This is a genomic window from Pseudomonas sp. Sample_14 (assembly GCF_004307515.1).
Classification (GTDB): domain Bacteria; phylum Pseudomonadota; class Gammaproteobacteria; order Pseudomonadales; family Pseudomonadaceae; genus Aquipseudomonas; species Aquipseudomonas atacamensis.
On record NZ_RCOC01000073.1, the window covers coordinates 1 to 49,162 of the forward strand.

44 protein-coding genes are annotated in these 49,162 nt (G+C 62.0%); 27 read left to right on the forward strand and 17 right to left on the reverse strand.

The genetic code is table 11. The annotated features are described in order from the left end of the window. Positions 1-421, forward strand: a 421-nt coding sequence (gene trxC, locus D8U61_RS17800) for a thioredoxin TrxC (protein ID WP_130927388.1), incomplete at its 5' end; no start/stop codon positions are given. Between the two features lie 132 nt (positions 422-553). Here trxC and D8U61_RS17810 read toward each other — a convergent pair. Next, on the reverse strand, positions 554-1,324 hold the full coding sequence (locus D8U61_RS17810) for a ParA family protein (RefSeq protein WP_024011296.1): 771 nt from the start codon (positions 1,322-1,324) through the stop codon (positions 554-556). A gap of 356 nt (positions 1,325-1,680) precedes the next feature. Here D8U61_RS17810 and D8U61_RS17815 point away from each other — a divergent pair, with 356 nt between their 5' ends. From D8U61_RS17815 to D8U61_RS17920, 22 genes are all read left to right on the forward strand, one after another. Further along, positions 1,681-2,406, forward strand: a complete 726-nt coding sequence (locus D8U61_RS17815) for a beta-ketoacyl synthase chain length factor (protein WP_125917460.1) — start codon at positions 1,681-1,683, stop codon at positions 2,404-2,406. Further along, the gene (locus tag D8U61_RS17820) at positions 2,382-3,194 is read left to right on the forward strand and encodes a lysophospholipid acyltransferase family protein (RefSeq protein WP_110602643.1); all 813 of its coding nucleotides are present in this window, start codon (positions 2,382-2,384) and stop codon (positions 3,192-3,194) included. The genes D8U61_RS17815 and D8U61_RS17820 overlap by 25 nt, the downstream gene beginning before the upstream one ends. Next, positions 3,172-3,447, forward strand: a complete 276-nt coding sequence (locus tag D8U61_RS17825) for a phosphopantetheine-binding protein (protein WP_016772025.1) — start codon at positions 3,172-3,174, stop codon at positions 3,445-3,447. Before D8U61_RS17820 ends, D8U61_RS17825 begins: the two co-directional genes overlap by 23 nt. A gap of 9 nt (positions 3,448-3,456) precedes the next feature. Further along, positions 3,457-3,711 carry an acyl carrier protein gene (locus tag D8U61_RS17830; protein WP_016772026.1) on the forward strand — a complete coding sequence of 85 codons (255 nt, stop codon included), beginning with the start codon at positions 3,457-3,459 and terminating at the stop codon, positions 3,709-3,711. After that, entirely contained in the window at positions 3,708-4,253 is a 546-nt protein-coding gene (locus tag D8U61_RS17835) for a membrane protein (protein WP_016772027.1), read from the forward strand. The genes D8U61_RS17830 and D8U61_RS17835 overlap by 4 nt, the downstream gene beginning before the upstream one ends. Then, positions 4,250-5,929 carry an acyl-CoA synthetase family protein gene (locus D8U61_RS17840; protein ID WP_130927389.1) on the forward strand — a complete coding sequence of 560 codons (1,680 nt, stop codon included), beginning with the start codon at positions 4,250-4,252 and terminating at the stop codon, positions 5,927-5,929. Before D8U61_RS17835 ends, D8U61_RS17840 begins: the two co-directional genes overlap by 4 nt. Further along, positions 5,922-6,656, forward strand: coding sequence for a glycosyltransferase family 2 protein (locus tag D8U61_RS17845; protein ID WP_130927390.1), 735 nt, complete (start codon positions 5,922-5,924; stop codon positions 6,654-6,656). Before D8U61_RS17840 ends, D8U61_RS17845 begins: the two co-directional genes overlap by 8 nt. Beyond that, entirely contained in the window at positions 6,653-7,600 is a 948-nt protein-coding gene (locus D8U61_RS17850; RefSeq protein WP_130927391.1) for a glycosyl transferase, read from the forward strand. Before D8U61_RS17845 ends, D8U61_RS17850 begins: the two co-directional genes overlap by 4 nt. Continuing rightward, complete coding sequence (locus tag D8U61_RS17855) at positions 7,581-9,125, forward strand: aromatic amino acid ammonia-lyase (RefSeq protein ID WP_130927392.1); 1,545 nt, start codon at positions 7,581-7,583, stop codon at positions 9,123-9,125. The genes D8U61_RS17850 and D8U61_RS17855 overlap by 20 nt, the downstream gene beginning before the upstream one ends. Beyond that, positions 9,118-9,543: an acyl-CoA thioesterase gene (locus tag D8U61_RS17860; RefSeq protein ID WP_130911762.1), complete on the forward strand. Its 426-nt coding sequence runs from the start codon at positions 9,118-9,120 to the stop codon at positions 9,541-9,543. The genes D8U61_RS17855 and D8U61_RS17860 overlap by 8 nt, the downstream gene beginning before the upstream one ends. Continuing rightward, entirely contained in the window at positions 9,540-10,142 is a 603-nt protein-coding gene (locus tag D8U61_RS17865) for an outer membrane lipoprotein carrier protein LolA (RefSeq protein ID WP_130927393.1), read from the forward strand. Before D8U61_RS17860 ends, D8U61_RS17865 begins: the two co-directional genes overlap by 4 nt. Then, positions 10,126-12,456, forward strand: coding sequence for an MMPL family transporter (locus tag D8U61_RS17870; RefSeq protein ID WP_130927394.1), 2,331 nt, complete (start codon positions 10,126-10,128; stop codon positions 12,454-12,456). Before D8U61_RS17865 ends, D8U61_RS17870 begins: the two co-directional genes overlap by 17 nt. Further along, positions 12,453-13,616 carry a sodium:proton antiporter gene (locus D8U61_RS17875; protein ID WP_130927395.1) on the forward strand — a complete coding sequence of 388 codons (1,164 nt, stop codon included), beginning with the start codon at positions 12,453-12,455 and terminating at the stop codon, positions 13,614-13,616. The genes D8U61_RS17870 and D8U61_RS17875 overlap by 4 nt, the downstream gene beginning before the upstream one ends. Then, on the forward strand, positions 13,603-14,850 hold the full coding sequence (locus tag D8U61_RS17880; protein WP_130927396.1) for an NAD(P)/FAD-dependent oxidoreductase: 1,248 nt from the start codon (positions 13,603-13,605) through the stop codon (positions 14,848-14,850). The genes D8U61_RS17875 and D8U61_RS17880 overlap by 14 nt, the downstream gene beginning before the upstream one ends. Further along, positions 14,847-15,572 (forward strand): class I SAM-dependent methyltransferase, encoded by a 726-nt coding sequence (locus D8U61_RS17885; protein ID WP_130911767.1) that lies wholly within the window; start codon positions 14,847-14,849, stop codon positions 15,570-15,572. The genes D8U61_RS17880 and D8U61_RS17885 overlap by 4 nt, the downstream gene beginning before the upstream one ends. Further along, entirely contained in the window at positions 15,572-16,183 is a 612-nt protein-coding gene (locus D8U61_RS17890) for a hypothetical protein (protein WP_177433345.1), read from the forward strand. Before D8U61_RS17885 ends, D8U61_RS17890 begins: the two co-directional genes overlap by 1 nt. Next, positions 16,180-17,376 carry a beta-ketoacyl-[acyl-carrier-protein] synthase family protein gene (locus D8U61_RS17895; protein ID WP_130927397.1) on the forward strand — a complete coding sequence of 399 codons (1,197 nt, stop codon included), beginning with the start codon at positions 16,180-16,182 and terminating at the stop codon, positions 17,374-17,376. Before D8U61_RS17890 ends, D8U61_RS17895 begins: the two co-directional genes overlap by 4 nt. Next, the gene (locus D8U61_RS17900; protein WP_130927398.1) at positions 17,373-17,837 is read left to right on the forward strand and encodes a hotdog family protein; all 465 of its coding nucleotides are present in this window, start codon (positions 17,373-17,375) and stop codon (positions 17,835-17,837) included. Before D8U61_RS17895 ends, D8U61_RS17900 begins: the two co-directional genes overlap by 4 nt. After that, positions 17,830-18,558, forward strand: coding sequence for a 3-oxoacyl-ACP reductase FabG (fabG, locus tag D8U61_RS17905; RefSeq protein ID WP_016772040.1), 729 nt, complete (start codon positions 17,830-17,832; stop codon positions 18,556-18,558). The genes D8U61_RS17900 and fabG overlap by 8 nt, the downstream gene beginning before the upstream one ends. Further along, positions 18,558-19,784: a beta-ketoacyl-ACP synthase gene (locus tag D8U61_RS17910; RefSeq protein WP_130927399.1), complete on the forward strand. Its 1,227-nt coding sequence runs from the start codon at positions 18,558-18,560 to the stop codon at positions 19,782-19,784. Before fabG ends, D8U61_RS17910 begins: the two co-directional genes overlap by 1 nt. A gap of 29 nt (positions 19,785-19,813) precedes the next feature. Then, positions 19,814-20,257, forward strand: coding sequence for an excinuclease (locus tag D8U61_RS17915; RefSeq protein ID WP_076565248.1), 444 nt, complete (start codon positions 19,814-19,816; stop codon positions 20,255-20,257). 133 nt (positions 20,258-20,390) lie between these two features. Further along, a complete protein-coding gene (locus tag D8U61_RS17920) occupies positions 20,391-20,828 on the forward strand; it encodes an excinuclease (protein ID WP_125925753.1) in 438 nt (145 codons plus the stop codon). A gap of 103 nt (positions 20,829-20,931) precedes the next feature. Here D8U61_RS17920 and D8U61_RS17925 read toward each other — a convergent pair whose 3' ends face one another. Continuing rightward, complete coding sequence (locus tag D8U61_RS17925; protein WP_125925754.1) at positions 20,932-21,834, reverse strand: LysR family transcriptional regulator; 903 nt, start codon at positions 21,832-21,834, stop codon at positions 20,932-20,934. A gap of 118 nt (positions 21,835-21,952) precedes the next feature. Between D8U61_RS17925 and D8U61_RS17930 the strand changes: the two genes are divergently transcribed. Then, positions 21,953-23,227, forward strand: a complete 1,275-nt coding sequence (locus D8U61_RS17930) for an MFS transporter (protein ID WP_130902915.1) — start codon at positions 21,953-21,955, stop codon at positions 23,225-23,227. A gap of 177 nt (positions 23,228-23,404) precedes the next feature. Here the strand turns inward: D8U61_RS17930 and hemE are convergent, their stop codons facing one another. The 11 genes from hemE to D8U61_RS17995 all read right to left on the reverse strand — a co-directional run bounded on the left by hemE (position 23,405) and on the right by D8U61_RS17995 (position 39,556). Further along, entirely contained in the window at positions 23,405-24,472 is a 1,068-nt protein-coding gene (gene hemE / locus D8U61_RS17935) for a uroporphyrinogen decarboxylase (RefSeq protein WP_016772044.1), read from the reverse strand. 253 nt (positions 24,473-24,725) lie between these two features. Further along, positions 24,726-26,144, reverse strand: coding sequence for an FAD-dependent oxidoreductase (locus tag D8U61_RS17940; RefSeq protein WP_039757038.1), 1,419 nt, complete (start codon positions 26,142-26,144; stop codon positions 24,726-24,728). A gap of 115 nt (positions 26,145-26,259) precedes the next feature. Next, positions 26,260-30,705 (reverse strand): glutamate synthase large subunit, encoded by a 4,446-nt coding sequence (gltB, locus tag D8U61_RS17945; RefSeq protein WP_130927400.1) that lies wholly within the window; start codon positions 30,703-30,705, stop codon positions 26,260-26,262. Between the two features lie 614 nt (positions 30,706-31,319). Beyond that, positions 31,320-32,906: an AAA family ATPase gene (locus tag D8U61_RS17960; RefSeq protein ID WP_130902918.1), complete on the reverse strand. Its 1,587-nt coding sequence runs from the start codon at positions 32,904-32,906 to the stop codon at positions 31,320-31,322. Between the two features lie 10 nt (positions 32,907-32,916). Then, complete coding sequence (gene aroB / locus D8U61_RS17965; RefSeq protein ID WP_016772046.1) at positions 32,917-34,017, reverse strand: 3-dehydroquinate synthase; 1,101 nt, start codon at positions 34,015-34,017, stop codon at positions 32,917-32,919. A gap of 152 nt (positions 34,018-34,169) precedes the next feature. Further along, positions 34,170-34,688 carry a shikimate kinase AroK gene (gene aroK / locus D8U61_RS17970; protein ID WP_024011270.1) on the reverse strand — a complete coding sequence of 173 codons (519 nt, stop codon included), beginning with the start codon at positions 34,686-34,688 and terminating at the stop codon, positions 34,170-34,172. Between the two features lie 4 nt (positions 34,689-34,692). Further along, complete coding sequence (gene pilQ / locus D8U61_RS17975) at positions 34,693-36,771, reverse strand: type IV pilus secretin PilQ (RefSeq protein ID WP_130927401.1); 2,079 nt, start codon at positions 36,769-36,771, stop codon at positions 34,693-34,695. Between the two features lie 13 nt (positions 36,772-36,784). Next, positions 36,785-37,309 carry a pilus assembly protein PilP gene (locus D8U61_RS17980; protein ID WP_071174144.1) on the reverse strand — a complete coding sequence of 175 codons (525 nt, stop codon included), beginning with the start codon at positions 37,307-37,309 and terminating at the stop codon, positions 36,785-36,787. Further along, entirely contained in the window at positions 37,306-37,929 is a 624-nt protein-coding gene (gene pilO / locus D8U61_RS17985; RefSeq protein ID WP_130887650.1) for a type 4a pilus biogenesis protein PilO, read from the reverse strand. The genes D8U61_RS17980 and pilO overlap by 4 nt, the downstream gene beginning before the upstream one ends. Then, on the reverse strand, positions 37,926-38,492 hold the full coding sequence (locus D8U61_RS17990) for a PilN domain-containing protein (RefSeq protein ID WP_130927402.1): 567 nt from the start codon (positions 38,490-38,492) through the stop codon (positions 37,926-37,928). The genes pilO and D8U61_RS17990 overlap by 4 nt, the downstream gene beginning before the upstream one ends. Further along, entirely contained in the window at positions 38,492-39,556 is a 1,065-nt protein-coding gene (locus tag D8U61_RS17995; protein WP_024011266.1) for a pilus assembly protein PilM, read from the reverse strand. Before D8U61_RS17995 ends, D8U61_RS17990 begins: the two co-directional genes overlap by 1 nt. 216 nt (positions 39,557-39,772) lie before the next feature. On the opposite strand from D8U61_RS17995, the gene D8U61_RS18000 reads away from it, so the two are divergent. Next, on the forward strand, positions 39,773-42,220 hold the full coding sequence (locus D8U61_RS18000) for a penicillin-binding protein 1A (RefSeq protein ID WP_125917439.1): 2,448 nt from the start codon (positions 39,773-39,775) through the stop codon (positions 42,218-42,220). Between the two features lie 345 nt (positions 42,221-42,565). Here D8U61_RS18000 and D8U61_RS18005 read toward each other — a convergent pair whose 3' ends face one another. From D8U61_RS18005 to rpmE, 3 genes are all read right to left on the reverse strand, one after another. After that, complete coding sequence (locus D8U61_RS18005; protein WP_016772053.1) at positions 42,566-43,834, reverse strand: malic enzyme-like NAD(P)-binding protein; 1,269 nt, start codon at positions 43,832-43,834, stop codon at positions 42,566-42,568. Positions 43,835-44,018: 184 nt separating this feature from the next. Further along, positions 44,019-44,801: a thermonuclease family protein gene (locus D8U61_RS18010; protein WP_130927403.1), complete on the reverse strand. Its 783-nt coding sequence runs from the start codon at positions 44,799-44,801 to the stop codon at positions 44,019-44,021. A gap of 41 nt (positions 44,802-44,842) precedes the next feature. Continuing rightward, the gene (rpmE, locus tag D8U61_RS18015) at positions 44,843-45,064 is read right to left on the reverse strand and encodes a 50S ribosomal protein L31 (RefSeq protein WP_016772055.1); all 222 of its coding nucleotides are present in this window, start codon (positions 45,062-45,064) and stop codon (positions 44,843-44,845) included. A 284-nt stretch (positions 45,065-45,348) separates the two neighbouring features. Here rpmE and D8U61_RS18020 point away from each other — a divergent pair, with 284 nt between their 5' ends. Next, a complete protein-coding gene (locus D8U61_RS18020) occupies positions 45,349-47,568 on the forward strand; it encodes a primosomal protein N' (protein ID WP_110602589.1) in 2,220 nt (739 codons plus the stop codon). Positions 47,569-47,686: 118 nt separating this feature from the next. Here the strand turns inward: D8U61_RS18020 and D8U61_RS28235 are convergent, their stop codons facing one another. Then, positions 47,687-47,809: a hypothetical protein gene (locus D8U61_RS28235; RefSeq protein WP_016772057.1), complete on the reverse strand. Its 123-nt coding sequence runs from the start codon at positions 47,807-47,809 to the stop codon at positions 47,687-47,689. On the opposite strand from D8U61_RS28235, the gene argS reads away from it, so the two are divergent. After that, on the forward strand, positions 47,808-49,162 hold a 1,355-nt coding region (gene argS / locus D8U61_RS18025), incomplete at its 3' end, for an arginine--tRNA ligase (RefSeq protein WP_130927404.1). The genes D8U61_RS28235 and argS overlap by 2 nt on opposite strands.

Sequence of the window (49,162 nt, forward strand, 5' to 3'; positions counted from 1 at the left end):
CCTCATCCCCTGCCCCTCCTGCAACGGCGTCAACCGCATTCCAGCCGAGCGTCTCGCCGATCAACCCAAGTGCGGACGCTGCAAATCTGCGGTGCTGTTGAGCAAGCCTTTCGAACTCAAGCAAGGCGATTACGCCAGTCAGATCAAGGGCGATCTGCCGTTACTGGTGGATGTCTGGGCGGACTGGTGCGGGCCGTGCAAGTCGTTTGCGCCGGTGTTCGAACAGGCTGCGGCGCAGCTGGCGGGCAAGTGTCGGCTGGCCAAGCTCGACAGCGAAGCGAATCAGCAGTTGTCGGCGCAGTTGGGGATTCGCTCGATTCCGAGTCTGATTCTGTTTAAAAACGGCAAGGAAGTGGCGCGGCAGAGCGGTGCGTTTCCATTGCCGCAGTTGATGGCGTGGCTGCGTAGCCAAGGCATCTGACCCAACACAGACCACCCTGTGGGAGCGAGCCTGCTCGCGAAGGCGGTCGATCATTCAGCGCCGATGTTGAATGTGCCGGCCTCTTCGCGAGCAGGCTCGCTCCCACAGGAGATTTGCGTGTGAGTCGGGGAATCAGTGGTCTTCCAGCAGATTGTGCAGTTCCACAAACTGCTGGGTCAGCTTGTGCCGTGGATCGAGGTGGATCAGCGGCATGCTCGCTTGGTGCGACTCGCGCATGCGCACCGAACTGCTCAGATACACCGGTAATACCGGCAAGCCTTCGGCGATCAACTCATCGAGCATCTGCTGCGGCAGGCTGGCCCGCGCCTGGAACTGATTGACCACGATGCCTTCGACTTCCAACCCTTCGTTGTGGTCATCCTTCAACTCTTCGATCTCGGCGATCAGTCCGTACAGGGCCTGACGTGAAAAGCTGTCGCAGTCGAAGGGGATCAATACTCGATCCGCGGCAATCAGCGCCGATACCGCGTAGAAATTCAGTGCTGGCGGGGTGTCGAGATAGATTCGGTCGTAGTCCTCGGACAATTCGTCCAGCAACTTGCGCAGCTTGTTGATCTTGTGTTTCGCCTCGAGCTTGGGCTGCAGGTCGGCCAGTTCGGCGGTGGCGGTAATGATGTGCAGGTTGTCGAACGGCGTTTCATAGATGTCCGCCTGATTCTTTTTCGAGAACGGCCCGGAGGACAGCGTCTGTTTGAAGAAGTCAGCGATACCCATCGGGATATCGTCGCCGGTGAGACCGGTCAGATACTGAGTGGAATTGGCCTGGGCATCGAGGTCTACCAACAACGTGCGATAACCCTCGCTGGCGCTGACCGCCGCCAGATTGCAGGCGATGCTGGATTTGCCCACGCCACCTTTCTGATTGAACACCACGCGCCGCATGACCAAACCTCCGTGTATCAAAGAATGACCGAGTGTAGTTGGCGGTGACCGCGCTTCGCTACCTTCACGGACATGGACTACGTCGTCAGGTGTAAAAACCGACGCCCAGGCATGGAAAAAACCGCCAGCCATCGCAGAGACACCTGACAGACACGCCGCGTCAAATCTGGATAATGGCCAAGTGATAGCCATGCAGCGAACCGCTCGGTACATTTTGTTGGGCAAAATGTAACCAACATTTGCTACACACCCGTCGCACCGGGATAATGCGCGCCACCCGGCGCCCTGCGCCAAGCCAAGCCTGCTGCGGCGCTGGCGACTCAACGCGTCAACGAAAGCCCGCAGGGGCGGGATGAATGTCCGTGATCAACTTCAACATCGCCCAATGGCGCGCGTGGGCCCCGGGGCTCGACAGCGTGGACGCCTGGCAGGCCTGGAGCCGACAACCGGTCGTGCTGCAGAGCAGTGATGCCGCGCCCGATGTGTCGTTTCTGCCGGCCATGCAACGCCGTCGCCTCAGCCGCCTGGCGCGGATGGCCTTCAGCGTTGGCTGGCCGCTGGCCGAAGGCCGGGACCATCTGCCGCTGGTGTTCGTCTCGCGGCACGGCGAAACCCCACGCACGTTTGAAATCCTCCGCGATCTGGCCACCGAACAGCCCTTGTCGCCGACCCAATTCAGCCTTTCAGTGCATAACGCGATCATCGGTTTGTGGTCGATCATGCGCGGTGAAACCAGCGAAATGACCGCCCTCGCGGCGGCTGGCGATGGCCTTGAACACGGCATGCTTGAAGCAGCCGCACTGCTCGAAGAAGGCGCCCCGGCCGTGCTGCTGGTGATCACCGAAGAGCAACCGCCCGAGGCGTATTCGCAGTGGGTCGATGACGTGCCATTCCCTTACGCGCTGGGTTTATTGCTCACGCCCGGTACCGACTGGCGGCTGACCCTGAACAGCAGCACCGAAACCCGGTCCAAGGCGCACTGGCCGCACGCGCTCAACCTGCTGCGAACCCTGCTCGGCCAGCAACCTGACTGCCAACATGCGTGGAAAAATCGTGTATGGACCTGGCATCGCAACCCGTGACGGCCAAACACCGCGACGCCTACTACTGGCGGCTGCTGGCCACTGCTGCGAGCTTCGCCTTGTTCGGGCTCGGCGGGCTGTGTCTGCGCCTGCTGGTATTTCCGCTGCTCGGCTGCCTGCCCGGTGACGCGCTGGTCCATCGCCTGCGCGCGCGGCGTACGGTCAGTCGCTTGTTCTGGTTTTTCGTGCGTTTCATGGCCCGCACCGGCGTGCTCACTTACAACATCGAGGGTGCCGAGCGCCTCGGCCGACCGGGGCAGATGATCATCGCCAACCACCCGTCGCTGATCGATGTGGTGTTTCTCATCGGTCTGGTGCGCCACGCCAATTGCGTAGTGAAGAAAACCCTTTGGGAAAACCCGTTCACTCGTGGGCCGCTGCGCCGCACCGAGTACATCAGCAACGACGGCAGCATGGACATGCTCGACGCAGCCGCGCAGTCGTTGCAGGACGGCCAGACTCTGATCATCTTCCCCGAAGGCACCCGCACTCAGCCGGGGCAGGCGCCGGCCTTTCATCGGGGCGCGGCGGCAATTGCCCTGCGCGGTGCGAAAATCGTTACCCCGGTGATCATCAAGGTCAGCCCGACCACCCTGACCAAAGCCGAGCCGTGGTATCGCATCCCCCATCGCCGCGTGCACTTCAGTTTTCGCGTGGGGGCCGATATAGACCCACAGACCTTCGCCGCGCAAGGCCCCGCACCGCAGGCCTCGCGCAAGCTCAACGATTATTTGCATGACTATTTTATTAAGGAGCTCGCCGCAGATGAGCGATCAGAACACCGCTAGCCTGGTGCGTGACATCAAACTGCTGATCATCGACGCCTTGGGCCTCGAAGACATCAGCCCCGAGGACATCGGCGACGAGCAGACATTGTTCGGCGAAGGCCTCGGCCTGGACTCCGTGGACGCGCTGGAACTGGGCCTGGCGATCCAGAAAAAATACGGCATCAAGATCGACGCCGATGCCAAAGACACCCGCAACCATTTCACCAACGTGGCCAGCCTTGCGGCATTCGTCACGGCAAAACAGGCAGCTTGAGACCGGACCATGCAAACTCGTGACGATATCTTCAACACCCTGCGCGATGCCCTGGTCGAGCTGTTCGAGCTGGATCCGGCCCGCGTAAGCATGGACGCCAATCTGTATCAGGATCTGGAAATCGACAGCATCGATGCGGTTGACCTGATCGATCACATCAAACGCCAGACCGGCAAGAAAATCGCCGCCGAAGAATTCAAATCGGTGCGCACCGTCGGAGACGTGGTCGAGGCGGTGTTCCGTCTGGTTCAACCGGCCGCATGAGCCGACTGATCGGCCTGGGCCTGCTGCTGGCCGGTCTGCTGTACCCCTTTGCGGTGTATTTCGGCATGGAGCATTTCGCCCCGTGGCAATTTGCACTGCTGCTGGGCAGCCTGTGGCTGGCGCGCGCTCTGACCGGCGAACGCAAGCCCGGCAGCCTGTGGATGGCGTGCGTGGCGATGGTGTTCTGCCTGCTGCTGGCGGTGTTCGACAGCCCGCAGCTGCTGCGCTGGTACCCGGTGCTGATCAGCGCATTCATGCTGGTGCTGTTCGGCGCCAGCCTGAAATACGGCCCGCCAATGGTCGAGCGTCTGGCGCGCTTGCGCGAGCCGGAACTGCCGGAGGTTGCCATTCGCTACACACGCAAGGTCACGCTGGCCTGGAGCGTGTTTTTCTTCTGCAACGGTTTGTGCGCCGCCCTCCTCACCCTGTGGGCGCCGCTGGATTGGTGGATGTTGTACACCGGCCTGATCTCCTACGGATTGATCGGCCTGATGTTTGCCATTGAATGGCTGATACGACAACGGGTAAGAGGCCGTACATGAATTGGATAAAACTTGAGCAGCTGTTGCTCAAGGCATTGCCGGCACGGGCGATCTGCCAGGCGCCGGCCCTCAATCACACGCAACTGCGAGCGCAGGCCTTGAGCGTCGCCGCGGGTCTGCAAAGCCGAGGCGTGAAAAGCCTGGCCGTGCATCTGGAAGATGCCGCCGACCTTGCCATCGCCCTGCTCGGTGCCTGGCGTGCCGGCGTCAGCGTGTTGCTGCCGGCGGATCTGCAAGCGCAGACGCGTCAGCGCTGGTCGCAGGAAGTCGATCTATGGCTGACCGATCAACCCGGCGACGCCCAGTTGCACGACTTCACTCAGCTCGGCCTGCCCGGTGCAGAACTGGATCTCGATCAATGCCGCCTGAGCCTGTGCACTTCCGGCTCCAGCGGCGAACCCAAGCGCATCGACAAGACCTTGCGCCAGTTGGCCAACGAGGTCGAAGCGCTGGAGCAGTTGTGGGGCGCAGACCTCGGCGAAGCCTGCATCATCGGCAGTGTCGCCACGCAACACATCTATGGCCTGCTGTTTCGCGTGTTGTGGCCATTGTGCGCCGGGCGTCCGTTCGTGCGCCGGCAACTGGCGTTCTCCGAAGACTTGCAACGCGCCAGCCGCGAATACCCGGCCTTCGCCTGGGTCGCCAGCCCGGCGCTGCTCAAGCGCATGGGCGACAACCTCGACTGGCCGGCCCTGAGCGCGGTGCGCCGGGTGTTTTCCTCCGGGGGCGCGTTACCGCCGGAAGCGGCGCAAAGCCTGCAACAGCGCTTACAGCAATGGCCGACGGAAATCCTCGGCAGCTCGGAAACCGGCGGCATCGCCTGGCGTCAGGGCGAGTCGTTGTGGCAACCGTTTGCCGGCGTCGAACTGAGCGAGGACAGCGACGGCGCCCTGCTGATCGCCTCGCCTTACCTGCCCGCCGGCCATGTCGAACACAGCGCCGATGCCGCGCGCATTGCCGCCGATGGTCGCTTCGAACTGCTGGGGCGACTGGACCGCATCGTCAAACTGGAAGAAAAACGCATCTCGCTGCCGATGCTTGAGCAGGCCTTGGCAGCCCATGACTGGGTCGCCGAGGCGCGCCTCGGTGTGGTTCAGGAAAACCGCGCCTCGCTCGGTGCGCTGCTGGTGCTCAGCGAATCGGGCCTGTTCGCCCTGCGCGAGCACGGCCGCCGTGGCCTGACCGAAACCCTGCGCAAACATCTGAGCCAACATTGCGAAGCCCTCGCCCTGCCCCGACGCTGGCGCCTGCTGCGGCAAATGCCGTTGAACAGCCAAAGCAAACTGGCGCAAGCCGACGTCGAAGCGCTGCTGCTGGCCGCACGGCCGAAAGCCCCCGAAGTGCTGGAGCAGAGCGCAAGCGACGGCGAATGGAGCCTGCAACTCAGCGTGCCGCCGGATCTGGCCTACTTCAGCGGACACTTTCCCAAGGCACCGGTTTTGCCCGGGGTGGTGCAGGTGGAATGGGCGCTGAATCTGGGTCGGCAGTTGCTGAAGCTGGACGGCGCGTTTGCCGGAATGGAAGTGCTGAAATTCCAGCAACTGGTGCGCCCGGGTGATGAAATCCAGCTGCATCTGCGTTTCGATGCCGAGCGCGGCAAGTTGTATTTCGCTTATCGCAATGACACGGCGACGTGTTCCAGCGGACGCATTCTCCTAGGGCCTGCCCATGCATAACCCCTGCGCCGTAATCCCGGTGTACAACCATGAAACCGCGATCACCACCGTGGTCGATGCCCTGCTCGCACAAGGTCTGCCGTGCATTCTGGTGGACGACGCCAGCGAGCCGTCCTGCGCGCGGGTGCTCGACGCACTGGCCGAGCGCGACAGGGTTTTTCTGGTGCGCCTGACGGCCAATCAGGGCAAGGGCGGCGCGGTGATGACCGGCCTGCGCGAAGCCTCGCGTCTGGGCTACAGCCATTCCTTGCAGGTCGATGCCGACGGCCAGCACGATTTGCACGACGTCGCGCGCTTCGTCGGCGAATCCCGCGCCCATCCCGAGGCGATGATCTGCGGCTATCCGCTGTTCGACGAGAGCGTGCCGAAAGGGCGTTTGTACGCGCGCTACCTGACCCACGTGATGGTGTGGATCAACACCCTGTCGTTGCAGATTCGCGATTCGATGTGCGGCTTCCGTGTTTATCCGTTGGCGCCGACTCTGGCGGTGATTGACTCGGCGAAAGTCGGCAAACGCATGGATTTCGACTCGGACATCCTCGTGCGTCTGGCCTGGCGCAATCAGCCGATGCGCTGGCTGCAGACCAGCGTGCATTACCCGTTGGACGGTGTATCGCACTTTCGCCTGTTCCACGACAACGCGCTGATTTCCAGCATGCACACGCGGCTGTTCTTCGGCATGTTGCTGCGTTGGCCGGTGATCCTCTGGCGGCGGTGGAAACCATGAGCGAAGAAGTCGACAAGAAGCACTGGGCCGACCGCGAAGAGCGCGGCAGTTTCCTGCTGATGAAATTCACCGCGTTCGCCGCCAAAGTCCTCGGCCGGCGCCTGCTCAGTCCGTTGCTGTACGGCATCGTGCTGTATTTCTTCCTGTTCGGCCGCATCGCCCGGCGCAGTGCCTGGCAGTACCAGCAGCGGCTGGCCGAATGGAGCCGGCGCGACGACCTGCGCCCGAGCCACTGGCGGGTGTTCGGCCAGTTCATGACCTTTGCCGATTCGCTGCTCGACAAGCTCGATGTGTGGAACGGCAAGCTGAGCATCGAGCAGATCGAAATCATCGACCCGGCGCTGCTGCGCAAGCAGTTGCGCGGCAGTCGCGGGCAACTGCTGGTCGGCGCACATCTGGGCAATCTCGAAGTCTGCCGGGCGCTGGCGGAGATCGGCGAAAAGGTCACCATGAACGTGCTGGTGCACACCAAGCACGCCGAGCAATTCAACCGCTTGCTTGGCGAGGCCGGGGCGACCAATCTGCGCCTGATTCAGGTCAGCGAACTCGACCCGGTGATCATGCTGCAACTGCATGAACGGCTGGAACGCGGCGAGTGGCTGGCGATTGCCGGTGACCGCGTGCCACTGCACGGTGGGCGCAGCGTGACGGTGGATTTTCTCGGCCATCCGGCGCCATTTCCGCAAGGCCCGTGGTTGCTGGCCGGCCTGCTCAAGTGTCCGGTCAATCTGCTGATGTGCCTCAAGCAACCCGACGGCCACTATCGCCTGAATCTCGAACCGTTCGCCGACGCGGTGGTGTGGACACGCCGCGAGCGCGAGCAGGTCATTCATCAGTGGGCCAGCCGCTACGCGCAGCGCCTGAGTCACTATTGCCTCGAAGCCCCGCAGCAATGGTTCAACTTTTACCCTTTCTGGAAGACCGATGACGACGCCAACCCATGAGCCGGTAACCTTCGGCGAACGCCCTTTGCGCATCGAAGACGTGCTGGCCCTGGCCAACCGTCAGGCGCCCGTGCAATTGCAGGCTGACGCCGACTATCGCGAGCGCATCGCCAAGGGCGCGCGGTTTCTCGATTCGCTGCTGGACAAGGAAGGTGTGATCTACGGCGTCACCACCGGTTACGGCGATTCCTGCGTGGTCGCGGTGCCGCTGCATCACGTCGAGGCGCTGCCGCGTCATCTCTACACTTTTCATGGTTGCGGCCTGGGCAAACTGCTCGACGCGCAGGCAACCCGCGCGGTGCTGGCGGCGCGTTTGCAGTCGTTGTGTCACGGCGTTTCCGGGGTGCGCGTCGAACTGCTCGAGCGTCTGCATGCGTTTCTCGAATACGACATCCTGCCGTTGATTCCCGAAGAGGGTTCGGTGGGTGCCAGCGGCGATCTGACGCCGCTGTCCTATGTCGCCGCAACCCTGTCCGGCGAGCGCGAAGTGATGTTCCGTGGCGAACGTCGTCAGGCTGCCGACGTGCATCGCGAGCTCGACTGGACGCCGCTGGTGCTGCGCCCGAAAGAGGCGCTGGCGCTGATGAACGGCACGGCGGTGATGACCGGCCTCGCCTGTCTCGCCTTCGCTCGCGCCGATTATCTGCTGCAACTGGCCACGCGCATTACCGCGCTCAACGTCGTCGCGCTGCAAGGCAATCCGGAGCACTTCGACGAACGTCTGTTCGCCGCCAAACCGCACCCGGGACAGATGCAGGTCGCCGCGTGGTTGCGCAAGGATCTGGCGATCGACGCGCCAACCGCGCCATTGCATCGTCTGCAGGATCGTTACTCGCTGCGTTGCGCGCCACATGTACTCGGCGTGTTGGCCGACAGCCTGAACTGGCTGCGCGGCTTCATCGAAACCGAGCTGAACAGCGCCAACGACAACCCGATCATCGATGCCGAAGCCGAGCGCGTTCTGCATGGCGGGCACTTCTACGGCGGGCACATTGCGTTCGCCATGGACAGCCTGAAAAATCTCGTGGCCAACGTCGCCGATCTGCTCGATCGGCAATTGGCGTTGCTGGTCGACGAGCGCTACAACCATGGCTTGCCGAGCAACCTCTCCGGCGCGCCAGCCGATCGGGCCATGATCAATCACGGCTTCAAGGCGGTGCAGATCGGCACCAGTGCCTGGACCGCCGAAGCGCTGAAAAACACCATGCCGGCCAGCGTGTTCTCGCGCTCCACCGAATGCCACAACCAGGACAAGGTGAGCATGGGCACCATCGCCGCCCGTGATGCGATTCGCGTGCTGGAGCTGACCGAACAGGTCGCCGCCGCAACCCTGCTCGCCGCCAATCAGGGCGTGTGGCTGCGCGCTCAAGCCACCGGTGCGCGCCCGCTGCCGCCAGCACTGGCGGCGATGCACGAAGAACTCGGCAAAGACTTCCCGCCGGTCATCGAAGACCGTGCGCTGGAAGGCGAACTGCGCCTGTGCCTGCAACGCATCGCCGCGCAACACTGGAGGCTGCATGCGTAGTGCCGGAGTGCTTCACGCCGATACCGAGATTCTCGTGCCGTTTTTCGACGTCGACACCATGCACGTGGTCTGGCACGGCCACTACGTCAAATACCTCGAAGTCGCGCGCTGCGCGCTGCTGGACAAGATCGGCCATAACTACACGCACATGGTCGAGTCGGGTTACGCCTGGCCGATCATCGACCTGCAACTGCGCTACGTGCGCAGCGCGGTGTTCGGCCAGCGGCTGAACGTGCGCGCCAGCCTGATCGAGTGGGAAAACCGTCTGAAGATCAACTATCTGATCACCGACCTGCAGACCGGCGAACGTCTGACCCGCGCAAGCTCCGTGCAGGTCGCTGTCGAAGTCAGCAGCCGCGAGATGCAACTGGCTTCACCCAAAGTCTTCACCGATGCCGTGGAAAGGATGCTGCGATGAATGTGTTTTTCAGAAGCCTTGGCGCACTGACGCTGCTGGCCGTGTCGTCATGGGCCAATGCCTTCGACCTGCAACAACTGAGTGAGCAACTGGCGAAACCGGATGTTATCCACGGCCAGTTCATTCAGGAAAAACACCTGCGCGCCCTGACGCAGCCGCTGATCAGCAAGGGCAGCTTCGTCCTCGCGAAAAATCATGGCTTGCTGTGGCTGTTGAAAACTCCGCTGCAACAGGATTACCGCATCACCGCCAATGGCATCGCCCGCCGTGACAGCAACGGCTGGCAACTGCTGCCGAACAAGAGCGCCGGCGCCGAGCAGAACCGTTTGTTCCTCGCCGTGCTGCAAGGTGACAGCAGCGGTTTGCAGCGGGATTTCGAACTGGCCCTGAGCGGCACGGCGCAGCAGTGGCAACTGACTCTGACGCCGCGTTCGATGCTGCTCAAGCAAGTGTTCAAGCAGATCAATATCGATGGCGGCGCCCTTGTGCAAACCATCGAGCTGCTGGAAACCCAGGGCGACAGCACCCTGCTGCGCATGCAGGACAGCACGGCCGAGCAACCCCTGAGTGAAGCGGAGCAACATGACTTTGCCGAGTGAACGCAGGCTGCCTTGGCTGTTTCTGAGCCTGCTGCTGGCCGTCGTCGCGCTGGCTGCCTGGCAGTGGCGCGACGGTGCGCCGCTGTCGGCCAATCTCATGGAGCTGGTACCCGGGACCAGTCCAGACGCGCTGGAAGTGCGCGCCGAACAGCGCATGCAAGAACCGCTCAATCGCGAAATGCTGGTGCTGGTCGGCCACGCCGATCGCCAGCAAGCGCTGACCATGGCCCAGCAACTGGGCGAACAATGGCAGGCCAGCGGTCTGTTCGAAACCGTGCAATGGAACCTGCAAGCCGACTTGCCGGCGCTGCGCAAGCAATTGCTGCAAGGGCGTTTGGCGATGCTCTCGGCGCATGATCGGCAGCTACTCAGCGAGCACCCCGACGCGTTCATCCAGCAGCGGGTGCAGGCGCTGTTCGATCCGTTCAACGGCTTCACCCTGGTGCCGAGCCAGGACGACTGGCTGGGCCTGACCGGGCGCATCCAGAACAGCCAGCCGAAACATGGCGCAGTGCAACTGGACATTGGCAGCGGCGCACTGGTCGCCGAGGCCGACGGCAAGAGCTGGGTGATGCTGCGTGCGCGCACCACCGGCAACGCCTTCGACATGAACCTGCCGTTGCAGGTGGCAGAGCTGCTCCAGCACAGCCGCGAGCAAGCGGCGCAAAGCGGCGTGCAGTTGCTCGCCGCCAGTGGCCTGCTCTACGCCGCCAACGGCCAGCAACAAGCCACCCGCGAAATGACCTGGGTCGGCGGTGGCGCGACGGTCGGCATTCTGCTGTTGCTGCTGTTGGCGTTTCGCCGCTGGGGCGTGCTGCTGGCGTTTGTGCCGGTGCTGGTCGGCATGCTGTTCGGCGCGGTGGCCTGCGTGGCGCTGTTCGGCCACATGCATGTGATGACGCTGGTGCTCGGTTCGAGTCTGATCGGCGTCGCCGTCGATTACCCGCTGCACTATCTGTCCAAGAGCTGGAGCCTCAAGCCGTGGCGCAGCTGGCCGGCCCTGCGCCTGACGTTGCCGGGGCTGACCCTGAGCCTGATCACCAGCGTCATCGGCTATCTGGCGCTGGCGTGGACGCCGTTCCCGGCATTGACGCAGATCGCGGTGTTCTCCGCTGCCGGCTTGCTCGGTGCGTATCTGTCGGCGGTCTGCCTGCTGCCGGCGCTGCTGAAAAATGTCCAACTGCGCCCGGCGCAATGGCCGCTGCGCCTGGCCGAACGCCTGATTCATCTGCGTGAGGCGCTGCTCGGTTGCATTCGCACGCCCGCGCTGCTGGCCCTGCTGATCGCCTTCTGCGTCGGCGGCCTGATGCAGTTGCAGAGCAAAAACGATATCCGCCAATGGGTCGGCGCGCCGCAGCACCTGACCGACGAAGCGCAGACCATCGCGCGCATCACCGGGTATCAACCGACCAGCCAGTTCTTCCTGATCCGCGCGGCCAATCAGGAGCAATTGCTCGAGCGCCAGGCAGCGCTGAGCGAGCGCCTGCAGCAACTGGTCAACCTCGACAAACTGCAAGGCTATCTGGCCCTCGATCAACTGGTCAGCGCGCCGAGCCAGCAACAGCAAGTTCGCGAATCACTGAACAGGCTGCCGTCATTCTGGCAACCGCTGCTCGATCTCGGCGTGCCAGTGACGGCGTTGCAAAACGAATTGCGGCAATTGCAGACCCTGCCCGCCGAAGACATCGACGCCGCGCTGGCCGGCCCGCTCGGCGAGCCGTATCGGACACTGTGGCTTGGACCGACTGAAGACGGCGTCGCAGCAATCACCAGCCTGCAGGGCTTGAACAATCCGTCATTGCTGCGGGTGCAGGCACTGGACTTGCCGGGAGTGGTGCTGGTCGATCGCCTCGGTGACCTGAACAAGGTGTTTGCCGCCACGCAGATCAGCGCCGCCGAACTGAAACTGGCCTCCTGCGTGTTGATCGTGCTGGTGCTGATGCTCCCGTTCGGCCTGACTGGCGCACTGCGCATCGTCGCCCTGCCACTGCTGGCGGCGCTATGCAGTCTGGCCAGCCTTGGCTGGCTCGGTCAGCCGCTGACCCTGTTCAGCCTGTTCGGCCTGTTGCTGGTGACGGCAATCAGCGTCGATTACGCAATCCTCATGCGCGAACAGGTGGGCGGCGCGGCGGTAAGTCTGCTCGGCACCTTGCTCGCAGCCGTGACGACGTGGCTGTCGTTCGGCCTGCTGGCGGTCTCCAGTACGCCGGCGGTGAGCAATTTCGGCCTGTCGGTAAGCCTCGGTCTGGCGTTCAGCTTCATGCTCGCACCGTGGGCCGGGCGCCATGAACCGGTTGCGGAGCCAGCGGCATGATGGTCTTCGGCTTCTGGTTGCTGGCCTTGGCGCTGTTTGCCCTGGCGACCCGGGTCGGCCGTCACTTCGGCCTGATTCCGATCGTCAGCCAGTTACTGCTGGCGAGCTTCGGTTTGCCGTTGCTGATGTATTTCTGGATCGAACCGGGCTGGCAGCTCAGCGGCGCACAACTGATCGCCCCGGACTGGTTGAAAAACCTCTACAGCCTGAGTTTCGCCTTGCTGCTCGGGCATATCCTCAGCGATGTCATCGATCTGCGTCTGGATCGCCAGAGCGTGAAAATAGCTGTGCCGAGTTTCGCTGTGCCGTTCGCTTGCGGGCTGGCGGTTGCGTACTGGTTGCTGCCAGCGCAGCCGTGGCTCAACGCACTGGCGATCGGACTGGTCTTCGCCATAACGGCGATCCCGGTGTTGTACCTGTATTTGCGCCACATCGATTACCCGCCCGCTGCCACACGGCGTCTGGTGCAAACCGCGATCCTTATCGATCTGACCTGCTGGACGCTGTTCGGCCTCGCCCAAGGCAGCCTGCACTTGAGCAGCCTGTTGCTGCCCGTGGTCATGGCCGGCGTGCCGCTGCTTTTGCACCTGCTGCGCGTGCGTCGCCCGCTGACCTACAGCCTCGGCTTCTTCGCGTTGCTGGTGATGGCCGAGCATTACAAACTCAACGCGCTGATTTTCGGCATCGGCTATCTGCTGTGCATGGCGCTGCTGAAAGTGCCGTTGGTGCTGCCGTTGCCGGCACGCTGGATGAGCCGCTTGCAGACGTGGATCGCGATCCCGCTGATCCTCACGTTCGGCATCGTCCAGATCGACGTGCACAGCGCCCTCGCCAGCCTCGACGCCGGGCAGTGGGCGGCGCTGCTGCTGTTGCCGATTGTCAGTAAACTGCTGGGCAACTGGCTCGGCCTCGGTTGGGCGGGCGCCTCGTTCGCTGGCGCCAGCCGCTGGCGCGAAAGCGTGCTGCTGAACATTCGCGGCCTGAGCGAAATCGTCTTTCTCAATCTGCTATTGCAACAACAGCTCATCACCCCGGCGCTGTATTTCGCGCTGATGCTGATGGGCCTGATCGCGACGCTGCTGCCGGCCCTGATCGGCCTGCATCGCGCGCCCCTGAATCTGAACAGTCCTCTGCCCCGGAGCTCACGTGCCAATCGTTGAAATGGAATCCCGTCAGGTCGTGATCATCGGTGCCGGCCCGTCCGGCGCTATCGCCGCTGCCCTGCTCAAGCGCAAGGGCCACGATGTGCTGGTGCTCGAGCGCCAGCACTTCCCGCGCTTCTCCATTGGCGAAAGCCTGCTCAGCCACTGCCTGGATTTCGTCGAAGAAGCCGGCATGCTCGACGCCGTCAACGCCGCCGGGTTCCAGCGCAAGACCGGCGCGGCGTTTGCCTGGGGCGAGCGCTACAGCGCCTTCGATTTTGGCGACACCTTCACCGCCGGCAAGCCGACCACGTTCCAGGTGCAGCGCGCCGATTTCGACAAGTTGCTGGCCGATCAAGCGGCACTGCAAGGCGCGGAAATCCGCTATGGCGATGCGATCGTCAGCGTCGATTTCGATCAGGTGAAACCACTCCTTGATGTGCGTCGCGAAGACGGCAGCGAGTACCGCGTCGAAGCCGATTTCGTCCTGGACGCCAGCGGCTACGGCCGCGTGCTGTCGCGCTTGCTCGACCTCGAAGCACCTTCGAATTTCCCGGTGCGTCAGGCCGTGTTCACCCATGTCGAAGATCACATCGACAATCCGGCGTTCGACCGTGAAAAGATCCTCGTCACCACCCATCCCGAGCATCGCGATGTGTGGTTCTGGACCATCCCGTTCAGCAACGGCCGCTGCTCGGTGGGCGTGGTGGCTGCTGAGGACCATTTTCAGGGCCGCGACAGCGACCTGGATGCCTGCCTGCGCAGTTTTATCGCCGAGACGCCAAGCCTCGCCGGGGTTCTGAACAACGCGGTCTGGGACACCCCGGCGCGCACCCTCGGCGGCTACGCAGCCAATGTGAAAACCCTGCATGGCCCGGGCTTCGCGCTGCTGGGCAACGCCGCAGAATTCCTCGATCCGGTGTTCTCCTCCGGCGTGACCATCGCCATGCGTTCGGCGAGCATGGCCGCTGGTGTGCTGCACCGTCAGTTGCAGGGTGAAACGGTGGACTGGCAAAGCGAATTTGCCGAGCCGTTGAAACGCGGCGTCGATACCTTCCGCTGCTACGTCGAAGGCTGGTACGCCGGCACCTTCCAGGACGTGATTTTCTACGAGGACAGCCAGGCGGAAATTCGCCGGATGATCTGTTCGATCCTCGCCGGTTACGCCTGGGACGAGCGCAACCCGTTTGTCAGCGAAGCGCGGCGCCGGCTGAAGATGATTTCCCAACTCTGCGCGCAGGACACCCCATGAATTACCTGAGCGACAGCTACGTCGAGGAAACCCGCTTCGGTCTCTGGTTCCTGCGCAGCCACACCTGGCAGCACCATGTGCTGCGCGTGGCGATCAACGATTTGCGTGGCTTGTTCAGTGAAGCGCTGCCGGAACACCCGGTGCTGCTGGACGCCGGTTGCGGTCAGGGCAAGTCGTTCGGCCACCTGCGCCAGACCTTTGCCCCGCAGCGACTGATCGGCGTCGACGCCGACCCGCACAGCCTGCAACTCAGCGCCGAAGAGGCCACGCGCCTGGGCATGCCAGTCGAGTTGATCGGCAGCGATTGCGCCACGCTCAACGTCGCCGATGCCAGCGTCGACCTGCTGTTCTGTCACCAGACGTTCCACCATCTGGTCGAGCAGGAAAAGGCCTTGGCCGAGTTCTACCGCGTGCTGAAACCGGGCGGCTATCTGCTGTTCGCCGAGTCCACCGAGGCTTACATTGATACCTGGGTGATTCGCTGGCTGTTCCGCCATCCGATGCACGTACAGAAGAGCGCCGCCGGCTATCTGCAGATGATCCGCGAGCAGGGTTTCGAGTTTGCCGAGCGCAATGTGTCCTACCCGTATCTGTGGTGGAGTCGGTCGAAGGATTTTGGTTTGCTGGAGCGGCTGGGGTTGAGCAAACCCAAGCCATTCGGTGAGCGTGAAGAGACGCTGGTGAATGTCGTCGCGCGAAAGCCATTGCAGGAATCTGTCTGATGTACGGCTATCGATCTGAACACCTGAAACCCTGTGGGAGCGAGCCTGCTCGCGAAAGCGGTGTATCAGTCAGCAAAGGTGGCGAATGTCAGATTGCATTCGCGAGCAGGCTCGCTCCCACAGGGATTGCTGGGTGGCTGGCGATCGTTTTGTCAGCCTTGCTGTTAAGTGCCTGCGCCAGCCAGGCACCGCTACCAGCGGCCAACCCGACGCTGCCTCTGCCGCTGCAACTGCACATCGAACGCGAGCAGGCCGGGCAGCGTCAGGACTGGCTGCTGGTGATCCAGCGTGAAGGCGCCGGCACGCGCTGGTCGATGATGGATCCGCTGGGCATTCCACAGGCCCGCCAGCAACTGATCGACGGGCATTGGCAGGCCGACGGTCTGCTGCCGCCGAACCCGGAAGCGCGGGAGCTGTTCGCCGCATTGCTGTTCGCTTTGACGCCTTCCGCCGAACTGCTGCGCAATTATCCCGACGCCCGGCAACAGGCCGATCAGCGTTCACTGCCGGCGCGCTGGAACATCCGCTATTCACAACCGTTGAGCTTTCAATTGAATCTGCCCCAAGGCCCGCACTATCGCGTTTCCCAGTTAGGTGAATCGACGCCATGACCGCTTACCTGAATGCCCTCGGCGTGATCTGCGCTTTGGGCCGCGACAAGTCTGAAGTCGCGCGCAATCTGTTTGCCGGCGACTGTTCGGGCATGCGCCGCGAGTCCGGCTGGGTCGCCGAACGTGAGCTGCCTGTGGCCGGCGTACACGGTGAATTAGCGCCGATCCCGGCCGAACTGATCGAGCACAGCAGTCGCAACAATCAGCTGCTGCTGGAAGCCGCGCTGCAGATTCGAGCCGACATCGATCGTGCGATCCAGACCTTCGGCCGCGAGCGCATAGGCGTGGTGCTAGGCACCAGCACCTCGGGTATCGACGAGGCCAGCCGGGGTCTGGCGCATTACATCCGCGAACAGCAATTTCCTCGCGAGTACGACTATCGCCAGCAGGAACTCGGCGCCCCGGCGAATTTTCTCGCCGAATGGCTGCAACTGAGCGGCCCGGTCTACGTGATTTCCACCGCCTGTACCTCCAGCGCCCGCGCGCTGATGAGCGCCCAGCGCCTGCTCGATCTGGGCCTGTGCGACGCGGTACTGTGCGGCGGCGTCGACAGTCTGTGCAAGCTCACGCTGAACGGTTTCTCTTCGCTGGAAGCCGTTTCAGATGAACGCTGCAATCCGTTTTCCGCCAACCGCAAAGGCATCAATATCGGCGAGGCAGCGGTGCTATTCGTGATGAGCAAACAGCGCGGCGAAGGCCCGGGAATCGCCTTGCTCGGCGCCGGCGCCAGCTCGGATGCGCACCATATTTCCGCACCGGAGCCGAGCGGTCGCGGCGCTCTGCAAGCGATGCACAAAGCTCTTGGCCGCGCGCATCTGCAAGCCGGGCAAATCAACTACCTGAACCTGCACGGCACCGCGACCCAGCACAACGACGCCATGGAAAGCCTGGCGGTCGCGGCGCTGTTTCCCCAAGGCGTCGCCTGCTCGTCAACCAAGCCGCTGACCGGCCACACTCTTGGCGCGGCTGGCGCGCTGGAAGCGGCGTTCTGCTGGCTCAGCCTGAGTGCCGACAACCCTGAACAGGCGTTGCCGCCACACATCTGGGACGGCCAGGCCGATCCCGCGCTGCCGCCACTCAAGTGGGTGACCGCGAGCGAACGCCTGACGTCCATTGCACCGCGCTACCTGATGAGCAACTCGTTTGCCTTCGGCGGCAACAACGTCAGCCTGATTATCGGAGACGCACCATGAGCCACTGGCCGCTCGCCGAACTGCTGCCGCATGCCGGCGACATGATCCAGATCGACGCCATCGAGCGCTTTGACGATGAGCAGATTTTTACCCGCCTGACGGTCAAGCCCGATGGCCTGTTCAACCTGCCCGACGGCAGCCTGCCGGCGTGGGTCGGCGTCGAGCTGATGGCGCAGAGCGTCGCCGCTTTCGCCGGTTGCCACGCCCGGCAAAAAGGCAATCCGCCGGAGCTCGGCTTTCTCCTCGGCACGCGCAAATTCGAGTGCAACGTCGAAGCCTTTGCGCCCGGCAGCGAGCTGACCATCCACGGCCTGCGCTCACTGGAAGACGACAACGGCATGGGCGTATTCGAATGTCACATCCACGGTGACGGCATTCATGCCAGCGCCCGCCTGAACGTGTTCCGTCCGCCGCAAGCCAACCAATATCTGCAACAGACAAAGGAGTCGCACGATGACTGAATCCGTACTGGTCACCGGCTCCAGCCGTGGCATCGGCCGCGCCATTGCCTTGCGTCTGGCGCAAGCCGGGCACGACATCGTCCTGCATTGCCGCAGCGGCATGACCGAAGCCCAAGCGGTGCAGGCCGAAATCGAAGCACTGGGCCGCCGCGCGCGCATCCTGCAATTCGACGTCGCCGACCGTGAAACCTGTAAAAGCATTCTCGAAGCCGATGTCGAAAATCACGGTGCCTATTACGGCGTGGTGCTCAACGCCGGGCTGACCCGCGACGGCGCGTTTCCGGCGCTGAGCGATGACGATTGGGACGTGGTCCTGCGCACCAACCTCGACGGTTTCTACAACGTTCTGCACCCGGTGATGATGCCGATGATCCGTCGTCGCGCCGCCGGGCGCATCGTCTGCATCACCTCGGTATCGGGCCTGATCGGCAACCGTGGCCAGGTCAATTACAGCGCCTCGAAGGCCGGCGTAATCGGTGCCGCAAAGGCGTTGGCGATCGAGCTGGGCAAGCGCAAAATTACGGTTAACTGCGTCGCCCCTGGCCTGATCGACACGGCCATGCTCGACGAAAACGTGCCGGTGGAGGAACTGATGAAAATGATCCCCGCGCAACGCATGGGCACCCCTGAGGAAGTGGCCGCTGCGGTGAATTTCCTGATGTCGGCGGAAGCCTCGTACATCACCCGCCAGGTGCTGGCGGTCAACGGAGGCCTGTGCTGATGAAGCGCGTCGTCGTCACCGGCATGGCCGGCATCACCTCGCTGGGCAGCGACTGGCCGACCATTGCCGGCAATTTCGCGGCCAATCGCAGCGGCATTCGTCGCATGGACGAGTGGGATCGCTTCACTGAGCTGAACACGCGTCTGGCCGGGCCTATCGATGACTTTCTCGTACCGTCGCACTGGACCCGCAAGCAATTGCGCAGCATGGGCCGGGTTTCGCGACTGGCGGTCGGCGCAGCAGAAAGGGCTCTGGCCGATGCTGGCCTGCTCGGTGACGAATCGATCAAGGACGGGCGCATGGGCGTCGCTTGTGGTTCGTCCACGGGCAGCACTGACGAAATCAAAGCGTTCGGCAACATGCTGCTCAACTCGGTGGCCGAGGGCCTCAACGCCAACTCCTATGTGCGGATGATGCCGCACACCACCGCCGCCAATATCAGCATTTTCTTCGGCCTCACCGGCCGCCTGATTCCGACGTCCAGCGCCTGCACCAGCGGCAGCCAGGGCATCGGCTACGCCTATGAGGCAATCAAGTTCGGCCGCCTGCCATTGATGCTCGCCGGCGGCGCGGAAGAACTCTGCCCGACCGAAGCCATGGTGTTCGACGCGCTCTACGCCACCAGCCTGAAAAATGATGCACCCCAGACCAGCCCTCGCCCGTACGATAAGGGCCGCGACGGTCTGGTGATTGGTGAAGGTGGCGGCATGCTCGTGCTTGAGGAGCTGGAGCACGCCCTCGCCCGTGGCGCGCAAATTCACGCGGAAATCGTCGGTTTCGGCAGCAACGCCGACGGCCAGCACACCACCCGCCCGGAACAGCTCACGATGCGCCGCGCCATGGAGCTGGCCCTGGAAGATGCCGGCCTCACCCCGGACGCCATCGGCTATGTGAACGGCCACGGCACCGCCACCGAACAGGGCGACATCGCCGAAACGCTGGCCACCAGCAGCCTGTTCGGCGAACACATGCCGATCAGTTCGCAGAAGAGTTTCCTCGGCCACACCCTCGGCGCCTGCGGTGCACTGGAATCATGGTTCAGCATCGAGATGCTCAACAGCGACCGCTATGTGCACACCTTCAACCTCGACGAGGTCGACCCGCACTGCGGCAAGCTCGATTACCTGCGCGGCGAGTTTCGTCAGATGCATCACGACTACGTGATGAACAACAATTTCGCTTTCGGTGGCGTCAACACTTCGTTGATCTTCCGCCGCTGGGCATAACCGAATCAATCCAGGTCAAGGAGACCTACATGCACTTCACCAAACTCGCCGCTGTCACCCTGCTGCTCTGCGCCCTGCCAGCGATCAGCCAAGCCCGCGACACGGCGGTCTACCTGCCATTCGACAAAGCCGTCGCCGAAGCCACCCGCTCGGGCAAGATCGATGGCAGCGTGAAATTCTATCTGGCCGGCAACACCCCGGCGGGCAAAGTCACCGTGGTCAGCCCCGACGCCGTGACCAACAAGAAAACCAACGCCTTCAACAAGTCCGACGAAGTCGCCTGCGAATGGGTTGCCCAATCGGCAATCATCAGCCTGCACCAGGCCGCGAAAAACGCCGGCGCCAACGCCGTGACCAACATCGTCAGCTTCTACAAGCGCAACGAGCGCAAGGACGCGCAAACCTACGAATGCCACGCCGGCGCGATCATGGCGGGCGTTGCGTTGAAGGGTGATCTGGCGAAGGTTCAATAAACGCCAGAAACGACAAAGGGCGCCGTTTGGCGCCCTTTTTTTGCGCTGATTGAACAGCATCTACACTCGCTGATGCAGGTCGCAGCACCGTAACCTGCCCTCGCAGTCTCTTTCACCGTCAAAGGAGATGACCATGCAAGTGAAAGCCCTGATCGCCGCAGCGCTTTTCGCGCTACTGCCCAGTGCCAGCCATGCCACCAACCTCATGTACATGCCTTTCGAAACCGTGCTGTCGGACGCGATTCGCGCCGGTCGGCTGGATGGCAGTGTGAAGTTCTACCTGATCGGCAACGGGCCGCAGGGCACTCAGCAGTTGCTGCGCCGAGGGGTGGTCAGTGATTTGAAAACCAACGGCTTCAACAAGAGCGATCAGGCTTCGTGTGAATGGGTGTTGCAGTCGAATCTGATCAAATTGCAGGCTGATGCCAAGCGGGTCGGGGCGAATGCAGTGGTCAATATCGTCAGTTACTACGACCAGCATGTGCGCAAGGATTTGAATACGTACGAGTGCCGGGCGGGGATATTTGTCACGCGGGTGGCGTTGAAGGGGGATTTGGTGCGGTTGCCCTGAAATCTGTGATGTTTGGGCCGACGCCTTCGCGAGCAGGCTCGCTCCCACCTTGGAATGCGTTTCCCTGTGGGAGCGAGCCTGCTCGCGAAAGCGCCAGCGGCCTTCACACCGTCAGAGGCTCAACCTTGCGCGTCAGCAGTTCGACAAACGCCTTGGCCATCGGTGATTTCTGATCTTTGCGCTGCACCAGCCACACCGCCGAAATCGCTTCGGGATCGAGCAACGGGCGGTAGACCACGCCGTCGATGCGCATGCGTTGGTAGGACGCTGGCAGCACTGACACACCGAGGCCCGCTGCGACCAGACCGATGATGGTCATCGCCTCGCCAGCCTCTTGGGCAAAGTGCGGGCTGAAGCCGGCATCACGGGCCAGACTGAGCAGTTGTGCATAGAGCCCGCTGCCATAACTGCGCGGAAAAAACACGAACGGTTCCAGCGCCAGCGCCGAGAGAAACAGGCCTTCGTCGCTGCCTTGGGCCAACGGATGCTTGGAACTGAGCACCGCCACCAATGGCTCGCGCATCAACTCCACAACACTCAGTGAATCCGGCAATCCGAGCGGGCGCATGATGCCCACCTCGATCGACTCGTCCACCAAGGCATCGGCGACCATGGTGCTGCTCATTTCGCGCAGATTCAGATGCACCGCCGGAAAGCGCTGACGAAAGGAAAAAATCGCCTGCGGAATGGTCGAGTTGAACGGTGCAGACGAGGTGAAGCCAATCTTCAACTCGCCCAGCTCGCCAAGTTGCGCACGGCGGGCGACGTCCGCTGCCTTGCCGACTTGTGCCAGCACCAGCCGCGCCTCCTGCAAAAACAGGCGACCGGCCTCGCTCAACTCGACCCGACGATTGGTGCGCTCGAACAATCGCGCGCCGAGCTGTTGCTCCAGCGCCTGAATCTGCTGGCTCAGCGGTGGCTGGGAGATGCCCAGCACCTGTGCGGCCCGGCCAAAATGCAGTTCTTCGGCGACGGCGATGAAGTAACGCAGATGACGCAGTTCCATAGGATTACCATTAGGTCGCTGAAGCTATCAAACAGGTCGAACAATATATTGGATAGAAACATTAGCCAGCTATATGATTTTTTCATTGCCTGCCCGGCTGTGCTTTCCGAGGTCTGAAGTGAAAACTGCTGTCGCGCCCCTTGCCCACGAAATCCCGCCCCCTGCCGACGACGATGCTCTCGCCGAGCTGCAGGAGATCTACATCGAAAAAGGTACGCCGGCGTTCATGCGCACAGTGCTGGCGCTTTTCTGTGGCGGCTTTGCGACGTTCGCGCTGCTCTATTGCGTGCAACCGATGATGCCGCTGCTGTCCCACGAATACGGGATCAACGCGGCGCAGAGCAGTCTGATCCTCTCGGTGGCGACCGGCATGTTGGCCTTCGGTCTGCTGATCACCGGGCCGATTTCCGACCGCATCGGCCGTAAACCAGTGATGGTCGCGGCGCTGTTCGCTGCCGCGTTGTGCACCATCGCCAGTTCGATGATGCCGAGCTGGCACGGCGTATTGATCATGCGCGCGCTGATCGGCCTGTCATTGAGCGGCCTGGCAGCGGTGGCGATGACCTATCTGAGCGAAGAAATCCATCCTCAACACATCGGCCTGGCGATGGGTTTGTACATCGGCGGCAACGCGATCGGCGGAATGAGCGGACGCTTGATAACTGGCGTGCTGATCGACTTCGTCAGCTGGCACACGGCGATGCTGGTGATCGGCGGTCTGGCGCTGGTCGCAGCGGCGGTGTTCTGGAAGATACTCCCGGAGTCGCGCAACTTCCGCGCTCGCTCGCTGCACCCGCGCAGCCTGCTCGACGGCTTCACCATGCACTTTCGCGACGCCGGCCTGCCGCTGCTGTTTCTTGAAGCGTTTGTGCTGATGGGCGCGTTTGTCACGCTGTTCAACTACATCGGCTACCGCTTGCTGGCGGCGCCGTACAACCTCGATCAGGTATTTGTCGGGTTGCTCTCGGTGGTCTACCTGTCGGGGATCTACAGCTCGGCGAAAATCGGTTCTTTGGCGGACAAGCTGGGGCGACGCAAAGTGCTCTGGGCGACCATTGCACTGATGTTCGCCGGACTGGCACTGACCATGTTCACCTCGTTGTTGCTGGTGATCGTCGGCATGCTGGTGTTCACCTTCGGCTTCTTCGCCGCGCACTCGGTGGCGAGCAGCTGGATCGGCCGGCGCGCGTTGACCGCTAAGGGTCAGGCGTCGTCGCTGTATCTGTTCAGTTATTACGCCGGTTCGAGCATTGCCGGGACGGCGGGCGGGGTGTTCTGGCATCTGGGTGGGTGGAATGGCATCGGCCTGTTCATTGGTGCGTTGTTGCTGATTGCCCTGCTGGTGGCGTTGAAGTTGGCGAAGTTGCCGCCGTTGCAGGGTGTCAAAGCCTGAGATAAATCCCTGTGGGAGCGAGCCTGCTCGCGAATGCACTGTGTGAGGCAACATCAGTGTTGAATGACACACCGCTTTCGCGAGCAGGCTCGCTCCCACAGTTGATTTGGGTACGACATTAGACCGTGCAAAAGAAAACGCCCGGCATTTGGCCGGGCGTTTTTTACTGGGCGCTGATCACTCGTGATACTGCGCCGACAGCTCATGCACCGCACGCAGGAACGCGCCGGCATGTTCCGGATCGACTTCCGGCGTGATGCCGTGGCCAAGGTTGAACACGTGGCCGCTGCCCTTGCCGTAGCTGGCGAGGATGCGCCCGACTTCAGTGCGGATCGCTTCCGGTTTGGCGTAGAGCACGGTCGGGTCCATGTTGCCTTGCAGCGCGACCTTGTCGCCGACACGGGCACGGGCGTTGCCGATGTCGCAGGTCCAGTCCAGGCCAAGGGCGTCGGCGCCGGCTTCGGCGATGCTTTCCAGCCACAGGCCGCCGTTCTTGGTGAAGAGGATCACTGGCACTTTGCGTCCGTCGTTCTCGCGGATAAGGCCGCTGACGATTTTCTTCATGTAGGCCAGGGAGAATTCCTGATACGCCGCCGCCGACAGGTTGCCGCCCCAAGTATCGAAGATCTGCACCGCTTGTGCACCGGCCATGATCTGGCCGTTGAGGTACGAAGTCACCGATTGCGCCAATTTGTCGAGCAACAGGTGCATGGCTTGCGGGTTGTCGTAAAGCATCGCCTTGGTCTTGCGGAAGTCTTTCGACGAGCCGCCTTCGACCATGTAAGTCGCGAGGGTCCACGGGCTGCCGGAGAAACCGATCAGCGGCACACGTCCGTTCAGCTCGCGACGGATGGTGCTGACCGCGTCCATCACGTAGCCGAGGTCTTTGTGCGGATCCGGGATCGGCAGGGCTTCGATGTCGGCCAGGGTGCTGACAACTTTTTTGAAGCGCGGGCCTTCACCGGTCTCGAAGTACAGGCCCTGGCCCATGGCATCGGGAATGGTGAGGATGTCGGAAAACAGGATCGCCGCGTCCAGTTGCGGGTAGCGGTCGAGCGGTTGCAGGGTGACTTCGCAGGCGAACTCCGGATTCATGCACAGGCTCATGAAGTCGCCGGCATGGGCGCGGCTGGCGCGGTACTCCGGCAGGTAGCGACCGGCCTGGCGCATCATCCACACAGGGGTGACGTCAACGGGTTGCTTGAGCAGGGCGCGGAGGAAACGGTCGTTCTTCAGGGCAGTCATGTCGGCATCCGGAAAAAAAGTGCGGGCATTTTCTCAGAGCGCGAGCCAAAAGGCACGGATGTGGGTCAGCCTTTTGTCTATCGGGTCAATTTGTCGCGCTGGAACACGATTTTCCGCAACACCCTAAAACAACTGTGGGAGCGAGCCTGCTCGCGAAGAGGCCGGCACATCCAACATTGAAGTTGGCTGACAGACCGCTTTCGCGAGCAGGCTCGCTCCCACAGGAGTATTGCGTTTGGCTCAGGCGCCGGGGTTAGACACCCAGGTAATCGAGGATCCCTTCAGCCGCATTGCGCCCTTCGAAGATCGCCGTCACCACCAGGTCGGAACCGCGCACCATGTCGCCACCGGCGAAGATTTTCGGGTTGCTGGTCTGGTGCTTGTACTGACCTTGCTCGGGCGCAACAACGCGGCCCTGGCTGTCGGTCTGGATCTCGAACTGTTCGAACCACGGTGCCGGGCTCGGACGGAAGCCGAAGGCGATGACCACGGCGTCGGCCGGGATGATCTCTTCGGAACCCGGGATCGGCTCGGGGCTACGACGGCCACGGGCGTCCGGTTCGCCGAGACGGGTCTCGACCACTTTGACGCCTTCAACCTTGTCTTCACCGACGATGGCGATCGGCTGGCGGTTGTAGAGGAATTTCACGCCTTCTTCCTTGGCGTTCTTCACCTCTTTGCGCGAGCCGGGCATGTTCGCTTCGTCACGACGATAAGCGCAGGTCACCGACTTGGCGCCCTGACGGATCGAGGTGCGATTGCAGTCCATCGCCGTGTCGCCGCCTCCGAGCACCACAACCTTCTTGCCTTTCATGTCGACGAAATCTTCCGGCGACTTTTCAAAGCCCAGGTTGCGATTGACGTTGGCGATCAGGAAATCCAGCGCGTCGTAAACGCCTGGCAGGTCCTCACCGGCAAAGCCGCCCTTCATATAGGTGTAGGTGCCCATGCCCATAAACACCGCATCGTACTCGGCGAGCAGTTGTTCCATGGTCACGTCTTTGCCGACTTCGGTGTTGAGACGGAACTCGATGCCCATGCCGGTGAAGACTTCGCGACGATTGCTCAGCACGGTCTTTTCCAGCTTGAACTCGGGGATGCCGAAGGTCAGCAGGCCACCGATTTCCGGGTTCTTGTCGAATACCACCGGGGTCACGCCGCCACGCACCAGCACGTCGGCACAACCAAGACCCGCCGGGCCTGCGCCGATGATCGCCACGCGTTTGCCGGTCGGCTTGACCTTGGACATGTCCGGGCGCCAGCCCATGGCGAACGCGGTGTCGGTGATGTACTTCTCGACCGAACCGATGGTCACCGCGCCGAAGCCGTCGTTGAGGGTGCAGGCACCCTCGCACAGACGATCCTGCGGGCACACCCGGCCGCAGACTTCCGGCAGGGTGTTGGTCTGGTGCGACAGCTCGGCGGCCTGAAGGATGTTGCCCTCGGCCACCAATTTGAGCCAGTTTGGAATGAAGTTGTGCACCGGGCACTTCCATTCGCAATACGGGTTGCCGCAACCCAGGCAGCGGTGGGCCTGATCGGCCGACTGCTGGGGTTTGAACGGTTCGTAGATTTCAACGAACTCTTTCTTGCGTTGACGCAACAGTTTCTTCTTCGGATCCTTGCGCCCGACATCGATGAATTGAAAGTCGTTACTGAGACGTTCGGCCATCTTCAAAACCTCGTACACGACAGCTTCAAGCTACAAGCTTCAAGCTGCAAGAAAATCAAATTAATCCGCCTCACCGCGCAAGCTTCTAGCTTGTCGCTTGAAGCTTGCAGCTGCTTCACTGTGGGCTTGCCCGCGTACTGGAGAGCAGAGATTTCAGACTCGCTGCCTTCGGTTTGACCAACCAGAAACGCCGCAAGTAATCGTCGAGGTTCTCGGCGAGCTCACGACCCCACTCGCTGTCGGTTTCGGCGACGTACTCGTTCAGCACGTTCTGCAGGTGGCTGCGATAGGCTTCCATCGCCTCGCCGCTGATCCGCTGGATCTCCACCAGTTCGTGATTGACCCGGTCAACGAAGGTGTTGTCCTGATCGAGCACGTAGGCGAAACCACCGGTCATGCCAGAGCCGAAGTTGTAACCGGTTTTGCCCAGCACGCAGACGAAACCACCGGTCATGTACTCGCAGCAGTGATCGCCAGTGCCTTCCACGACGGTGTGGGCACCGGAGTTACGCACGGCGAAACGCTCGCCTGCGGTGCCGGCGGCGAACAACTTGCCGCCAGTGGCGCCGTACAGGCAGGTGTTGCCGATGATGGCGCTTTCCTGAGTTTTATAAACGCTGCCCTTCGGCGGCACGATGACCAGCTTGCCGCCGGTCATGCCTTTGCCGACGTAGTCGTTGGCGTCGCCTTCCAGGTACATGTTCAGACCGCCGGCGTTCCACACACCGAAGCTCTGCCCTGCCGTGCCTTTGAAACGGAAGGTGATCGGCGCCTTGGCCATGCCCTGGTTGCCGTGCTTGCGCGCGATTTCGCCGGAGATCCGGGCGCCGATCGAACGGTCGCAGTTGCAGATATCCAGCTCGAACTCTGCACCGCTGAGGTCGTTGATCGCCGACGCGGCCAGCTCGAGCATCTTCTCCGCGAGCAGACCTTTGTCGAACGGCGGGTTGCGCTCAACGCCGCAGAACTGCGGTTTGTCCGCCGGGATGTGATCGCTGCCCAGCAGCGGCGTCAGGTCCAGGTGATGTTGCTTGGCGGTCTGGCCTTCGAGGATTTCCAGCAGATCAGTGCGACCGATCAGCTCTTCGAGGGAGCGCACGCCAAGCTTGGCCAGCCACTCACGGGTTTCTTCGGCGACGTAGGTGAAGAAATTCACCACCATGTCGACGGTGCCGATGTAGTGATCCTTGCGCAGTTTCTCGTTCTGCGTCGCGACGCCAGTGGCGCAGTTGTTCAGATGGCAGATGCGCAGGTATTTGCAGCCCAGTGCGATCATCGGCGCGGTACCGAAGCCGAAGCTCTCGGCGCCAAGGATCGCGGCTTTGATCACGTCGAGACCGGTTTTCAGGCCACCGTCGGTCTGCACCCGGACTTTGCCGCGCAGGTCGTTGCCGCGCAGGGTCTGGTGGGTTTCAGCCAGGCCGAGTTCCCAAGGTGCGCCCGCGTACTTGATCGAGGTCAGCGGCGAAGCACCGGTGCCACCGTCGTAGCCGGAAATGGTGATCAGGTCGGCATAGGCCTTGGCCACACCGGCGGCGATGGTGCCGACGCCCGCTTCTGCTACCAGCTTCACCGAAACCAGCGCCTGCGGGTTGACCTGCTTCAAGTCAAAGATCAACTGCGACAAATCTTCGATCGAATAGATGTCGTGGTGCGGCGGTGGCGAAATCAGGGTCACGCCCGGCACTGCGTAACGCAGCTTGGCGATCAGCCCGTTGACCTTGCCGCCCGGCAGTTGCCCGCCCTCGCCCGGCTTGGCGCCTTGGGCGACCTTGATCTGCAGCACTTCGGCGTTGACCAGGTATTCCGGGGTTACACCGAAACGGCCAGTCGCGACCTGCTTGATTTTCGAACTCTTGATGGTGCCGTAACGCGCCGGATCTTCACCACCTTCGCCGGAGTTGGAACGCGCGCCGAGGCGGTTCATGGCTTCGGCCAAGGCTTCGTGAGCTTCCGGCGACAGTGCGCCCAGCGAGATACCGGCGGAGTCGAAGCGCTTGAGCACCGATTCCAGCGGCTCGACTTCACTGATGTCCAGCGGCGTGTCGAGGGTCTTGACCTTGAACAGGTCGCGAATCATCGACACCGGACGGTTGTCCACCAGCGAGGTGTATTCCTTGAACTTGGCGTAGTCGCCCTGCTGCACAGCGGCTTGCAGAGTGTTGACCACGTCCGGGTTGTAGGCGTGATATTCGCCACCGTGGACGAACTTCAGCAGACCGCCCTGCTGGATCGGCTTGCGCGGGCTCCAGGCTTCGACGGCGAGGGCCTTCTGCTCGGCTTCGATGTCGACGAAACGCGCACCCTTGATACGGCTCGGTACGCCACGGAAGCTCAGCTCGCAGACTTCTTCTGACAGGCCGATGGCTTCGAACAGCTGCGCACCGCGGTACGAAGCGATGGTCGAGATACCCATCTTCGACAGGATCTTCAGCAGACCTTTGGTGATGCCTTTGCGGTAGTTCTTGAACACCTCGTAGAGGTCGCCCAGCACTTCACCGGTACGGATCAGGTCGCCCAATACTTCGTAGGCCAGGAACGGATACACCGCCGAGGCGCCGAAACCGATCAGCACGGCGAAGTGATGCGGGTCACGGGCGGTCGCGGTTTCAACGAGGATGTTGGAATCGCAACGCAGGCCCTTCTCGGTCAGGCGGTGGTGCACGGCACCGGTCGCCAGCGAGGCGTGGATCGGCAGCTTGCCCGGGGCGATATGGCGGTCGCTCAGGACGATCTGGGTACGCCCGGCACGCACGGCTTCTTCAGCCTGATCGGCAACGTTGCGGATCGCCGCTTCGAGGCCGAGGCTTTCGTCGTAGTTGAGGTCGATGATCGCCCGTTCGAAACCCGGACGGTCCAGATTCATCAGCGAGCGCCACTTGGCCGGCGAGATCACTGGCGAGCTGAGGATCACGCGCGAGGCGTGTTCCGGCGACTCCTGGAAAATGTTGCGCTCGGCACCGAGGCAGATTTCCAGCGACATCACGATCGCTTCACGCAGCGGGTCGATCGGCGGGTTGGTGACCTGCGCGAACTGCTGGCGGAAATAGTCGTACGGCGTGCGTACACGCTGGGACAGCACAGCCATCGGCGTGTCGTCGCCCATCGAACCCACGGCTTCGTAACCTTGCTCGCCGAGCGGACGCAGCACCTGATCACGCTCCTCGAACGTGACCTGATACATCTTCATGTACTGCTTGAGCTGATCGACGTCGTAGAAAGCCGAACCGTGGTCGTTGTCTTCCATGGTCGCCTGAATGCGCAGGGCATTCTTGCGCAGCCATTGCTTGTACGGATGACGGGATTTCAGACGGTTGTCGATCGCATCGGTATCGAGGATCTGCCCGGTCTCGGTGTCCACAGCGAAGATCTGGCCAGGGCCGACGCGACCCTTGGCGAGCACGTCTTCAGGCTGGTAGTTCCACACGCCGATTTCCGAGGCGAGAGTGATGAAACCGTTCTTGGTGGTGACCCAGCGCGCCGGGCGCAGACCGTTACGGTCGAGCAGGCACACCGCGTAGCGACCATCGGTCATCACCACGCCGGCCGGGCCGTCCCACGGCTCCATGTGCATCGAGTTGTACTCGTAGAACGCACGCAGATCCGGGTCCATGGTTTCGACGTTCTGCCACGCTGGCGGAATGATCATGCGCACGCCACGGAACAGGTCGATGCCACCGGTGACCATCAGTTCGAGCATGTTGTCCATGCTCGATGAGTCGGAACCAACACGGTTGACCAGCGGGCCGAGTTCTTCCAGATCCATCAGATCATTGCTGAACTTGGTCCGACGGGCCTGCGCCCAGTTGCGGTTACCGGTGATGGTGTTGATTTCGCCGTTGTGGGCGAGGAAGCGGAACGGCTGCGCCAGCGGCCATTTCGGCAGGGTGTTGGTAGAGAAGCGCTGGTGGAACACGCAGATTGCGGTTTGCAGGCGTTCGTCACTCAGGTCCGGATAGAACGCGGCCAGGTCGGCCGGCATCATCAGGCCTTTATAGATGATGGTCTTGTGCGAAAAGCTGCAGATGTAGTGGTCGCTGTCAGCGGCGTTGGCCACCGACGAACGGCGACGGGCGCTGAACAGCTTCACGGCCATGTCCTGATCGCTCAGGCCTTCGCCGCCGATGTAGACCTGCTCGATCTGCGGCAGGCGTTCAAGGGCGAGGCGGCCGAGGACGCTGGTGTCGATCGGCACTTTGCGCCAGCCGATCAGTTGCAGGCCTTCGGCGAGGATCTCGCGGTTCATGTTCTCGCGAGCGGCTTCGGCCTTGGCCGGATCCTGATTGAAGAACACCATGCCCACGGCATATTGCTTGGGCATATCGACGCCGAAGCTTTCCCGGGCAATGGCTCGCAGGAAGGCGTCGGGTTTTTGAATCAGCAGACCGCAACCGTCACCGGTCTTGCCGTCGGCATTAATCCCACCGCGGTGGGTCATGCAGGTCAGGGCCTCGATGGCCGTTTGCAAAAGGGTATGACTGGGCTCGCCCTGCATATGAGCTATCAGGCCGAAACCGCAGTTATCCTTGAATTCATCTGGTTGGTACAGACCTGCTTTCATAGACACTTTCTCACCAGGCTGCCTCTACTCGAGGCAAATTTCTTTTCAATTCAACCACTTGCGTTCCGCGCCGAACGTACGCCGGCTTAGCGGGGGCAAAAGGGTGGTCATTGTACACAGCGACACAGAGGCTCACAAATTTGACGACGAACTGTCGCAAATTCATGTCGCATTTGTGAAAGGTTTAAAGCGATCTGCTGTGCTAGTCAAAACTTTTTTAATTTTGACCGCAACGACTCAAAGACTACTATGACGCAGACACCACAAGGCACGCGGCCGCAGGGACGGTTGGTGCTTGCTGGCGAACCGCGTTGCACGCCAACGTGTGCGAGGCAAGGCGCGGGATGCTGCCAATGGTTGTTCCCTTGGCAAATCCCGCAACGCAGCCTCGCACACGTTGGCGCGCAACCCGAAGGGACGCGCCCCATTTTTCGCTGGGCAGCGTTGCTCGGAACTTATTTGGAAAAACCAAACTACGTTCCTCGCGCCTTGCCCAGCAAAAAATGGGGCGGCGTCGCGGTCGTCAGCAAGCGCCAACCGTCCCTGGAGGCGGCGCGCACTCGTAGAAATTTTGAGGTGCTTGGAGAGGCGGCCTGGGTAAGGCCGCCGAATCTTCAGCGAGTTGTTGCCAGTTCCTGTTGGACGCTGGCGACAGTGCGAGGCCAAGGTTTACCAGCCTGAACCTTCGCTGGCAAGGCCTTGATGGCAGAAACGGCCGCATCACGATTGGCAAAGTTGCCATAGGTGATCACGTAAAGCGGCTTGCCATTGAGGACTTTCTTGAAATAACGGTACTCGCCGCCCTGCTCCTTGACGAAGTTCTGCGCAGCGGTTTCCGAGCTGGTGCCGAGGATCTGCACGACATAGTTGCTGGTCGGCTGACCGGCGTACCAGCTGCCACCGGCAGCCTTGGCCACGGTAACTGGCTTGTCGGCAGGCTTGGCCGGAGCCGGGGCCGGTTTCGCAGCTGGCGCCGGGGCGGCCGGAGCAGGCTTGGCCGTGGCGACCTGCGTCGGTGCCGGGGTTGGTGCCGGTTTGGCGGCAGGGGTCGGAACTGGTGTCGGCGCGGGACCGGCCGGAACGCCAGCAGGCGGCGCGGAGGTGGTTACGGTCGGCGGCGTATCGCTGGAGCCTTCCAGCGGCACGCCGTCGTCGCCTTCGGTGATGCCACCGGCGGCTTCTGCCAGCGGGCCACGCATGACCGGCTGCGAGTTGCCGACCAATGGCAGCGGCATCGGCTGGGTGTTGCCGGCGAATTCGACGGACGGGTTGGCGCCATTCGCTGCACCCTGACCCAGTGGCAGTTGCGCCTGTTCATTGGCCGGAGCACCGGTGGTCGGTGCCTTGCTGCGACCCGGCATCAGCCAGGCGGCGGCAACCGCGACCACAACGACGGCGGAAATCGCCAATACGTGTTTCTTCGGCATGTTGAACCCCATACTTGGACGCTTGACCGCGGAGCGGCTGGCAATCATGACTTCGATCAGTGCATCGCGAGCGACCTGGTTGATGTTGCCCGGCCAGCCCTCGGAGCTTTCGTGAATATCAGAGATCTGATCTGCGGTGAAAAGTTCGACACCCCGGCCCGCGCCTTCCAGCCGCTGGTCGAGATATTCGCGGGTCTCTTCTTCGGTGTACGGCTGCAATTCGATGACGTGGAAACGCTCTTCTTCGAGCTGCAACGCCTCGAGCTGAGCGATCAGCGACGACTCGCCGAACAGGAACACATGCGGACGACCTTCCGGCGTGCCGGCGCCGAGCGCCATCAACGCTTCCAGCGCGGACTCGTCGAGCTGCTCGGCATCGTCCACGAGCAGATAGACTTCCTGCCCGGTCAGACCCAGTTGTACCACCTGCTCGAGAATCGCACCGACTTCGGCCTGAGCGACATCCAGCGCCTGCGCCACCTGGCGCAGCACGCCGGCCGCATCACCGGCGCCACGGGCGGAAACCACCACGCTTTGCACCGATTGCTTGTTGGTACTGGCAACGAGCGCCTGCCGCAGCAGGGTCTTGCCGCTGCCTTGCGGGCCGGTGACCACCAGCAGCAACTGGCTGTAGCGCGCCAGATGATGCAGTTGACCCAGCACCGGTTTGCGCTGGGCCGGGAAGAATTTGAAGCCAGGCACCCGTGGCGCGAACGGGTCGTGACTTAACTGGAAATGGCCGAGAAACGCCTCGTCGGCATGCAAACTAGTCATCGGAATCGTTTTAACCTTTAAGCTGAGCCAGGGCGCGGTAATCCGCTCCCAGCGTGGCCTGTAGAACCTCTTTCGGATAATCGTCGGTCACTACCGCTTCGCCCATCCGGCGCAGCAGCACCAGGCGCAGACGACCGTCGATCACTTTTTTATCAATTGCCATGTGTTGGAGAAAATCGGCTTCGCTCATCTCTTCAGGCGGAATGACCGGCAGGCCGGCTCGCTGGAACAGACGAATGCCGCGATCACGCTCCTGCCCGCTGATCCAGCCCAGGCGCGCGGACATTTCCAGCGCCATCACGGTACCAGCCGCCACCGCCTCGCCATGCAGCCAGACACCATAGCCCATGTGGGTTTCGATGGCGTGGCCAAAGGTGTGGCCGAGATTGAGCGTGGCGCGTACGCCGGTTTCCTTCTCATCGGCACCGACCACCGCAGCCTTGGCCGCGCAGGAACGCTCGATCGCATAGGTCAGCGCGGTTTGATCCAGCGCGCGCAGGGCGTCGACGTTTTCTTCCAGCCAGGTCAGAAACGGTTCGTCGCAGATCAGACCGTACTTGATGACTTCCGCCAGGCCCGCCGACAACTCGCGCTCCGGCAGGGTTTTCAGCGATGCGGTATCGATCAGCACCACGTTCGGCTGATAGAACGCGCCGACCATGTTCTTGCCCAGCGGATGGTTGATGCCGGTCTTGCCGCCGACCGACGAATCGACCTGCGACAACAGCGTGGTAGGAATCTGGATGAAATCGACACCGCGCTGATAGCAGGCGGCCGCGAACCCGGCCATGTCGCCGATCACCCCGCCGCCCAAGGCGATCACGGTGGTGCGGCGGTCATGACGGGCGGTCAGCAAACCATCGAAAATCAGTTGCAGGGTTTCCCAGTTCTTGAAGGCTTCGCCATCAGGCAACACCACCGAGATCACCGAGAACTGTGCAAGGCTGCGGGTCAGACGTTCGAGATAGAGCGGCGCGACGGTTTCGTTGGAGATGATTGCCACCTGCCGCCCGTGGATATGCGGCGCCAGCAGTTCCGGCTGATCCAACAGACCTTCGCCAATATGAATCGGGTAGCTGCGCTCGCCTAGATCGACCTTGAGTGTCTGCATGTGTCCCCACAGTGAAGATGGAAGCAGGCATCCTGCCCTGAAATTATTGGTGTTCTGCGGCCTGTAGCGGTATGACGCCGCTCGCCCGGCATCCGCCACACCCTCGGCGGACGCTGACAGGACGCCGAGGATAGCGCATTTCGGACGATGCTTTAACGGGGCGGCAACTGCGCGAGGCGGTCGAGAATGTCGAGCACCACCATGCGTGGCGGCCGCTCGTCGGTTTCCACCACTAGATCGGCAATTTCCCGATACAGCGGGTCACGGATCTCGAGCAGGTCGCGCAGGGTTTTCGCCGGATCGGCGGTACGCAGCAGCGGCCGATTGCGATCGCGGGAGGTGCGGCCGACCTGCTGCTCGACGGAGGCGTGCAGATACACCACGCGCCCGCCTTCATGCAGGGCCTTGCGATTGGCATCACGCATCACTGCGCCGCCGCCGGTCGCCAGCACCACGCCATCGAACGCGCACAGCTCGGCGATCATCGCCTGCTCACGGTCACGAAAGCCGGGCTCGCCTTCCTTGTCGAAGATCCATGGGATATTGGCACCCGTGCGCAGCTCAATTTCCTTGTCGGAATCCTTGAACGGCAGGCGCAGCTCTTTGGCCAGCAATCGGCCGATGGTGCTTTTGCCAGCACCCATCGGTCCTACAAGTATCAAATTTCGCACAGAATCAACGACTCACAGCAATCGCCTGGTTATTCATGATACGCGGAGTGAGAAATACCAGCAGCTCGGATTTTTTCTCCGAAACCACATCACGCCGGAAAAGGCGGCCAAGATACGGCACATCGCCAAGAAATGGCACCTTATCTACGACCTTGCTTTGAGTATTTGAAAAAACACCGCCGATTACGATGGTCTCGCCGTCATTTACCAGCACTTTGGCGTTGACCTCGTTTTTCTTGATTGGCGGCACATCCTGCACTTTGTTCAGGTAGTCCGGCTCATCCTTGGTGACCTTGACCTCCATGATGATGCGGTTGTCCGGGGTGATCTGCGGAGTAACTTCCAGCGACAGCGAGGCCTCTTTGAACGACACCGAGGTCGCGCCGCTGGAGCTGGCCTCCTGATAGGGAATCTCGGTGCCTTTGAGGATCTTCGCGGTTTCCTTGTCCGAGGTGACCACCTTCGGCTGCGAGACGATTTCGCCGTTGCCGGTCTTTTCCATCGCCGTCAGTTCGAGATCCAGCAGCACGTTGTCGGTGATGAATGCGATGCCGATCCCCGAAGTGTTATTTACCGTGCCCATGTCGACGAACGGCGAGTTGGTGCCGGTGCTGCCCGGCGTACCGATAGTGCTCGACGAACCGTTGACCCCGGAGGCGTTCCAGTTGCCCTTGTTCTGCACCGAACCGCCCCAGCGCACGCCCAGGCTCTTGTCGTAATCGACGTTGGCCTCAACGATGCGCGCCTCGATCATCACCTGGCGTACCGGAATATCCAGCTGCGCGACGATCCGCCGGAGTTCGTCGAGGCGATCCTGGGTCTGGTAGGCAATGATGTTGTTGGTTCGCTCATCGACGGTAATCGAACCGCGCTCGTCGACCTTGGCCTCGGCACTGGTCACGGACTGGAACAGCTTGGCGATGTCCGCCGCCTTGGCGTAATTGACTTGCAGCAGCTCACGACGCAGGGGCGCCAGCTCGGCGATCTGCTTCTGCGATTCCAGTTCCTGACGCTCGCGAGCGGCAATTTCATCGGCCGGCGCGACCAGCAGCACGTTGCCGATCTTGCGCTTGTCCAGTCCCTTGGTTTTCAGCACCAGATCCAGTGCCTGATCCCACGGCACGTTTTGCAGGCGCAAAGTGATACCGCCCTGCACCGTATCGCTCGCCACCAGATTGAGATTGGTGAAGTCCGCGATCAGTTGCAGTACCGAACGCACGTCGATGTCCTGAAAATTCAGTGACAGCTTGTCGCCGACATAGGCCTGACGGTCGGCGTTGCGCTTTTGCAGGTCGTCGATGCTCATCGGCCGAACGCTGACGGTGAGCTTGTTGTCGGTCTGAAACGTTGAGTAGTCGAAGGTGCCGCTGGGCTCGACACTGATCACGGTGCGATCGCCGGTGAGCGCTGCGTTGACGAACTGCACCGGCGTAGCGAAGTCCTTGACATCCAGGCGCACGCGCAGTTTTTCCGGCAATTGCGTGCGGGCGAAGCTGAGGATGATCTTGCCATCGTGCTCCTGGATATCCGGGGCGATGGTCGGATCAGAGAGGTCGATGACTACGTTGCCCTCGCCCTCGGTGCCGCGCTGGAAATCGACGCCGCGAATCGCCCTGCTTCGTTGCGCGGCTGGTCTGGCAGGTGCCGCAGCGGCCGTGGCAGCACGCGGTGCAACGCCAGCCGGGCGCGGCGCAGTCGCGGAAGCGCCCTGACCGACCACGACGAACAGATTATTGCCCTCGACCCGCGTGCTGTACGGCGCCAATTGCGTCAGGCTGACAATCAGCCGCGTGCGATCCTTGGCTTCGGCCACCGTGGCCGCGCGCGCGTTGCCGCTGCCCAGATCAAGATTCCTGTTGGCCACCTGGCTGGTCACGCCCGGCAGATCCAGTGCAATGCGTGCCGGTGACTCGGTTGTGTAGCCCTTGGGCTGTGGTGGCGGGCCGTCGAACGACAGCTTCAGTTCGACGCGGTCACCCGGCAGCGCGGCAACATCCAGCGCTTTCAGACTGGCCGCCATTACCGTCGGTGACACCAGCGCTATCCATAGCGAAAAACCGAGGGTGGAGAAAATCCTGTTCATTGTTCGACTTCCACTATGAGTGCTCTTTCAAAGGAATGGTGCGCGGCCGCTCCAGCCAGGCGCCGGCGCCGTCGGGCACGATCTCGACGACATCGACCTGGGTAGGGCTGATGGCGACGATGCGGCCGTCGTTGCGGCCCAGGTAGTCGCCGACCTTCAGGCGATGCACCCCGCCTGCGCCGCGCAACAGCGCAAACGAGCCCGAGGCATTGGCGATCGTGCCGACCATTTCGAACTGCTCGATATTGAATCCTTCAAGATATTGCTTGACCCGGTTGGGGTCGGGTTTGACGTTGCGCGAGCCGTGCTTCTGCCCGGCCAGATCGACCCGCGCCTGCCGCGAAAACGGGCTGCGCAGGTTGGCGGCGCTGTAAGTGAATGTGGGGTAAGACCGGAATGTCGGCGTTGGTTCAATCTTGCCCGCCGGACGCAGGCGCACTTCGTTGAGGTACGCGTCGAGGTCGCTGAAGTCATCGCCGCCACCGCAGCCGCTCAACGCCAGCACCATGGGCAGGACGAGATAACGAATCGGGGTCATTTCTCCAGCCCCTTGTCGTTATAGCGGTACGTCTTGGCAAGAATGCTCATGCGCAGCTTCGTCCCGCCCTCGGGATTGGCCGGCGCCAGTTCGAAATCGTGCAGAGTCACAATTCGTGGCAGGCCGGCGACGCCGCTGACGAAGGTGGCGAGGTCGTGATAGGCGCCGGTCACGGTGATCTGGATCGGCAGTTCGATGTAGAACGGCTGGGTCACTTCCGGCAGCAGCTTGATTTCCTCGAATTCCAGGCCGCTGCCCAGACCGGTGCGGGTGATGTCTTCGAGCAGGCCCGGCACTTCGGTGTCGCTGGGCAATTGCCGCAGCAGCACGCCGAAGGTGTTTTCCATTTCCTTCATTTGCTGGGTATAGAGCTCAAGGTTCGCCGACAGCCGCGCCTTGCTGGCGAATTGTTCCTTGAGGGTGATTTCTTCTTCGCGCTTGAGGTCGAGCTGATTTTCCATGTCGCTGATGAAGAAGTAATAGCCAAGCGCGAGAATCAACACCATCACCAGCGCACCGCACAGGGTTTTCACGGCCGGCGGCCAGGAGCCGATGTTGCTGGTGTCGAGGTCGTTGAAATCGATGTTGCGCAGGCTATGCAGCCACTCGGAGGCGTTCATTGCTCGTCCTCCACAACCTTGGGCTGGGTCTGACGAACGGTCAGCTGGAAGACGTTGGCCTGTTCGACCTGATCGGCGCTGGTGGCCTTGACCGCATTCAGGCTCGGCGCGTCGAACCAGTCGGACGCGTCGAGATTGCGCATCAGCTCGGAGACCCGGTTGTTCGACTCCGCCGCGCCACTGATGGACAGGGTCTTGCCGGCCATTTTCACATCGGTGAAATACACGCCGTCCGGCAGGGTACGCGCCAGTTGGTCGAAGACCCGCCCGCTGATCTGCCGGTTGCCCTGCAGGTCCTGGATGATGCGCATGCGCTCGACCAATTGCTGGCGGCGCGCCTTGAGCTCGCTGATCTGCTTGATGCGTTCGTCGACCACGGCAATCTGTTTGCCGATGTAATCGTTGCGCGCCATTTGCCGCTCGATGGCCGCAGTGATGATCTGGTCGGCAATCAGCACCGCGCCGATCGAGCCGGCCAGCACGCCGATCAGGACCAGCAGAAAGCGCTTGCGCCGTTCTTCGCGGCGCTCCTCGCGCCAGGGGAGAAGGTTGATCCGCGCCATCAGTCGAAACTCCTGAGCGCGAGCCCGCAGGCAATCATCAAGGCTGGCGCATCACTGGCCAGCGCCCCAGCATTGACCTTGCTGCCTAGAGCCATGTCGGCGAACGGGTTGGCGACCTGCGTCGGCGTGTCCAGACGCTGTTCGATCAGACGGTCCAGGCCGGGCACCGAAGCGGTGCCGCCCGCCAGCAGGATATGGTCGACCGCGTTGTACTGGCCGGAGGCGAAGAAGAACTGCAGCGAGCGCGAGACTTGCTGCACCAGCGCCTCGCGAAATGGCTGCAGGACCTCGCTGACGTAATCGTCAGGCAGCCCGCCCTGCTTTTTCGCCAGGCCCGCCTGTTCGACCGTGAGGCCGTAGCGGCGCTGGATCTCTTCGGTGAGTTGGCGCCCGCCAAACAATTGCTCGCGGGTGTAGATGATCTTGCCGTTGTGCAGGACGCTGAGGGTGGTCATGGTGGCGCCGATGTCGACCACCGCCACGGTCAGGCGCTCCTGGGAGGCCGCCAGATGCGTTGCCAGCAGGCCGAACGAGCGCTCCAGCGCGTAGGCCTCGACATCCACCACCCGCGCGGTCAGGCCGGCGAGCGCCAGCGCCGCTTCACGCACCTCGACGTTTTCCTTGCGACAGGCGGCAAGCAGCACGTTGACCCGTTCCGGGTTGCGCGGCGAGACGCCCTGGACTTCAAAGTCGATGGCGACTTCGTCCAGCGGATAGGGAATGTATTGGTCGGCCTCGATCTTGAGCTGGTTTTCCAGTTCGTCGTCGGACAGCCCGGCGTCCATCTCGATGACCTTGGTGATCACTGCCGAACCCGCCACTGCCACCGCCACGCTCTTGACCCCGGTACGCGCCTTGACCAGCAGGCGGCTCAGTGCCTGGCCAACGCCCTCGAGTTCGGCGATGTTCTTTTCGACCACAGCGTTCGCCGGCAACGGCTCCACCGCGTAGGCCTCGACCCGGTAGCGCTCGCCCTGACGGCTCAGTTCCAGCAGCTTCACCGACGTGGAGCTGATGTCGATCCCCAGTAACGCATTGGTCTTTTTATTGAAGAGTCCCAGCACTACCAATTCCCTATGACTTTCCGTGAGTTACGGACTCTGTAATACGCATTGCGTTCCTTCACCCCCGTCTTGACAGAAGCGCCAATGACGCCTCCGACGGAAAAGTGCTTATAATGCCCAGCGATTTTTTCCGCTTTTTACTGCCCGCGCGGATGGCTCTGTGTGTAACCGCAGCCCCGTGCCAAATTCATTCTTTGCCCTGGATGTCCAAAAGCCTTGATTCGTCTGCTGAAATTTTTCGGTTGGTCCATCGTCGCCGTTTTCTGCGGACTGCTCTTAGGTCTCAGCGGCGCCTTTCTTTACCTTAGTCCGGGTTTGCCGTCTGTGGAGGCGCTGAGAAGCATTCAGTTGCAGATTCCTCTGCGCGTCTACAGCAGCGATAACAAGTTGATCGCAGAATTTGGCGAAATGCGCCGTACGCCGATCCGTTTCGCCGACATTCCGCCCAATTTCATCAATGCGTTACTAAGTGCTGAAGACGACAATTTTGCCAATCACTATGGCGTCGACCCGAGCAGCCTGATGCGTGCGGCAACGCAATTGGTCAAGAGTGGGCACATTCAGTCCGGCGGCAGCACCATCACCATGCAGGTGGCGAAGAACTTCTTCCTCACCAGCGAGCGCAGCTTTTCGCGCAAAACCACAGAAATTCTCCTGGCCCTGCAGATCGAACGACAGCTGACCAAGGACGAGATCCTTGAGCTGTACGTCAACAAGATCTACCTGGGTAACCGCGCCTACGGCATCGAGGCGGCGGCGCAGGTGTATTACGGCAAATCGATCCGTGACATCAGCCTCGCGCAGATGGCGATGATCGCCGGTCTGCCAAAGGCTCCGTCGCGCTTCAACCCGCTGGCCAACCCGGCGCGCAGCAAAGAACGCCGCGACTGGATCCTCGGGCGCATGTACAAGCTGGGCAAGATCAGCGAAGCCGACTACACCGCGGCGATCAACGAGCCGCTGAACGCCAGCTACCACGTGCCGACCCCGGAAGTGAACGCACCGTACATCGCCGAAATGGCCCGCGCCGAAATGGTCGGCCGTTATGGCAGCGAGGCCTACACCGAAGGCTTCCGCGTCACCACCACGGTGCCAAGCAATCTGCAGGAAATGGCCAACACCGCACTGCACGAAGGCTTGATGACTTACGACCAGCGCCACGGCTACCGTGGCCCCGAGTCGCGCCTGCCGGGCAAGACCCGCGAAGCCTGGGCCAGCGAACTGACCAAGCAGCGCACCATCAGCAGTCTCGAACCTGCGATCGTCACCCAAGTCGACAAAACCGGCCTGCAAGTGCTGACCCGCACCGGTGAAGAGCACGTTGCCTGGGACACGATGAAATGGGCGCGACCGTTCCTCAATACCAACAGCATGGGCGCCAACCCGCGCCAGCCGTCGGATGTCGCGCAGGTCGGTGATCTGATCCGCGTGCAGCGCCAGACCGACAATTCACTGAAATTCAGTCAGATTCCGCAGGCTCAGGGCGCACTGGTGTCGCTGGATCCGCAGAACGGCGCGATCCGTTCGCTGGTGGGTGGCTTCGCTTTCGAGCAGAGCAACTACAACCGCGCCATGCAGGCCAAGCGTCAGCCGGGTTCGAGCTTCAAGCCATTCGTTTACAGCGCCGCGCTGGATAACGGCTACACCGCTGCCAGCCTGGTCAACGATGCGCCGATCGTGTTCGTCGACGAGTACCTGGACAAGGTCTGGCGGCCGAAGAACGACACCAACACTTTCCTCGGCCCGATCCGCCTGCGTGAAGCGCTGTACAAGTCGCGCAACCTGGTGTCGATCCGCCTGTTGCAGGCCATGGGCGTGGGCAAGACCATCGACTACATCACCCGCTTCGGCTTCAACAAGCAGGACCTGCCGCCGAACCTGTCGCTGGCACTCGGCACCGCAACGCTGACGCCGATGGAAATCGCCACTGGCTGGAGCACCTTTGCCAACGGCGGCTACAAGATCACCCCGTACATCATCGACAGGATCGAAAGCCGTAACGGCGACACGCTGTTCGTCGCCAACCCGCCGACCGTGCCACAGGGTGGCGCGGCGACCGACGGTATCGCTGCGCCGACTACCGAGTCGTTCACGGTCAATGCCGCTCCGGTTGCCGGTGAAGCGTCGGCCAATCCGGCAGTGCCGCAAGCGCCGGCCGTGGCCGAGCGGATTGTTGATGGACGCACCACCTACATCCTCAACAGCATGCTGCAGGACGTAATCAAACTCGGCACCGGCCGGCGCGCACTGGCCATGGGCCGCAGCGACATCGCCGGCAAGACCGGTACCACCAACGAATCGAAAGATGCCTGGTTCTCCGGTTACAACGCTGATTACGTAACCACGGTGTGGACCGGTTTCGACCAGCCGGAAAGCCTCGGACGCCGTGAGTTCGGTGGCACCGTGGCGCTGCCGATCTGGATGAATTACATGTCGGCCGCGCTGAAAGACAAGCCGCCGCATGTGCAGCCTGAGCCGGAAGGTCTGCTCAGCCTGCGGGTGGATCCGGTCAGCGGCCGTGCAGCAACACCGAGCACACCGGGTGCGTACTTCGAACTGTTCAAGGCCGAAGACACGCCGCCATCGGTGAACGAGCTGGGCAACGGCGCCGTACCAGGCAGCCCGCTGCCGGCGGATGAACAGGCGCCGATCGATTTGTTCTGATCCGGCAGCCATTGAAAAGCCCCGCCTTCGTGAGAAGTGCGGGGCTTTTTATTGCCCGAAGATCAAGAGCCCCTCACCCTAACCCTCTCCCGGAGGGAGAGGGGACTGATCGGGGGATGCTTGGGGAGCTACATCGACCTGAAAGTGTTGTGCCGAATCCATAATCGACACCACTCTCTCAGGTCGATGAAGGGCGTCGAACACCTCGGTCAATCCCCTCTCCCTCTGGGAGAGGGCTAGGGTGAGGGTCCTTGTCGATATGAAATGCGATCCTGAGAACTCCCGAAAACAAAAAAAAACCCGACTCTCGCGAGCCGGGGCTTTTGTTTGAAGCGCTACAACGGCTTAGCCGTTGAACACGTCATCCACGCTTTTCAGCGGGTAGTTCTTCGGATACGGCAGGGTGGCCACGCCGGTCTCGATCGCAGCCTTGGCCACGGCGTCGGAGATCAGGGTGATCAGGCGCTTGTCCATTGGTTTCGGAATGATGTACTCACGGCCGAATTCCAGCGGAGCACCGCCGTAGGCATCGCACACGTCCTGTGGAACAGGCAGTTTGGCCAGTTCGCGCAGGGCGTTGGCGGCGGCGACTTTCATTTCTTCGTTGATGCGCTTGGCGCGAACGTCCAGGGCACCACGGAAGATGAAAGGGAAGCCCAGCACGTTGTTGACCTGGTTCGGGTAGTCCGAACGGCCGGTGGCCATGATCACGTCGCTACGGGTGGCGTGCGCCAGTTCCGGGGAGATTTCCGGATCCGGGTTGGAGCAGGCGAAGACGATCGGGTTGGCCGCCATCGACAGCAGGCCTTCGGCGCTCAGCAGGTTCGGACCGGACAGACCGACGAATACGTCAGCGCCTGCCAGTGCGTCTGCCAGGGTGCGCTTCTCGGTAGCGTGGGCGAACACGGCTTTGTACTGGTTCAGGTCGTCACGGCCGGAGTGGATCACGCCGGTACGGTCAACCATGAAGATGTTTTCGATGCGAGCGCCCATGCTCACCAGCAGTTTCATGCAGGAGATGGCGGCAGCACCGGCGCCGAGGCAGACAATCTTCGCTTCCGGCAGGGTTTTGCCAGCGATTTCCAGGGCGTTGATCATGCCCGCAGCGGTCACGATCGCGGTGCCGTGCTGGTCATCGTGGAACACCGGAATATCGCACTGCTCGATCAGAGCGCGTTCGATCTCAAAGCACTCTGGCGCCTTGATGTCTTCCAGGTTGATGCCACCGAAGGTGATGGAGATGCGCTTGACGGTGTCGATGAAGGCTTGCGGGCTTTCGGAGTCGACTTCGATGTCGAATACGTCGATGCCGGCGAAACGCTTGAACAGTACGCCCTTGCCTTCCATTACAGGCTTGGAAGCCAGTGGGCCGAGGTTGCCCAGGCCGAGAATCGCGGTGCCGTCGGAAATGACTGCCACCAGGTTGCCCTTGCCGGTGTATTTGTAGGCCAGTTCAGGATCGCGAGCGATCTCGCGTACTGGTTCAGCTACGCCGGGGCTGTAGGCCAGCGACAGGTCGCGGGCGGTAGCAGTGGCCTTGGTGAGCTCGACACTCAGCTTCCCCGGACGAGGATTGGCGTGGTATTCGAGAGCGGCAGTTTTCAGATCAGACATTTTGGCATTCCGCTTTTTTACTGTTGGACAGACTGGTCAGCGAGGATACGCGCCTCGCAAAGTCCCCACAAGACTGGGCAGTCACCGCTGTCAAGCGCCCTGCCCTACGACTTTGGGCCAAGAGCCACGGCGTACAAGGGCTGGACTGTTCACAATCAATCAGAAAAATGTCTACAATTTTTCTTCAGCGCGGTACGTGCAGCATCGAAGGATCGGTCAACGGCAGCAACCAGCGCGCCTGACCTTTTTGCAGACCACCGCGCCGGGATCGGTCAACCACCCAGCCACGCGCCTCGATCTGCCTGCCTTTCAATGCTTGCAAACCAGCACTGTCAAATTGTCCGAGCAGATTGGGTGCAACCCGCAATACAAGCGTGTCTTGCAACTCGATCCAGATTCCGCCGCGATTGCGCAGCACCTTGCTCACCCGACCGCTGACTACGGCAAAGCCCGAACGCTGGATCTGCTGCGCTTTCTGCACCGGCGATTGCCGCCAGAGACCAAGCCCGGCTCGTCGCGCGCTGCGTTCGGCGACCTGTTGGCAGGCGACCAGATCGACATTCGGCGCCACCGCGACCTGAAAACCCAGGCCATCGGCAAGCATCTGCGCTTCGAGATTGGCACCGCTGACGCTGTAAACATGCGCCAGCGTACGCCCGTAATGGTCTTTCGCCTGCTTGCCGGGACGCAGACCGACCCGGCCGCCGCTGTCATCGACCAGCGCTTGCAGGCGTTTGCGCGCTGCCACGGCGAAGGGTTCGTCGCTGCGGCCCTGCTTGCCCAGCTCCGGCGTATTGAGGCCGATCATGCGCACATTGCGCCCGTCGCTGAGGCGCAGGGTGTCGCCATCGACCACCCGCTGCACGGAAACGCTGGCCAGACCTGCGGGTGCCGGACAAAAGGCCTGGGCGGCGGACAGCCAAATCGCAGACACAAAAAAGGCGCCCGCAAGGGACGCCTTTTTCATCAGTCTGGAGAAGTCGAAACGACCATCCAAAATGATCAGCCTCAGGCTTTTTTGCCGACGCCGAAAGTAGCGAAACGGTCTGCGAACTTCTGCACGCGGCCGCCGGTGTCCAGAGTCTTCTGCTTACCGGTGTAGAACGGGTGGCATTCGTTGCAAACGTCGATCGCCAGGGCTTTGCCGTAGGTCGAACGAGTTTCGAACTTGTTACCGCAGCTGCAGGTAACAGCGATTTCCGGGTAGTTCGGATGGATTTCGGCTTTCATGGTGTCTTCCTCAGGCTAGCGTGCCGCCACCCAACACTATTGTTGAATACCGCACGTAATTAGGCCGCGGATTCTACCAGACCTTTTCAATCGCGCAAGCTGTCACCGAGACCGACCGTCTGCTAGGCTCCCGGCCTTGAACGCACTTCCCTGTGGGAGCGAGCCTGCTCGCGAAGACGCCAGGTCAGTCGACACATGTGTTGCCTGACCCACCGCCTTCGCGAGCAGGTTCGCTGCCACAGGTCATGCATATCCGATCATTTTGCGTATCGAGATCCCCCCGCGTGCCCGACGCCATTCTGCGCCTTGCTCTGCCTTCGCCTCTGCGCCGCCTGTTCGATTACCGGGCGCCGGCCGGGGTGCGGCGCGAGCAATTGCAGCCGGGCATGCGCCTGCGGGTGCCGTTCGGTCGGCGCGAGATGATCGGGATTCTGGTCGAGGTCACCGACACCAGCGAAGTGCCGGCAGAAAAACTCAAGCCGGCGCTGGCCCTCCTCGATACGACTTCGCCACTGCCGCCAGCGCTGTTCAAGCTGTGCCTGTGGACCGCGCAGTATTACCAGCACAGCCTCGGCGACACCTTGAACTGGGCCTTGCCGGTGCTGCTGCGTCAGGGCGAGCTGGCCGAGGCCCGGCAGGAACGCTTCTGGTCGATTGCTCCGGGCGCCAGCGTTGACGACCCGCGAGTGGCCCGCGCGCCACGCCAGCGCGAGGCGCTGACCACGCTGGCCCAGCACCCCCACGGCGTCGCCCATCAGTTGTTGAGCAAACTGATGCTGAGCAAGGACAGCCTCGATCTGCTGCTGGCCAAGGGGCTGGTGCAGGTCGAAATCCGCCGCCACGCCCCCGGCGTTCGCCATGAACACTGGCTGGCGCAACCGGAGCTGCCGCTCAATAGCGAACAGCGCGCGGCGTATGAAGCGATTCGCGCCGGCTTCGACAGTTACCACGCTTTTCTCCTGGCTGGTGTCACTGGCAGCGGCAAGACCGAAGTCTATCTGCAACTGATTCGCGAGACCCTCGAAGCCGGCAAACAGGCCCTGGTACTGATTCCGGAGATCAACCTCGGCCCGCAGACCCTGGCGCGTTTCGAACAGCGCTTCAACGCGCGGATCGCCCTGCTGCACTCGGCGGTAAATGATCGCGAACGCCTGGAAGCCTGGCTCGCCGCCCGTGATGGCGAGGCCGACATTATTATCGGCACCCGTTCGGCCCTGTTCACGCCGATGAAAAATCCCGGGCTGATCATCATCGATGAAGAACACGACGGCTCCTATAAACAGCAGGAAGGTCTGCGCTACCACGCTCGCGATCTGGCGCTGGTACGCGCACGGCAGGAAAACATCCCGATCGTGCTCGGCTCCGCTACGCCGTCGCTGGAGAGCCTGCACAACGCTTACACGGGGCGCTACGGCCTGTTACGCCTGAACGAACGCGCTGGCGGCGCCAAGCAACCGCGCTTCCTGCGTCTGGACGTGAAAAGCCGTCCGCTCGACAGCGGTATTTCCGGGCCGATGCAGCAAGCCATCGGCCAGACCCTCGCCAACGGCCAGCAGGTGCTGGTGTTCCTCAACCGGCGCGGCTTTGCCCCTACCTTGCTCTGCCACGATTGCGGCTGGATGTCCGAATGCTCGCGCTGCGATGCGCGCATGACCGTGCACCAGCGTTACGGCGAGTTGCGCTGCCATCATTGCGGCAACGTTGAGCGCACGCCACGCCAGTGCCCGAAGTGCAGCAAGGTCGATCTGCGCCCGGTCGGCGCCGGCACCGAACGCGCCGAAGAGCGTCTGGCGATTCTGTTCCCGGATTACCCGGTACTGCGCGTCGATCGCGACAGTACATCGCGCAAGGACGCGATGAATCAGCTGTTTGCGACGATTCAAAAGGGTCAGCCGTGCATTCTGGTCGGCACGCAGATGTTGGCCAAAGGGCACCATTTCCCAAGGGTGACGCTGGTATCAATCCTGGATGCCGACGGTGGTCTGTTTTCCGGCGACTTCCGCGCCAGCGAGCGCATGGCGCAGTTGATCGTCCAGGTCGCCGGGCGTGCCGGGCGGGCTGAAGAGCCGGGCAAGGTGATCATCCAGACGCATTTGGCCGACCATCCTTTATTGGTGCAACTGACCGAGCAGGGTTATTTCGCCTTCGCCGAACAAGCCCTGAGCGAACGCCGCGCGGCCGGATTACCGCCGTTCGCCCATCTGGCGCTGCTGCGCGCCGAAGCGCACAAGCCGGGGCAGGCGGAAGGTTTTCTCGACGAAGCGTGCAGCGCGGCCGAACGCCTGCTGGCCGAATTGAATCTGAGCGGCATCGAGCTGCTCGGGCCGGTGCCGGCACCGATGGAGCGCCGTGCCGGGCGTTATCGCGCGCAACTGTTGTTGCAGGCGACCGCGCGGGCGCCGTTGCACCGCTTGCTGGCCAGCTGGATGCTGGTGCTGGAGCAGATGCCGAGTGGGCGGGCGGTGCGCTGGTCGCTGGATGTTGATCCGGTGGATCTGTATTGAGCTGAAGATCGCTTTCGCGAGCAGGCTCGCTCCCACAGTGGATCAGCGCCGTACATACCTTGTGGGTCCTGCGCAAAACCTTGTGGGAGCGAGCCTGCTCGCGAAAGCGGACTTTTTGTCACCACATATCCACATCCTGCCTGCTAAGGTTGGCAAGCCCGTCTTCGCAACGGATAATGCCCAGTTTTTCCACCCGCGCATCGATGCGCCCGCCGCGCTTGCGGTCGAAAGAGAAGACCATGAAAGACACCATTCGCCAGCTGATCCAGCAAGCCCTCACCCAACTCGTCAACGAAGGTGTGTTGCCTGAAGGCCTGACGCCGGCGATCCAGGTGGAGAACGCCCGCGACAAGACCCACGGCGACTTCGCCAGCAACATCGCCATGATGCTGGCCAAGCCTGCCGGCATGAAGCCGCGCGATCTGGCGGAGAAAATCATCGCCGCCCTGCCCGCTGACGAGAACGTCACCAAGGCCGAAATCGCCGGCCCGGGCTTCATCAATTTCTTCCAGAACACCCAGGCCCTGGCCTCGCGCCTCGACGCCGCGCTGGCCGACGCCCATGTCGGCGTGCGCAAGGCCGGCCCGGCGCAGCGCACCGTGGTCGACCTGTCGGCGCCGAACCTGGCCAAAGAGATGCACGTCGGCCACTTGCGCTCGACCATCATCGGCGACGGCGTGGCCCGGGTGCTTGAGTTCCTCGGCGACGAGGTGATCCGCCAGAACCACGTTGGCGACTGGGGCACTCAGTTCGGCATGCTGATGGCTTATCTGCAGGAAAACCCGATCACCAGCGACGAGCTGTCCGACCTGGAAAACTTCTACCGTGCGGCCAAGCAGCGTTTCGACGAGTCCGAAGAATTCGCCGACCGCGCCCGTGGCCTGGTGGTCAAGTTGCAGGCTGGCGATGCCGAATGCCTGGCACTGTGGACCAAGTTCAAAGATATCTCGCTGTCGCACTGCCAGAAGATCTACGAACTGCTCAACGTCAAACTGACCATGGCCGACGTCATGGGCGAAAGCGCCTATAACGATGACCTGATCAATGTGGTCAACGACCTCAAGGCTGCCGGCATGCTGGTCGAGAGCAACGGCGCCCAGTGCGTGTTCCTCGACGAGTTCAAGAACGCCGATGGCGACCCGCTGCCGGTGATCATCGTCAAGGCCGACGGCGGTTACCTGTACGCCACCACTGACCTGGCGGCCGTGCGCTACCGCAGCGGCAAGCTCAAGGCTGATCGTGCGCTGTACTTCGTCGACCAGCGCCAGGCCCTGCACTTTCAGCAGGTCTTCGCGGTGGCGCGCAAGGCCGGTTTCGTCACCCATCCGATGGAAATGGAACACATGGGTTTCGGCACCATGAACGGCGCCGATGGCCGTCCGTTCAAGACCCGTGATGGCGGCACCGTGAAGCTGATCGACCTGCTGACCGAAGCCCAGGAACGTGCCTACAACCTGGTGAAAGAGAAGAACCCGACCCTGGCCGAAGACGAGTTGCGCAACATCGCCAAGGTTGTTGGCATCGGCGCGGTGAAATACGCCGACCTGTCCAAGCACCGCACCAGCGACTACAGCTTCAACTTCGACCTGATGCT

Coding starts and splice junctions, on each gene's coding strand:
- D8U61_RS17990 (WP_130927402.1), bottom strand. CDS start 38,492: ATGGCGCGGATCAACCTTCTCCCCTGGCGCGAGGAGCGCCGCGAAGAA.
- D8U61_RS17850 (WP_130927391.1), top strand. CDS start 6,653: ATGAGCGAAGAAGTCGACAAGAAGCACTGGGCCGACCGCGAAGAGCGC.
- D8U61_RS17855 (WP_130927392.1), top strand. CDS start 7,581: ATGACGACGCCAACCCATGAGCCGGTAACCTTCGGCGAACGCCCTTTG.
- aroB (WP_016772046.1), bottom strand. CDS start 34,017: ATGCAGACACTCAAGGTCGATCTAGGCGAGCGCAGCTACCCGATTCAT.
- D8U61_RS17815 (WP_125917460.1), top strand. CDS start 1,681: ATGTCCGTGATCAACTTCAACATCGCCCAATGGCGCGCGTGGGCCCCG.
- D8U61_RS17890 (WP_177433345.1), top strand. CDS start 15,572: ATGTACGGCTATCGATCTGAACACCTGAAACCCTGTGGGAGCGAGCCT.
- D8U61_RS17960 (WP_130902918.1), bottom strand. CDS start 32,906: ATGACTAGTTTGCATGCCGACGAGGCGTTTCTCGGCCATTTCCAGTTA.
- D8U61_RS17860 (WP_130911762.1), top strand. CDS start 9,118: ATGCGTAGTGCCGGAGTGCTTCACGCCGATACCGAGATTCTCGTGCCG.
- D8U61_RS17980 (WP_071174144.1), bottom strand. CDS start 37,309: ATGACCCCGATTCGTTATCTCGTCCTGCCCATGGTGCTGGCGTTGAGC.
- D8U61_RS17810 (WP_024011296.1), bottom strand. CDS start 1,324: ATGCGGCGCGTGGTGTTCAATCAGAAAGGTGGCGTGGGCAAATCCAGC.
- D8U61_RS17865 (WP_130927393.1), top strand. CDS start 9,540: ATGAATGTGTTTTTCAGAAGCCTTGGCGCACTGACGCTGCTGGCCGTG.
- D8U61_RS17835 (WP_016772027.1), top strand. CDS start 3,708: ATGAGCCGACTGATCGGCCTGGGCCTGCTGCTGGCCGGTCTGCTGTAC.
- D8U61_RS17900 (WP_130927398.1), top strand. CDS start 17,373: ATGAGCCACTGGCCGCTCGCCGAACTGCTGCCGCATGCCGGCGACATG.
- D8U61_RS17845 (WP_130927390.1), top strand. CDS start 5,922: ATGCATAACCCCTGCGCCGTAATCCCGGTGTACAACCATGAAACCGCG.
- D8U61_RS17870 (WP_130927394.1), top strand. CDS start 10,126: ATGACTTTGCCGAGTGAACGCAGGCTGCCTTGGCTGTTTCTGAGCCTG.
- D8U61_RS17915 (WP_076565248.1), top strand. CDS start 19,814: ATGCACTTCACCAAACTCGCCGCTGTCACCCTGCTGCTCTGCGCCCTG.
- D8U61_RS17830 (WP_016772026.1), top strand. CDS start 3,457: ATGCAAACTCGTGACGATATCTTCAACACCCTGCGCGATGCCCTGGTC.
- gltB (WP_130927400.1), bottom strand. CDS start 30,705: ATGAAAGCAGGTCTGTACCAACCAGATGAATTCAAGGATAACTGCGGT.
- pilO (WP_130887650.1), bottom strand. CDS start 37,929: ATGAACGCCTCCGAGTGGCTGCATAGCCTGCGCAACATCGATTTCAAC.
- D8U61_RS17910 (WP_130927399.1), top strand. CDS start 18,558: ATGAAGCGCGTCGTCGTCACCGGCATGGCCGGCATCACCTCGCTGGGC.
- D8U61_RS17875 (WP_130927395.1), top strand. CDS start 12,453: ATGATGGTCTTCGGCTTCTGGTTGCTGGCCTTGGCGCTGTTTGCCCTG.
- D8U61_RS17825 (WP_016772025.1), top strand. CDS start 3,172: ATGAGCGATCAGAACACCGCTAGCCTGGTGCGTGACATCAAACTGCTG.
- D8U61_RS17895 (WP_130927397.1), top strand. CDS start 16,180: ATGACCGCTTACCTGAATGCCCTCGGCGTGATCTGCGCTTTGGGCCGC.
- D8U61_RS17925 (WP_125925754.1), bottom strand. CDS start 21,834: ATGGAACTGCGTCATCTGCGTTACTTCATCGCCGTCGCCGAAGAACTG.
- D8U61_RS18005 (WP_016772053.1), bottom strand. CDS start 43,834: ATGTCTGATCTGAAAACTGCCGCTCTCGAATACCACGCCAATCCTCGT.
- rpmE (WP_016772055.1), bottom strand. CDS start 45,064: ATGAAAGCCGAAATCCATCCGAACTACCCGGAAATCGCTGTTACCTGC.
- D8U61_RS28235 (WP_016772057.1), bottom strand. CDS start 47,809: ATGGTCTTCTCTTTCGACCGCAAGCGCGGCGGGCGCATCGATGCGCGG.
- D8U61_RS17820 (WP_110602643.1), top strand. CDS start 2,382: ATGGACCTGGCATCGCAACCCGTGACGGCCAAACACCGCGACGCCTAC.
- D8U61_RS18010 (WP_130927403.1), bottom strand. CDS start 44,801: ATGAAAAAGGCGTCCCTTGCGGGCGCCTTTTTTGTGTCTGCGATTTGG.
- hemE (WP_016772044.1), bottom strand. CDS start 24,472: ATGACTGCCCTGAAGAACGACCGTTTCCTCCGCGCCCTGCTCAAGCAA.
- D8U61_RS17885 (WP_130911767.1), top strand. CDS start 14,847: ATGAATTACCTGAGCGACAGCTACGTCGAGGAAACCCGCTTCGGTCTC.
- fabG (WP_016772040.1), top strand. CDS start 17,830: ATGACTGAATCCGTACTGGTCACCGGCTCCAGCCGTGGCATCGGCCGC.
- pilQ (WP_130927401.1), bottom strand. CDS start 36,771: ATGAACAGGATTTTCTCCACCCTCGGTTTTTCGCTATGGATAGCGCTG.
- D8U61_RS17840 (WP_130927389.1), top strand. CDS start 4,250: ATGAATTGGATAAAACTTGAGCAGCTGTTGCTCAAGGCATTGCCGGCA.
- D8U61_RS17940 (WP_039757038.1), bottom strand. CDS start 26,144: ATGGCCGAACGTCTCAGTAACGACTTTCAATTCATCGATGTCGGGCGC.
- D8U61_RS17920 (WP_125925753.1), top strand. CDS start 20,391: ATGCAAGTGAAAGCCCTGATCGCCGCAGCGCTTTTCGCGCTACTGCCC.